At 39.5% G+C, this 57,671-nt stretch carries 46 protein-coding genes and 3 tRNA genes; 19 read left to right on the top strand and 30 right to left on the bottom strand.

Annotation, left to right across the window (positions count from 1 at the left end):
- Nucleotides 1-102 precede the first annotated feature (102 nt).
- From AC3E9U_RS11480 to proS, 4 genes are all read right to left on the bottom strand, one after another.
- A tRNA-Glu gene (locus AC3E9U_RS11480) sits at nucleotides 103-174 on the bottom strand.
- Between the two features lie 41 nt (nucleotides 175-215).
- Nucleotides 216-287 (bottom strand) — tRNA-Glu (locus tag AC3E9U_RS11475).
- A 27-nt stretch (nucleotides 288-314) separates the two neighbouring features.
- Nucleotides 315-386: transfer RNA gene (locus AC3E9U_RS11470), tRNA-Glu, on the bottom strand.
- 80 nt (nucleotides 387-466) lie between these two features.
- Nucleotides 467-1,945 carry a proline--tRNA ligase gene (gene proS, locus AC3E9U_RS11465; RefSeq protein WP_488747042.1) on the bottom strand — a complete coding sequence of 493 codons (1,479 nt, stop codon included), beginning with the start codon at nucleotides 1,943-1,945 and terminating at the stop codon, nucleotides 467-469.
- 102 nt (nucleotides 1,946-2,047) lie between these two features.
- On the opposite strand from proS, the gene AC3E9U_RS11460 reads away from it, so the two are divergent.
- From AC3E9U_RS11460 to AC3E9U_RS11445, 4 genes are all read left to right on the top strand, one after another.
- Nucleotides 2,048-3,058, top strand: a complete 1,011-nt coding sequence (locus tag AC3E9U_RS11460) for a hypothetical protein (RefSeq protein WP_488747041.1) — start codon at nucleotides 2,048-2,050, stop codon at nucleotides 3,056-3,058.
- 67 nt (nucleotides 3,059-3,125) lie between these two features.
- Complete coding sequence (locus AC3E9U_RS11455; RefSeq protein ID WP_488747040.1) at nucleotides 3,126-4,652, top strand: OmpP1/FadL family transporter; 1,527 nt, start codon at nucleotides 3,126-3,128, stop codon at nucleotides 4,650-4,652.
- Between the two features lie 238 nt (nucleotides 4,653-4,890).
- On the top strand, nucleotides 4,891-6,204 hold the full coding sequence (rimO, locus tag AC3E9U_RS11450) for a 30S ribosomal protein S12 methylthiotransferase RimO (protein ID WP_488747039.1): 1,314 nt from the start codon (nucleotides 4,891-4,893) through the stop codon (nucleotides 6,202-6,204).
- Between the two features lie 29 nt (nucleotides 6,205-6,233).
- Nucleotides 6,234-6,704, top strand: coding sequence for a hypothetical protein (locus AC3E9U_RS11445; protein WP_488747038.1), 471 nt, complete (start codon nucleotides 6,234-6,236; stop codon nucleotides 6,702-6,704).
- Between the two features lie 76 nt (nucleotides 6,705-6,780).
- On the opposite strand, the gene AC3E9U_RS11440 is transcribed toward AC3E9U_RS11445, so the two are convergent.
- Together AC3E9U_RS11440 and AC3E9U_RS11435 are read right to left on the bottom strand one after the other, a co-directional pair.
- A complete protein-coding gene (locus AC3E9U_RS11440; protein WP_488747037.1) occupies nucleotides 6,781-7,062 on the bottom strand; it encodes a hypothetical protein in 282 nt (93 codons plus the stop codon).
- A 175-nt stretch (nucleotides 7,063-7,237) separates the two neighbouring features.
- Entirely contained in the window at nucleotides 7,238-9,427 is a 2,190-nt protein-coding gene (locus AC3E9U_RS11435; protein WP_488747036.1) for a B12-binding domain-containing radical SAM protein, read from the bottom strand.
- A 219-nt stretch (nucleotides 9,428-9,646) separates the two neighbouring features.
- Here AC3E9U_RS11435 and AC3E9U_RS11430 point away from each other — a divergent pair, with 219 nt between their 5' ends.
- From AC3E9U_RS11430 to AC3E9U_RS11410, 5 genes are all read left to right on the top strand, one after another.
- Nucleotides 9,647-13,294: a T9SS type B sorting domain-containing protein gene (locus AC3E9U_RS11430; protein WP_488747035.1), complete on the top strand. Its 3,648-nt coding sequence runs from the start codon at nucleotides 9,647-9,649 to the stop codon at nucleotides 13,292-13,294.
- A 157-nt stretch (nucleotides 13,295-13,451) separates the two neighbouring features.
- A complete protein-coding gene (locus AC3E9U_RS11425; RefSeq protein WP_488747034.1) occupies nucleotides 13,452-17,543 on the top strand; it encodes a DUF7948 domain-containing protein in 4,092 nt (1,363 codons plus the stop codon).
- A gap of 76 nt (nucleotides 17,544-17,619) precedes the next feature.
- Nucleotides 17,620-19,209: a bacillithiol biosynthesis cysteine-adding enzyme BshC gene (gene bshC / locus AC3E9U_RS11420; protein ID WP_488747033.1), complete on the top strand. Its 1,590-nt coding sequence runs from the start codon at nucleotides 17,620-17,622 to the stop codon at nucleotides 19,207-19,209.
- Nucleotides 19,210-19,348: 139 nt separating this feature from the next.
- On the top strand, nucleotides 19,349-20,182 hold the full coding sequence (locus AC3E9U_RS11415; protein ID WP_488747032.1) for a formylglycine-generating enzyme family protein: 834 nt from the start codon (nucleotides 19,349-19,351) through the stop codon (nucleotides 20,180-20,182).
- Between the two features lie 74 nt (nucleotides 20,183-20,256).
- Complete coding sequence (locus tag AC3E9U_RS11410) at nucleotides 20,257-20,676, top strand: nucleoside-diphosphate kinase (RefSeq protein WP_488747031.1); 420 nt, start codon at nucleotides 20,257-20,259, stop codon at nucleotides 20,674-20,676.
- A gap of 72 nt (nucleotides 20,677-20,748) precedes the next feature.
- On the opposite strand, the gene AC3E9U_RS11405 is transcribed toward AC3E9U_RS11410, so the two are convergent.
- The 4 genes from AC3E9U_RS11405 to AC3E9U_RS11390 all read right to left on the bottom strand — a co-directional run bounded on the left by AC3E9U_RS11405 (nucleotide 20,749) and on the right by AC3E9U_RS11390 (nucleotide 24,524).
- On the bottom strand, nucleotides 20,749-21,303 hold the full coding sequence (locus AC3E9U_RS11405) for a PepSY-associated TM helix domain-containing protein (RefSeq protein ID WP_488747030.1): 555 nt from the start codon (nucleotides 21,301-21,303) through the stop codon (nucleotides 20,749-20,751).
- Between the two features lie 3 nt (nucleotides 21,304-21,306).
- Nucleotides 21,307-23,700 (bottom strand): TonB-dependent siderophore receptor, encoded by a 2,394-nt coding sequence (locus AC3E9U_RS11400; RefSeq protein WP_488747029.1) that lies wholly within the window; start codon nucleotides 23,698-23,700, stop codon nucleotides 21,307-21,309.
- A gap of 111 nt (nucleotides 23,701-23,811) precedes the next feature.
- A complete protein-coding gene (locus AC3E9U_RS11395) occupies nucleotides 23,812-24,108 on the bottom strand; it encodes a DciA family protein (protein WP_488747028.1) in 297 nt (98 codons plus the stop codon).
- Nucleotides 24,108-24,524, bottom strand: coding sequence for a lipocalin family protein (locus tag AC3E9U_RS11390; protein WP_488747027.1), 417 nt, complete (start codon nucleotides 24,522-24,524; stop codon nucleotides 24,108-24,110). Before AC3E9U_RS11390 ends, AC3E9U_RS11395 begins: the two co-directional genes overlap by 1 nt.
- A 103-nt stretch (nucleotides 24,525-24,627) precedes the next feature.
- On the opposite strand from AC3E9U_RS11390, the gene AC3E9U_RS11385 reads away from it, so the two are divergent.
- Nucleotides 24,628-25,731, top strand: a complete 1,104-nt coding sequence (locus AC3E9U_RS11385; RefSeq protein ID WP_488747160.1) for a serine hydrolase domain-containing protein — start codon at nucleotides 24,628-24,630, stop codon at nucleotides 25,729-25,731.
- Between the two features lie 202 nt (nucleotides 25,732-25,933).
- Here AC3E9U_RS11385 and ftsY read toward each other — a convergent pair whose 3' ends face one another.
- The 13 genes from ftsY to AC3E9U_RS11320 all read right to left on the bottom strand — a co-directional run bounded on the left by ftsY (nucleotide 25,934) and on the right by AC3E9U_RS11320 (nucleotide 37,143).
- Nucleotides 25,934-26,887, bottom strand: a complete 954-nt coding sequence (gene ftsY / locus AC3E9U_RS11380; protein ID WP_488747026.1) for a signal recognition particle-docking protein FtsY — start codon at nucleotides 26,885-26,887, stop codon at nucleotides 25,934-25,936.
- Nucleotides 26,888-27,137: 250 nt separating this feature from the next.
- Nucleotides 27,138-27,290, bottom strand: coding sequence for a DUF4295 domain-containing protein (locus AC3E9U_RS11375; protein WP_488747025.1), 153 nt, complete (start codon nucleotides 27,288-27,290; stop codon nucleotides 27,138-27,140).
- A gap of 9 nt (nucleotides 27,291-27,299) precedes the next feature.
- On the bottom strand, nucleotides 27,300-27,482 hold the full coding sequence (gene rpmG / locus AC3E9U_RS11370; RefSeq protein WP_026981158.1) for a 50S ribosomal protein L33: 183 nt from the start codon (nucleotides 27,480-27,482) through the stop codon (nucleotides 27,300-27,302).
- Between the two features lie 26 nt (nucleotides 27,483-27,508).
- Nucleotides 27,509-27,745 (bottom strand): 50S ribosomal protein L28, encoded by a 237-nt coding sequence (gene rpmB / locus AC3E9U_RS11365; RefSeq protein WP_488747024.1) that lies wholly within the window; start codon nucleotides 27,743-27,745, stop codon nucleotides 27,509-27,511.
- Nucleotides 27,746-27,824: 79 nt separating this feature from the next.
- Complete coding sequence (locus tag AC3E9U_RS11360; protein ID WP_488747023.1) at nucleotides 27,825-29,072, bottom strand: competence/damage-inducible protein A; 1,248 nt, start codon at nucleotides 29,070-29,072, stop codon at nucleotides 27,825-27,827.
- A 131-nt stretch (nucleotides 29,073-29,203) separates the two neighbouring features.
- A complete protein-coding gene (locus AC3E9U_RS11355; RefSeq protein ID WP_488747022.1) occupies nucleotides 29,204-29,554 on the bottom strand; it encodes a hypothetical protein in 351 nt (116 codons plus the stop codon).
- A 12-nt stretch (nucleotides 29,555-29,566) separates the two neighbouring features.
- On the bottom strand, nucleotides 29,567-29,911 hold the full coding sequence (locus tag AC3E9U_RS11350; RefSeq protein ID WP_488747021.1) for an Hpt domain-containing protein: 345 nt from the start codon (nucleotides 29,909-29,911) through the stop codon (nucleotides 29,567-29,569).
- A 5-nt stretch (nucleotides 29,912-29,916) separates the two neighbouring features.
- Entirely contained in the window at nucleotides 29,917-30,528 is a 612-nt protein-coding gene (locus AC3E9U_RS11345) for a fumarylacetoacetate hydrolase family protein (protein WP_488747020.1), read from the bottom strand.
- A gap of 45 nt (nucleotides 30,529-30,573) precedes the next feature.
- The gene (locus AC3E9U_RS11340; protein ID WP_488747019.1) at nucleotides 30,574-31,347 is read right to left on the bottom strand and encodes an exonuclease domain-containing protein; all 774 of its coding nucleotides are present in this window, start codon (nucleotides 31,345-31,347) and stop codon (nucleotides 30,574-30,576) included.
- A gap of 192 nt (nucleotides 31,348-31,539) precedes the next feature.
- Nucleotides 31,540-33,147, bottom strand: a complete 1,608-nt coding sequence (locus AC3E9U_RS11335; protein WP_488747018.1) for a T9SS type A sorting domain-containing protein — start codon at nucleotides 33,145-33,147, stop codon at nucleotides 31,540-31,542.
- A 116-nt stretch (nucleotides 33,148-33,263) separates the two neighbouring features.
- Nucleotides 33,264-34,562 carry a dihydrolipoamide acetyltransferase family protein gene (locus AC3E9U_RS11330; RefSeq protein ID WP_488747017.1) on the bottom strand — a complete coding sequence of 433 codons (1,299 nt, stop codon included), beginning with the start codon at nucleotides 34,560-34,562 and terminating at the stop codon, nucleotides 33,264-33,266.
- Nucleotides 34,563-34,683: 121 nt separating this feature from the next.
- Nucleotides 34,684-35,853 carry a glycosyltransferase family 2 protein gene (locus tag AC3E9U_RS11325; protein WP_488747016.1) on the bottom strand — a complete coding sequence of 390 codons (1,170 nt, stop codon included), beginning with the start codon at nucleotides 35,851-35,853 and terminating at the stop codon, nucleotides 34,684-34,686.
- 102 nt (nucleotides 35,854-35,955) lie between these two features.
- Nucleotides 35,956-37,143, bottom strand: a complete 1,188-nt coding sequence (locus AC3E9U_RS11320; protein ID WP_488747015.1) for a hypothetical protein — start codon at nucleotides 37,141-37,143, stop codon at nucleotides 35,956-35,958.
- Between the two features lie 212 nt (nucleotides 37,144-37,355).
- On the opposite strand from AC3E9U_RS11320, the gene AC3E9U_RS11315 reads away from it, so the two are divergent.
- Nucleotides 37,356-39,218: an ABC-F family ATP-binding cassette domain-containing protein gene (locus AC3E9U_RS11315; RefSeq protein WP_488747014.1), complete on the top strand. Its 1,863-nt coding sequence runs from the start codon at nucleotides 37,356-37,358 to the stop codon at nucleotides 39,216-39,218.
- An 85-nt stretch (nucleotides 39,219-39,303) separates the two neighbouring features.
- Here AC3E9U_RS11315 and AC3E9U_RS11310 read toward each other — a convergent pair whose 3' ends face one another.
- Nucleotides 39,304-40,854, bottom strand: a complete 1,551-nt coding sequence (locus AC3E9U_RS11310) for an SDR family NAD(P)-dependent oxidoreductase (protein WP_488747159.1) — start codon at nucleotides 40,852-40,854, stop codon at nucleotides 39,304-39,306.
- Between the two features lie 145 nt (nucleotides 40,855-40,999).
- Between AC3E9U_RS11310 and AC3E9U_RS11305 the strand changes: the two genes are divergently transcribed.
- The 7 genes from AC3E9U_RS11305 (at nucleotide 41,000) to AC3E9U_RS11275 (ending at nucleotide 48,852) form a co-directional block, all read left to right on the top strand.
- The gene (locus AC3E9U_RS11305) at nucleotides 41,000-41,770 is read left to right on the top strand and encodes an O-methyltransferase (RefSeq protein WP_488747013.1); all 771 of its coding nucleotides are present in this window, start codon (nucleotides 41,000-41,002) and stop codon (nucleotides 41,768-41,770) included.
- 34 nt (nucleotides 41,771-41,804) lie between these two features.
- Nucleotides 41,805-42,434, top strand: coding sequence for a carbonic anhydrase (locus AC3E9U_RS11300; RefSeq protein ID WP_488747012.1), 630 nt, complete (start codon nucleotides 41,805-41,807; stop codon nucleotides 42,432-42,434).
- Between the two features lie 237 nt (nucleotides 42,435-42,671).
- The gene (locus AC3E9U_RS11295) at nucleotides 42,672-43,367 is read left to right on the top strand and encodes an ABC transporter ATP-binding protein (protein ID WP_488747011.1); all 696 of its coding nucleotides are present in this window, start codon (nucleotides 42,672-42,674) and stop codon (nucleotides 43,365-43,367) included.
- 385 nt (nucleotides 43,368-43,752) lie between these two features.
- Nucleotides 43,753-44,325, top strand: coding sequence for a cob(I)yrinic acid a,c-diamide adenosyltransferase (locus tag AC3E9U_RS11290; RefSeq protein ID WP_488747010.1), 573 nt, complete (start codon nucleotides 43,753-43,755; stop codon nucleotides 44,323-44,325).
- Nucleotides 44,326-44,514: 189 nt separating this feature from the next.
- Entirely contained in the window at nucleotides 44,515-44,736 is a 222-nt protein-coding gene (locus AC3E9U_RS11285) for a DUF2795 domain-containing protein (RefSeq protein ID WP_002986941.1), read from the top strand.
- An 89-nt stretch (nucleotides 44,737-44,825) separates the two neighbouring features.
- Nucleotides 44,826-48,191 carry a preprotein translocase subunit SecA gene (secA, locus tag AC3E9U_RS11280; protein WP_488747009.1) on the top strand — a complete coding sequence of 1,122 codons (3,366 nt, stop codon included), beginning with the start codon at nucleotides 44,826-44,828 and terminating at the stop codon, nucleotides 48,189-48,191.
- Nucleotides 48,192-48,273: 82 nt separating this feature from the next.
- Complete coding sequence (locus tag AC3E9U_RS11275) at nucleotides 48,274-48,852, top strand: hypothetical protein (protein ID WP_488747008.1); 579 nt, start codon at nucleotides 48,274-48,276, stop codon at nucleotides 48,850-48,852.
- 75 nt (nucleotides 48,853-48,927) lie between these two features.
- Here the strand turns inward: AC3E9U_RS11275 and AC3E9U_RS11270 are convergent, their stop codons facing one another.
- The 3 genes from AC3E9U_RS11270 to AC3E9U_RS11260 all read right to left on the bottom strand — a co-directional run bounded on the left by AC3E9U_RS11270 (nucleotide 48,928) and on the right by AC3E9U_RS11260 (nucleotide 52,911).
- A complete protein-coding gene (locus AC3E9U_RS11270) occupies nucleotides 48,928-50,166 on the bottom strand; it encodes a sialidase family protein (protein ID WP_488747007.1) in 1,239 nt (412 codons plus the stop codon).
- On the bottom strand, nucleotides 50,156-52,324 hold the full coding sequence (locus tag AC3E9U_RS11265) for a TonB-dependent receptor (RefSeq protein WP_488747006.1): 2,169 nt from the start codon (nucleotides 52,322-52,324) through the stop codon (nucleotides 50,156-50,158). Before AC3E9U_RS11265 ends, AC3E9U_RS11270 begins: the two co-directional genes overlap by 11 nt.
- Before the next feature lie 200 nt (nucleotides 52,325-52,524).
- Nucleotides 52,525-52,911, bottom strand: coding sequence for a hypothetical protein (locus AC3E9U_RS11260; protein ID WP_488747005.1), 387 nt, complete (start codon nucleotides 52,909-52,911; stop codon nucleotides 52,525-52,527).
- A gap of 127 nt (nucleotides 52,912-53,038) precedes the next feature.
- Between AC3E9U_RS11260 and AC3E9U_RS11255 the strand changes: the two genes are divergently transcribed.
- A complete protein-coding gene (locus AC3E9U_RS11255; protein ID WP_488747004.1) occupies nucleotides 53,039-53,440 on the top strand; it encodes a hypothetical protein in 402 nt (133 codons plus the stop codon).
- Between the two features lie 54 nt (nucleotides 53,441-53,494).
- Here the strand turns inward: AC3E9U_RS11255 and AC3E9U_RS11250 are convergent, their stop codons facing one another.
- From AC3E9U_RS11250 to AC3E9U_RS11240, 3 genes are all read right to left on the bottom strand, one after another.
- Nucleotides 53,495-54,898 (bottom strand): FAD-binding oxidoreductase, encoded by a 1,404-nt coding sequence (locus AC3E9U_RS11250; RefSeq protein ID WP_488747158.1) that lies wholly within the window; start codon nucleotides 54,896-54,898, stop codon nucleotides 53,495-53,497.
- Nucleotides 54,899-55,121: 223 nt separating this feature from the next.
- Nucleotides 55,122-56,336 (bottom strand): MFS transporter, encoded by a 1,215-nt coding sequence (locus tag AC3E9U_RS11245; protein WP_488747003.1) that lies wholly within the window; start codon nucleotides 56,334-56,336, stop codon nucleotides 55,122-55,124.
- Complete coding sequence (locus tag AC3E9U_RS11240) at nucleotides 56,336-57,247, bottom strand: AEC family transporter (protein ID WP_488747002.1); 912 nt, start codon at nucleotides 57,245-57,247, stop codon at nucleotides 56,336-56,338. Before AC3E9U_RS11240 ends, AC3E9U_RS11245 begins: the two co-directional genes overlap by 1 nt.
- Nucleotides 57,248-57,671 lie beyond the last annotated feature (424 nt).

The raw sequence follows: 57,671 nt of genomic DNA, 5'->3' as shown, positions 1-57,671 counted from the left end.
ACCTCCCACAATTGCTGAACAATCACTTTGGTTTTAACTAATAAAACAATAATTCGAGACACTGAACCATTATTTTATAAAACTTAATCACAACTAATTTTGTAGCCCGTAGGGGAATCGAACCCCTCTTACCAGGATGAAAACCTGGCGTCCTAACCGATAGACGAACGGGCCGTTAAGCTCATTTCTTTGGTTGCCCAATATTTCAATAAAAGTAGCCCGTAGGGGAATCGAACCCCTCTTACCAGGATGAAAACCTGGCGTCCTAACCGATAGACGAACGGGCCAGTAAAAAACAATAAAGAAAAAAGTTGTAGCCCGTAGGGGAATCGAACCCCTCTTACCAGGATGAAAACCTGGCGTCCTAACCGATAGACGAACGGGCCGTCTTTTTTCTTTATTGCGGTTGCAAAAATACAACTAATTTTTATTCTTGCAAGCCTATTCTCAAAAAAAAATATTTTTTTTAATATGCCTTAGCAAAAAGCACTCTTCCGGCTGATGGTTTACCAGTAAACACACAGCTTCCCGCCTCTTCTTTTCTATCCAAAGCGATACAACGAATGGTTGCTTTTGTAAGCTCTTTGATCTTCTCTTCCGTCTCCGGAGTACCGTCCCAATGAGCAGCTAAGAAACCTCCTTTATTTTCCAAAACATCTTTAAATTCTTCGAAGGAATTCACCTCAGTTATATGAGAATTTCTGTAGGCCAATGCTTTATCAAACAAATCCTTTTGAATCTGCTCCAACAAATTCTGGATATAACCCACAATTCCTTCTTTAGAAACTGTCTCTTTTGTCAATGTATCACGACGCGCTACTTCGTACGTTCCGTTTTCCAAATCGTTAGGACCAATTGCCAAACGCACCGGCACCCCTTTCAATTCCCATTCTGCAAACTTAAATCCTGGTTTTTGCGTATCTCTGTCATCAAACTTAACCGAAATACCAGCTTTACGCAATTCGTTCATTAATTCTTTAACCTGAGCGGCAATCGCATCTAATTGCTCATCTGTTCTGTGAATCGGAACAATTACCACCTGAATAGGCGCTAAATTAGGTGGCAACACCAAACCGTTATCATCGGAATGCGTCATTACCAATGCTCCCATCAAACGGGTAGAAACTCCCCAAGACGTTCCCCAAACATGTTCCTGCTTTCCTTCTTTATTCGCAAATTTCACATCAAATGCTTTAGCGAAGTTTTGCCCCAAAAAGTGAGAAGTTCCCGCCTGAAGCGCTTTTCCGTCCTGCATCAAAGCCTCAATACAATAAGTTTCTTCAGCCCCAGCAAAACGTTCCGTTTCGGTTTTCACGCCTTTCATTACCGGAATCGCCATGAAGTTCTCAGCGAAATCAGCATACACATTCATCATTTGCACTGATTCTTCGATCGCCTCTTGTTTAGTCGCATGAGCGGTATGCCCTTCTTGCCACAAGAATTCAGCCGTACGCAAGAACAAACGCGTACGCATCTCCCAACGAACCACATTCGCCCATTGGTTGATCAATAACGGTAAATCTCTATAAGATTGCACCCAACCTTTATAAGTAGACCAAATGATCGCCTCACTCGTTGGACGCACGATTAATTCTTCTTCTAATTTTGCATTTGGATCAACAATAAGTTTGCCTTTGTTTTCTTCATCGGTTTTTAACCTGTAATGAGTAACAATCGCACATTCTTTAGCGAATCCTTCCGCATTTTTCTCTTCAGCTTCGAACATGCTTTTGGGCACGAACAAGGGGAAATAAGCGTTGCTATGACCTGTTTCTTTGAACATACGGTCTAATTCTCGCTGCATTTTTTCCCAAATTCCATATCCGTACGGCTTGATAACCATACAACCTCTTACTCCGGAATTCTCTGCTAAATCTGCTTTTACAACCAGTTCATTATACCATTTAGAATAATCTTCTGATCGTTTTGTTAAGTTCTTACTCATTTTTAATACTTTGGCACAAATATTGTTTAACTTACTTTAATGAAAATAGTTCGACAAAACTAACTAATTTTGTTATGTCCAACAATAAAAAACACCATTGATATGAAAACTATATACGTATCCGGCCGAAATTTATCCATTTATGTACTATTTGGACTAGTAGGACTTTTGGCTTCTTCCTGTGGTCCCTATCAGAACTCGTCGTATTATGACAATGACGGCGTTTACGGCTCTTCTGAAAAACCTCAGCAGCAGTACTCTGAAGCGAATGTCTCTCAAGACAAATACAAAGAGTACTTCGCAGCCAATAAAAACAATTACTCTCCTAATGACAGCGGAGCAGTTATAGATCCTAAGAACGACACCATCGTTTATCAACAACAGGACAATTATGTCGGTTGGGGCGAAAATTCAAAAAATGTAACTGTAAATTATTACGACAGCGGCTACGCTAGTCCTTGGTATGCCGGCTACGGATGGTATTACCCTTACTACGGATGGAGCTGGGGCATCAGCTGGGGCTGGGGCTGGGGCTATCCTTATTACGGATGGGGTTATTACAACCCTTATTGCTACTACCCATATTACGGATACACTTACGGATATTGCGGTTATTACGGAAGCTACGGAAACTACAGCTATGGCACCAGAGGAGGATATGCCTATAATGGCGGCCGAAGCAGTTACGCTTATAACGGAGAACGCAGAGGATATCCAAGTCAGAGAAGTTATTCCAACACAGGAGGAGGCAGAAATTACACTACATCAAATCCAAGAAGCGGAAATTATAACAATTCTGGAAACTTTGCGAATCCGCGAAGCCAATACACAACTCCGAGATCCGGTCAAAATGGACAATACACCTCACCAAGAGGCAACAATACTTATCCATCTCCAAGAAGTTCAGGTGGTTACTCCACTCCTAACTCCTCTCCTAGAAGTTCCGGAGGTTATTCCACACCTAGTTCTTCTCCTAGAAGTTCAGGCGGCTATTCCACTCCAAGTTCTTCACCTAGAAGCTCAGGCGGTTATGGTGGCGGAGGCTATGGCGGCGGAGGCGGAAGTTTCGGCGGTGGCGGTGGCGGTCGTTCCGGCGGAGGCGGCAGAAGATAAAATTTTATAAATTTCCTAAGCCCATCCATTTGGGCTTAGGTTTTATTTTAACCAAAACCAGTTTATCATGAAAAAACACTTACTCCATATAACGTTATTCTTGACGGCACTAATGGCAAATGCCCAAGAAACAACCCCTTTTTCAGCATTGCGTTACGCCATTGACAATACTCAGGGAAGCGCGCGTTTTAGAGCTATGAGCGGCGCTTTTGGTGCAGTTGGAGGTGATTTGTCCGCTATCAATGTTAACCCTGCCGGTTCCGCGCTTTTCAACAACAACGCGTTTACCATGACAATGAGTGTGTACAACAACAAAAACAAGTCGGATTATTTTGGAGGAATGGCCTCTGACAACACCACCACCTTTAATTTTAACCAAATCGGGGGCGTCATGGTGTTCAATAACATCAAACAGAGCAGTGCCTGGAAAAAATTCACACTTGCGATAAATTACGAAACTACGAATGATTTTGACAACGATATTTACTCTCAGGGAATTAATCCGGATCGTTCCATAAGCGAATATTTTACGCAATTTGCCAATGGATTTGGTGGCCTTGGAGGGATTCCTTTAAGTGTGTTACAGGATGCTGATTATTTATCTTTAGGCTTTGCTGATCAACAGGCATGGTTAGGATATCAGGCTTATGTATTTGATCCGGCCACAAACACACCAAACAACACCACTTATTTTTCAAATGCGCCCGGCGGAACCTCATATTACCAAACCAATGCCGTATATTCATCAGGCTATAATGGTAAATTAATGTTCAACTTTGCTGCGGATTACAAAGACGTTCTTTATTTGGGACTTAATCTGAATTCCCATTTCAACAATTTCTTCCAGCATACTTCTGTTTATGAATCAAATTCCGGACCGGACAATCCTACCGGAAATACACTTCACAGCGTTCTTTTCAACAATTACCTGCATACTTTTGGTAGCGGTTTCTCTTTCAGTGTGGGCGCCATTGCTAAAGTCAGCAGGGATTTCAGAGTAGGATTTACGTACGAATCCCCTACCTGGTACCACTTAACAGACGAACTCTCACAGGATGTTTCAACAAGATTCAGCGATTCTGACGGTGTAGAATCATCGGCCTATATCAACCCCAATATAGTGAATATTTATCCGAGCTATAAATTAAACACGCCCGGCAGATATAACGGTAGTATGACTTATTTGTTCGGCAAAAAAGGATTGATCAGTTTCGATTACACCTTTAAAGATTATTCCACCACAAAATTTAAACCTGAAAACGATCTTTACTACAATTCCGTGAACAATCTGATGTCAAACTCATTGCGCGGTGCCTCCGAATTCAGAGTGGGTGGAGAATACCGAATCAATCAGGTTAGTCTGAGAGGTGGATACCGTTTTGAACAAAGTCCGTATGAAGATAAGAAAACTATCGGCGACTTAAACGGATTTTCAACTGGTATCGGATATAATTTCGGGCCCTCCAAACTTGATTTTGCTTACGCCTACTCACAAAGAGACATGCAGGTGCATTTACTTTCAAGTTTTACTGATGCTGCTACGGTTACAACAAAAACGAACAATTTTTTCCTGACCTACACCTTTAATTTCTAATCAGAAACTATATAACCACATAAAAAGCCACTCCGTAAGAAGTGGTTTTTTTCTTTTTCTGACCTTTGATTTTAGCCCGACATCAGTGGTCTCTTTTCCTTTTTCCTTTAATAGAGCATCCAGATAACTACTGGGAGGCGGGACCAAACCCTTAAAAAATTGCCAAACCATGGTGCTTCTAAATATAAAAAGCGTAATTTTGCGCACTTTGTAAAAATAAAATAAGCATCATAATTACATGAGAACCAAGTCATTAAAGAAAAACAAAATCAATGTAATCACCCTTGGGTGTTCGAAAAACGTGTATGACAGTGAAGTACTGATGGGGCAGTTAAAAGCCAGCGGTAAAGAAGTGGAGCACGAAGCACCGGCGGAAAGTGAAGGCAACATCATTGTTATCAACACCTGCGGATTCATTGACAATGCGAAGGCCGAATCAGTAAACATGATTTTGGAGTATGCCGACAAGAAAGACAAAGGTTTGGTAGACAAAGTTTTCGTAACCGGATGTTTATCAGAACGTTACAGACCCGATTTAGAGAAAGAAATCCCGAATGTGGATCAGTATTTCGGAACAACTGAATTGCCTTTATTATTAAAAGCATTAGGTGCCGATTATAAACATGAATTATTAGGGGAACGTTTAACAACAACTCCAAAAAACTATGCTTATTTAAAAATTGCCGAAGGTTGCGACCGTCCCTGCAGTTTCTGTGCTATTCCGTTAATGCGAGGCGGGCACGTTTCCCAGCCGATTGAAAAATTGGTTAAGGAAGCGGAAGGTTTGGCTAAAAACGGCGTTAGAGAATTGATTCTGATTGCACAGGACTTAACATACTACGGTTTAGATTTATACAAAAAACGTAACCTTGCCGAATTACTTGAAAACCTTGTAAAAGTTGAAGGAATCGAATGGATTCGCCTACATTACGCCTTCCCTACCGGATTCCCGATGGACGTGCTTGAACTAATGAAGCGTGAACCTAAGATTTGTAATTATATCGATATTCCATTACAGCATATTTCAGACAATATTTTAAAATCAATGCGCCGCGGAACTACGCAGGCAAAAACCACTAAATTATTGAAAGACTTCCGTGAGGCGGTTCCGGGTATGGCTATCCGTACTACTTTAATTGTTGGTTATCCGGGTGAAACTGAGGAAGATTTCAACATCCTTAAAGATTTCGTTCAGGAAATGAAATTTGACCGTTTGGGTTGTTTTGCTTATTCACACGAAGAAAACACACATGCTTATTTGTTGGAAGATGATGTTCCGGACGAAGTAAAACAAGCACGTGCCAATGAAATCATGGAACTGCAATCACAAATTTCGTGGGACTTGAACCAAGAAAAAGTAGGACAGGTTTTCAAATGCATCATCGACCGAAAGGAAGGTGGTTATTTCGTGGGAAGAACCGAATTTGACAGTCCGGATGTAGATAATGAAGTACTGATTGACGCTACGAAACATTATGTAAAAACAGGTGAGTTCGTAAACATCACAATCACCGATGCGACTGAGTTTGACCTTTATGGCGAGCCGGCATAATAATGCGTTTTTTCCGTAACATATACCATATGACTTTCCTTAAAATGATATTCCTCTTATTGTTTTTAGGCGCTGTTCCGAGTATTTATGCACAAAACGGAAACGGTTATGAAGATCCGTATAATGTAAACGGCCAAGGAATAACAGGCTTTGGAAGAAGAGGGAACCTGCCTTTGCAGGATATTTCCAAACTTTCAGAAGAAACTCAGGACAATATTCAGGAAGAGACCTTTAAAAAAACGGTTGCTAAATTTAAAACCGAGCTGCGTTTGGACGAGCTTCAACTGATTGTAATCAGCAAAATAATTAAGCAATGTCTGGCAAAGCAAAACACTATTCTGGCCAGTGACAATCCTCAGGAAAAGAAAGTATCGGATGCGGAAACGCTCATGGGAAACACAGAACGGGAAATCTTTGGCTATTTAAATCCCGATCAAAAGGAGAATTTCAAAGTATTGATCGCGGAAAGAGAAAAGAAGTTCGAAAAACTTAAAAGTTGAAATTTCAGCTTATTAAAATAACAAATCCCCAGCAACTTTGGTTCATGGGGATTTTTTTGTTGTTTATATTCAGTCGTCAAAAAGCATCCGGCGGTGTTGGAGGCAACTGTCGGTCCGTGATAATTTTTCGGACAGCTTTCAGAGCCTTTTTCTTTAATTTTCCACTGTTCATCATCTCTACCAAATCTTCTGTTTTAAAAACCGAGTAATATTCGATCAGATATTTCACTTCATCATCGATCGTATTCATTTCTTTTATAGTATCCATTTCTTTGTCCACATACCGCATTATGTGATGCCTTCTGCTATAGATCACAGCGAGCACCATCACTACTACTATTATCAAAAAAATCATCATAGCCGTTTAAATTTTATCGTTACTCTTTTGAACAAAACAGGAATGAAATTTCTTTACTTATTGTTGCTTAAAAAACAACTGCACAATAATCCGCACGTAATCATAACCAACTAATTATCAATATATAAACTTATGACAAAAAGCCGAATTTTGCAATATTTTCTTTCAGATAAAATTAAAGGGCTAACCAGGCAACCTGACGCAGACTGACAATTGGTTTGGAGTACCAAAATAATTCGAAATCTTCGAGACCGGAAGCCTCATAATCGGATTTCACGTCGCTAAAAAGATATTTCTTATCATTTGTAGCGGAAATCTTTTCTATCAAAGACTGCAGCCAAATTCCGTTTTCTTTTTCAACAGTGATTTCAAAAACTTCACGTTTGTCGTGAAACGTCATTTTCATCATTTCCCAAGAATTCCCTTTTTTGCTTTTCGTAAAGATTTCGGCTAAAGGCTTTCCTCCTATCCATACTATTTTAGCATTGGGACGAATGTTGAAGTTCACTTCTTTTTCAAGACAATTATTGATAAAATCAGGTTTTATGGTTGTTCTCGGGATTTTAAAATCGAACCAATCCTGCAGCGGATAATCGAAACAGATACCGTGCATGTAATTGAAAAGCGATTTTTTCAGTCCGAAACTGAATTTATCATGATCGATTCCGGTTTTGTCCTGAAACTGTATGTCATTATTGGCAAAAGTGATATCATTCAGTTCAGGCATTACACCGAATTCCTCCGGGAACATTCCCACAGGACTATGGGCCGTCATGGCAAACTGATGCCAGAAGCCCGACTGTAATATCCCCACTTCAAACAACTGACGCACCATTTCCAGGCTATCGATTGTTTCCTGAACCGTTTGAGTTGGATATCCATACATCAGATAGGCATGAACCATGATGCCTGCTTCGGTAAAATTGCGGGTCACCTGAGCCACCTGCTCCACTGTTACGCCTTTTTTAATGAGATCCAATAGTCGATCAGAAGCAACTTCCAATCCACCGGAAACTGCGATACAACCTGATGCTTTAAGCACCATACATAAATCGGCCGTAAAACTTTTCTCGAAACGAATGTTGGTCCACCATGTAACCGTTAAGTTTCTGCGCAGAATCTCTAAAGCCACCTCGCGCATTAAAGCCGGTGGCGCCGCTTCATCTACAAAATGAAATCCGTTGTGTTTGGTTTGATCAATAAGCTCTTCCATTCTGTCCACCAGAAGTTTGGCGGCGATGGGTTCGTATATTTTGATGTAATCCAGTGAAATATCGCAGAAAGTACATTTTCCCCAATAACAGCCGTGTGCCATGGTAAGTTTGTTCCACCGGCCATCGCTCCAAAGACTGTGCATTGGATTGGCGATTTCGATTACGGAAATGTAGTTGTTTAAAGGTAAATCGGTATAATCAGGTGTACCGACGTCGTTTTGTTTATAGTCATGACGAAGGGTATTACTCTTATAAACCACCTGATTATCTTCCAACAGAAAAGTTCTTTTGAATTCCTGCTGTTCTAAATTATTCACATGCTTATGAAGTAGTTCCACCGGCAATTCGCCATCGTCTAAAGTGATGAAATCAAAGAATTCGAAAACACGGATATCTTTCAATTCGCGCAATTCGGTATTGGGAAAACCCCCTCCCATTACAATTTTAATCTTTGGAAAATGCTCCTTGATATATTGCGCACAACGAAAGGCACTGTACAAGTTGCCGGGAAACGGCACGGAAAAACAAATCAGTTTTGGATTAACCTGACGGATTCTTTCAGCGATAATCTTTAACGTTACGCTATCGATATAAGTAGGTTCCGTTTGCAGGTACTCGTATAATTCATCAAAGGAATTGGCGCTTCTGCCCAAACGTTCGGCATAACGACTGAACCCGAAGTTTTCGTCGACACATTCCACGATGAAATCGGATAAATCTTCTAGGTATAACGTTGCGAGATGTTTCGCTTTGTCCTGCATTCCCATGCTTCCGAAAGCCCAATCCATATCGTCCAACTGACTGAAACGCGAGGCTTCCGGAAGGAAACCGTCCAGACAGATTTGTCGGGCCAAGGTAGGATTCTGTCCTTGCAGAAAAGCGATAACCGAATCAATCGTTTTAATGTACTCGTGCTGCAGACTGAAAATTCGCTGAGCATTATCAGAGAATTTACCTTGATCACTTTCAGCATACTTAAAAATACCGGCCAGCCCTTCTTTTGAAAACAATTCCAAAATCACTTCGATACCTAAATCCATCTGAAACGAACTGATGTTTTTGGTATTCAGAAAACCTTTCAAATAAGCAGTTGCCGGATACGGCGTATTCAGCTGGGTAAAAGGCGGCGTGATCAGAAAAAGGTCTTTCAAAGCAAAATGTTTCCGCAAAGGTAAAATTTAGTTGTGAACCGTAGGGATTATATTTTTATAAAAGATTGGATTCATATAAATCAAATAACCTCTTCAGTCTAAAACCTTTATTTGGCACTTACAAACTGACATTCCCGAATCGTTAGCAAATAAGCCGCATTTGCAAACTCTGCCTTTAAAATGAAAGAAATTAATCCTACTTTTGCAAAAAATCCATTTGTGAGAAAAATAATAATAATCCTTACCCTTTTAAGCTTTTCAATTCATTTACAAGCACAGAACAAAAGCCAAAAAAACAACAGTAAATCCGTTAAACTTACAGTTCCAGTTGAAAACCGAAAAATTGAAGATTCTCACGGCCATTTAATTATTGATTCTATTCAAAGAAAACTTTTTTTTCAAAAAAGACAGCAGGAAATAGATCGAAACCATCAACACAATCCTGCTAATAAAGCAGCATTGTCGCCTGTACATTTATGCAGCAACAGTAATTTTGAACAATTTGAGCCTCAGGGAGCTGTTAATGTTTTAAAAAATTACCTGTATACCATCACAGATCCGATGAACCCAACACAGTGCGTTACTCCGAGCACTGTGGCCACTCAGTATATTTCCCAATATGATCCTGCGGCGTCACCATTTATGGCCGGTACGGTTCCTTCCAATTATATTGATGAATTTATCGGGGACATTCAGGCTTTCGATCAGTACGCCCTGGTAATCAATCATAAAAATTCCATAAATACTTCGGGAGTTGTACAAACCAAGCGTTTTAAAACCAATAATGAAACGGAAGCTGTCTTTAATTACAAACTCGTTTTACAAAGTATAGAAGAATCAGGGCATTTTAACGAACAGCCTTTCTTTAAAGCAAGAATTATCAGAAACAACGGTACGATAGCCGATGAATTTTGTGTTATCGGCGATCCTAACAACTGTATTTTCACACAGGCTCCAAACTTTGAGGCCGGTAGTATCGTACTTTACACTCAAAACTGGCAAGCAGGAACTTTAGACATTTCATCGATCCCAAACAATGAAGAATTTACAATTGAATTTACTGCTGCACGTTGCGGTTTAGGTGGTCACTTTGGTTATGCTTATCTTGACGATATGTGTCTGATCCGATCTAATGAAAATTTACAGGGAAGCATTCAATTGGATCCGCTTTATAAAATCTGTCCGACTTTACCACTTTCCGTTTGCGGAACCTTTACTGTCCCTAATTCGGGAGGAATTTCTGCCACTATAAACAGTATTACTTTAAATGTTTACGATGCGGCGAATTCATCCATTTATACGACGACCACAACAAGTTCTTTAGATTTGATCAATAAAACGTTCTGCTTTCAGCTGGATGCAGCCAATTTACCAAACGTCACTAACGGAAATTACAACGTAGGCGTTACCATAAATTATGGATTGCTCCAGACAAACTGTTCGGGAACAAACTTTGATTCCGCAACAGATAGTGATGCAAATGCCGGGTGGGATATTGCGTTTATGAACTGTACCCCTGATTGTAATTTTGCACTTCAGCCGGGCACGCTCAAAACCTGTGATTCCAATGGTGACGGAAAAGAATTTTTCAATCTTACACAAGTAAACCCGCAATTGATTGGAACACAAACCGGTTTAACCATCAGTTATTTCACCACGCTGAATGATGCCACGAACGATACCAATGCTATTGCCAATTTTGTTAACTACGAAAGTTATACGGGAACGCTTTTTGCACGAGTTTCAACCAGTGCGACTTGTTTCAAGATAATTGCTTTTAAAGTGGTGGTCAAAAATCCATCCGCGACTATTGCAGGTATTTTGAATGTTTGTGGTGGAAGTACTACACTAACCGCTTCTCCCGGCGCTTCTTATTTATGGTCAACCGGAGCAACGACGCAAAGTGCCGTAGTTACAACCAATGGTACACACAGCGTAACCGTAACTGATTCTGACGGATGTATTTCTCAGGCTTCTGTTACAATTTTACCAACGAATGTTGCCGTGTCGCCGACTATCGTAGTCACACAACCGACTTGTTTTATCGGAACTGGAACCATAGCTGTCACTTCGCCCGCTGTAGAATTCAGTTTTGACGGAGGGACAACATGGGGCACAAATCCGATACTTTCAAACGTAGCTGTTGGATCTTATGATGTAAAAATCAAGACTGTAAATGCTTGTTATTCTTATAATACCCGTATAAACATTGTCCCTTTCCAGTCTTCGTATCCGTTTTTCAGCAGTATAAATCCAACCAGTTGTGGAGGTACCGGAAGCATTACAATTACAACCGTAGCCTCAGAATACAGTTTCGACGATGGCGTGACATGGACAACGAACAATACTGCCACCAACTTACCTTTAGGTATTTATTTAATCAGAACAAGAGATACTAACGGATGTATTTCAAACTTTAATAACGTTGTGTTATCCGGTGAGTTCTTACCACCTCCAACTTTCACCACTTTCGACCCGTACTGCTCGAATCCTGGAAGCATTACTATAACTGCTCCGGGCGATGAATTCAGTTTCGATGGTGGAACTACTTGGCAGACTTCCAATACGCTAACCAATTTAACAGCGGGAAGTTATGTTATCAAAGTCAGAACTGCACAAGGGTGTACTTCACCAAATGTTTACGTGTATCTTAAAAATTTCGAAAGCATACGTCCTTCTTACACTATTGACGATGCAGGATGTGACAAATATGCAACGATTACGATAACAACCCCAGGTGATCTTTACAGTTTTGACGGAGGTATAACCTGGACTGCAAGCAATACCTTAGGCAATCTTAACGGAGGAACAAGCTTCGTTATTAAAGTTAAAAGATTACCAAACTGTGAGACTTTAACCTCCACTGTCACCATTAACTCTTATTTCATGCCGCTTCCTGTGGTAACCAGTTTTTCAACGCTGGTGTGTGATAATAAAAATGACGGAAGCGAGCGAGTTGACTTAACGGCCTTCAATCCAAATTTTGTAGCGAATTCGGCCACTCATACCTTCAATTTTTATGAGACGCAGAATGGTGCATTAAATCAGATTGCTTCAGAATTAATTTCAATTCCAACACAATACAATCTGACACAAATCAGAAAAACGCTTTACGTTTTAGTTACCGATAGCAACGGTTGTTCAAGTGTGACGCATCTGGATATGATCCTTATACCGACACCGGTGATCACTATTGATGATCTTTATTATTTATGCGAAAACAGTTCCGTTAAAGTTAGGGAAAATGCGTCTTTCGACAGTTATTTATGGTCAAATGGAGCAACAACACCATGGACATTCTTTACACAACCGGGGATTTACACGTTGACCGTAACTGAAAACCACGGTGCGATTGTCTGTTCTACAACCAAGACTTTTGAAGTTATCTTATCCAACAGAGCAACCATTACCCATATTAATTTTGAAGACTGGACGGTCGATGACAATGTGATTCAGGTAATCGCAACCGGTTTAGGGGATTATGAATATTCAATCGACGGAACAAATTATCAAGAAAGCAATACGTTCTACAATGTTGCCTTAGGAGAACATCTTGTTTATGTAAGAGATAAACACGGCTGCGGAATCGCTACCGACGATGTTTACTTGCTGATACATCCTAAATTCTTCACACCAAACGGAGACGGTCATAACGATTATTGGAGAATTACGTTTTCCGAAAAAGAGCCTAACATCGATATCATGATTTTTGACCGTTACGGTAAATTCATAAAGCAGTTGGATGCTAAATCAGAAGGTTGGGACGGAACTTACAATGGAAAACCTGCTGTATCCACTGATTATTGGTTCCTGGTTAAGAGACAGAACGGAAAAGAATTCAGAGGCCACTTCACGTTAAGACGTTAAGTTTTAATTTCCAAAACTACTAGTCACCGCATTTATTTTTGTTGCTTTAACAGAAATGAATGCGGTGATTATTTTTAATGCATTGGATTTTAGCACTATACTACGATAGCTCCCCTAAGTAAAAAAAACTACCTTTGCAAAAAATTTCAAATATAGAATGCGAACTTTCCTCCTTTATCTTCTTTTGTTATCCTCGCTATTTTCATTCTCACAGAAAAATCCCAAAACGCTTGGCTTTTCAGAAAATAAAGGGCAGATAATTGATCAAAAGGGAAAACAAAACAAGGCTGTTCAGTATCTTTTAAATACTCCCGGATTGAATGTTCAGTTGCGAAACAATGGGTTTTCGTATGACATTTATGAGGCGAAGAAAATTCCGTTAACAAAAGAAGAGAAGCACTTCAGAGATACAAATAAAAGTCTTAAAGACGGAAAGGATGCTCCGGATTACTCCTTGGAATACAATTATCATCGTATTGATATCGATTTTATAAACTCAAATGCATCGGTAAAATTAGTTGCTGAAGAAAAATCATCGGATTACGACAACTACTACAATGTGGCACATACGCCGGAAGGGATTACCAATGTACACAAATATCAAAAAGTCACTTATCGGAACATTTACAATAACATTGATGCGGTTTTCTTTATTCCGAAAGATACCACTAAAGTTGTAGAATATAATTTCATCGTAAAACCGGGTGGGAAAGTTTCGGATATTCAGTTGAAATTTAACGGTGCGAAAACGGAATTGGCGGATAATAAAATCAAGATGAATGTTCGCTTTGGGCAGATGGAAGAAACGCTTCCGTTGAGCTGGGTTGAACAAGGCAATTCCAGAAAAGAGATAGCTGTTGGTTATAAACAGATTAAGAAGAATGTGTATGGTTTTGAGGGGGATTTGAATGCTTCGGATAAGACTATTGTGATTGATCCGGTGCCGGTTCGATTGTGGGGGACTTATTATGGGGATGAAACAAATATCCACTATAGTCAAGGAGATGCAAGCCTGACAACTGATTCTTTTGGGAACGCTTATATGAGTGGTTCTACAACTGCTTCAAACTCTTCTTATGCCACTACAGGTGCTCATCAAACCACTATACTCAACGGCATTTTTTCAACTGCTAATGGAATTATTGTAAAATTTGATCCGAATGGAAATCGATTATGGGGTACTTATTATGGTGGAACTAATCATGACTTTATTATGGGAATTAAAACAGATTCTCAAAATAATGTAATCATAACAGGAATGACCCAATCAACAACAAACATAAGCACTAATGGATCACACAAACCCAATTTAACAGGCACATATTATGATGCCTTTTTGGTAAAATTCAACGAGTCAGGCGTAAGACTTTGGGGAACTTATTTTGGAGGTGACAAAGATGATTATGCGGAAGCTTTAGCTATTGACAACTCCAATAACATCTATATTGTTGGTGGTACTTCAAGCCGAAATGGTATTGCCTTTAACTGCAATTTTCAACCGCAACTATATATTGGCCCTTATGATGAAATAGATGCCTTTGTAGCCAAATTTAACGAAAACGGAAATCTTATCTGGGGAACTTATGCAGGAGGTGAAGACAGAGAACGATTTACTGCAATTGTAGTTAAAGACAATTATCTTGTTGTTGGTGGCGATACCGAAAGCTTTAGTAACATAGCTACCAGCGGGGTTTATCAAGTAACTCATCACACCAATATCTATTCTGATGGTATGATCTTTAAATTTTCTAATGATGGGAGCCGATTATGGTCTACCTATTATGGAGGTAACTATACCGACTTCATTTATTCAATAGCAGTGGATGATGAAGACAACATTTACTTTGGAGGAGAAACCGGCAGCCAGGACAACATCGCAACTCCGGGTAGTTTTAACAGTACAAATTACGGTATCTATACCGGTTACTTAGTAAAATTGAACAGTAATGGTTCAAGGGTTTGGGGTACATTTTTGGGAGAGGTAACAACATATTCCATTATTTTTAAAAACAATTCTATTTATATTGGAGCTACAGGGAATACTTATGTAACTACCACCAATTTAACAAATTCTTGTTCCTATAGACGGAATGGAAATAATGAGGGATATATTGGAAAATTTTCAAAATCAGGCAATCATATTTGGGGGACTTTTGTTGGAGGAATAAGTACTTCTGAGAAAACAGTAATTGCTTTTGACCCCAATAATGACATTTTTGTAAGTGGTGTGACAAGAAACTCCAACACAGGTATTACTGACAGTAATTCTTATCAACCGACAATTTTGGGACTTTTCAACAACTATTTCATAATGAAGTTTGAAGAAGGGGATTTATGCACGATGGATTTTCAACCTACAGCTAATTCCCCAATTTGTACATCACAAACAATATCATTTAATAATGTTCCTTCCGGTTATATTTATAACTGGACTGGGCCGAATGGGTTTACAAGCACGATTCAAAACCCAACCATAAATAATACGACTTCAGCAAATAGCGGTTTATACACTGTAGTTATTAGTGATAATATTGGTTGCGGCTGTCAAAAAACCTATACGTTTAATATATTGGTTGAAGACAATTTAAGCCCAATACCAAACATAGCCAATCTTCCGACCATTAATGGTGATTGCAACACATTAATTTCAACAATCCCAACCGGAACCGATAATTGCGCTGGAAACATAACAGCTACTACAACAAGTCCTTTGAGTTACGCCATACCGGGAACTTATACCATTGTTTGGAATTACAACGACGGAAACGGAAATACTACTGCCCAAAATCAGACTGTAATTATAACGGCAACAAATGCACCAATTGTAAATGCCAATTTTTATTTTTGTCCTAACCAAACGCTGACATTAAACGACATCACCATCACCGGACAAAACATCAGATGGTATGATGCACCAACCGGTGGAAATTTACTGGCAAATACTGCCCTTTTACAAAACGGTGTCACTTATTATGCATCGCAAACCATTAACGGCTGTGAAAGTGCACGAGTTCCAGTAGCAGTTGTTATTCAAAACACGCCTGCTCCAACCGGAAATGCAAACCAGAGTTTCTGCAGTTCGCAAAATGCCACCTTGAATGACATTGCTGTTTCTGGAAGCAGTCTAGTCTGGTATAACAGCACAACGGGAACTGTGGTTTCACCTTCAACAACTGTATTGGCAAATAACACTACTTACTATGTGACTCAAACAGTAAACGGTTGCGAAAGCCCCACCCGATTGGCTGTCACCGTGACCTTAATCAATACCTTAAACGCAAATAATTATTCGGAAACACTTTGCGATGACTTAAACAACGGTTCTGAAACTGTAAATTTATCAAATTACAATTCCGATTTGATTGCAACAACGAGCGGTAACATCTTTACCTACTATCATTCTCAAAACGGCGCTGAAAATCAAATCAGTTCCGACGCAATAACCAATTTCACGAATTACAATCTGTCAGTTGGAAATAATTTGACTTTTGTCCGAATCGATTCAAGCAACGGTTGTCATCAGATAGTGGAATTGAATCTTACCTTAGTCGGTAAACCTATTATTCCGATTAATGATATCCTACCAATCTGCGAAGGAAGTTCTATCACGGTAAATGCAGGGACGGGCTTTGATTCTTATTTATGGTCTACGACCGAGACCAGTCCATCCATCACAATATCTACTCCAGGAAATTATTCGGTTACTGTCACGGAAAATCATGGAACCATCCGCTGTTCATCGGTTAAAAACTTTACCGTTGTAAACTCAAATACGGCAACAATCTCAGAAATCATCACTTCGGACTGGACCAACAACCAAAATACTATTTCGGTACTATTAAACAATAGCAGTAGCGGAAATTACGTTTTCTCGCTGGATGGTGTGCATTACCAAACGAGCAATACTTTTACCAATCTTCCAAAAGGAGAATACACTATTTTTGTCAAAGACGAAAACGGTTGCGGCATCAAAGAATACGATTTTTATTTGCTGATGTATCCGAATTTCTTCACTCCGAATGGAGACGGTTACAACGATTACTGGAAAATTGAACTTTCTGAAAAAGAACCTAATATGAATATCCTGATTTTTGACCGATACGGTAAATTACTGAAACAGTTGGGCGCGAATTCAGATGGCTGGGACGGAACATATTCCGGAAAACCGGTTCCGGCAACGGATTATTGGTTTGTTGTTACCAGACAGAACGGAAAAGAATTCAGAGGACATTTCAGTCTGAAGCGCTAAGGATATTTCATAAGCCTTTGTTAAACCGATTTTCCCTACATTTATTTTTGTTAATTTAGCAGAAATAAGAATCGCTATGCCAACCGACTGTATCAGTTATCAAAATTCCGGATATTTCACAAAACTCATTGTCGATTATTTAAATCAGGAACCGGAACTACAGTCATTATACCACCGTTTTCCCACACTTGAAAACTTCAGACTTCAGGCAGCCGAAAAAGCAGCTGATTTTCCAGAGGACAACCGAAAAGTCCTGACAAATGCTTTGGAAAAACAATATTCAGATTTTGAAGTTTCTGAAGCGACCAAAACAAACATTTCGTTATTAAAAAACGAGAATACAGTAACCATAACAACCGGTCATCAGTTAAATCTGTTTACCGGTCCGCTTTATTTTCTCTATAAAATTGTTTCGGTCATTAATTTGTCCAAACAGCTAAAAACAGCTTATCCGGAATTCAATTTCGTACCGGTTTATTGGATGGCCACAGAAGATCATGATTTTGAAGAAATAAACTATTTTCATTTCGGAGACAAAAAAATCCAATGGAACCGTGAAAGCACCGGACCAGTCGGTCGACTTTCCACAGAAGGCCTTACAGCTATTTTCGAAGCTTTTTCAAAGGAACTCGGAGTTGGAAACAATGCCGACTATTTAAGGGATCTATTCAAAAATGCATATCTGTCGCATTCCAATTTATCTGATGCCACGCGCTACCTGGCCAATGAACTTTTTAAAGAATACGGTTTGGTCATTATTGACGGTGATGCTATCGAGTTGAAGAAATTATTCGTCCCGTTTCTAAAACAGGAATTGACCCAGCAGATATCCTTTTCAAAAGTTTCCGAAACGATTGGACAACTAAAAGACTATACGGTTCAGGTCAATCCCAGGGAAATCAATTTATTCTATATTGAGGACCAGTTGAGGGAACGTATTCTTTTTGAAAACGGAAGTTATAAGATCAACAATACGGCAATTACTTTTTCAGAGACCGAACTAGTTAGTGAACTGGAAAATCATCCGGAAAAATTCAGTCCCAACGTAATCTTACGTCCTTTATACCAGGAAGTGATTCTGCCGAACATTTGTTATATAGGTGGTGGCGGTGAATTAGCTTACTGGCTGGAACTGAAATCCATGTTCGAAGCTAACAATATCCTGTTTCCGATACTTTTATTACGTAATTCCGTTCTGCTGGCCACTGAAAAACAAGCCACGAAAGCCGATAAATTAAACCTGAGCTGGAGCGATCTGTTCAGCAAACAAACCGATTTATTAAATCGAAAAACGGCAGACTTTTCCAATTTCAATCTGGATTTCTCGGAACAGAAAGAATTCCTCAGAAAGCAATTTGAAAAACTGCACGATATCGCAGCCCATACGGACAAATCCTTTTTAGGAGCCGTAAAAGCACAGGAAATCAAACAAATTAAAGGTCTTGAAAATCTTGAGAAAAGACTGCTAAAGGCCGAAAAAAGAAATCATAAGGATCAATTACAACGAATTTCGGATCTTCAAAACGAACTTTTCCCCAATCATAGCCTGCAGGAACGAAGAGCCAACTTCTCAGCATTCTATTTAGAGAACGGATCGGAGCTAATCCTGAAAATTTCAGACAATCTTGACCCGCTTTCGAACACATTTGAGATAATCACACTATAGCCCTATAGGGTTTTTCTTTAACATACTGTATTTCATCGATTTTTTTTAACATTTAATCTATATTTTGTAACAAAAAAGCATCTTATAGTTAGGAAAATGTTACTTTTGCGCCGAATTTAAAAGAACCAAAACTACCAGTATGAAAAAGAATTACATTATCCTTAGTATCAGTGCGATTGCACTTTTTTTATGCTCATTCTATTCCACTTCCATTGTAAATCCGAAAATGATTTTTGTTGAAGGCGGAAAATTTAAGATGTTACCTAATGCAGTTGCAAAATCGGATCCGAAAGAAAAGAAAACGGATTATGAAATTACCGTTTCATCGTTTGAAATCAGCCAGTTCGAAATAACCGTTGCAAACTGGAGAGATTATACCGCTGCCAACAAAATTTCGATGCCTGCACGACCAACTTGGGGATGGCACGATGACAATCCAATTACCAATATCACATGGAAGCAGGCTATCCAATATTGTAACTGGTTAAGCAAGGAAAACAACCTGAAACCGGCCTATACCAAAAACGGCGATAAATACACTTGTGATTTTAAAGCTAACGGATACCGTCTTCCGACGGATGCCGAGTGGGTTTATGCTGCAAAAGGCGGAAATAAATCCAAAAATTATAAATATGCAGGCGGAAATGAATTGGAATCTGTAGCCTGGTATGCTAAAAACAGTGAAAAAGAGCCGCATTCATTCGGAACAAAATTACCAAATGAATTGGGAATTTTTGACATGAGCGGAAATGCTTGGGAATGGTGTTGGGATTTCTACAGCCCGATCCACTACAAAATCGACTCAAAAACAGACCCTGCAGGTCCGGAAAGAGGTGAAAAAAGATGTGTAAGAGGCGGATCTTGGGATTCAAGCAAATTAGAATATCTTGAGCCTACTTACCAACTGAACTGGAATCCAAATGCTACCAACGAATTCTTCGGATTAAGAATCGTAAGAACGGTTGTAAAATAATTTTCTGTTAACAAAATTGTTTTTCAGCGAGAAAACCGTAATTTTGCGCCCAAATTAAATAAAAACAAACAAAAATGGCGACTAACAGAACATTTACAATGATTAAGCCTGATGCTGTTGAAAAAGGACACATCGGCGGAATTTTAAATATGATTACTGAGGGTGGTTTCAGAATCGTTTCTATGAAACTAACTCAATTGACTGTAGCTGATGCTCAGAAATTCTATGCTGTACACAGTGAAAGACCTTTCTACGGAGAACTAGTAGAGTTCATGAGCAGAGGTCCGATTGTTGCCGCTATCTTAGAAAAAGATAATGCTGTTGAAGATTTCAGAACTTTGATCGGAGCTACAAATCCAGCTGAAGCTGCTGAAGGTACTATCCGTAAAAGATATGCAACTTCTATCGGTGAGAACGCTGTTCACGGATCTGATAGCGATGAAAACGCAGCTATCGAATCTGAATTCCACTTCGCAGGAAGAGAGCAGTTCTAATAAAGATATTTTCAAATATTTTTTGAATAAAAAATCCCGATTCATTGAATCGGGATTTTATTTTTGACTAAGCTAAGCTAAAAAAAGCAGAAATAACAGAGGGAAAATAATGCCGGCCATAGCCAACTTCCAGCCTCTTCGTTTAAATGTATTCTTTCCTGCCGTAATCATCATGGCGCCTGTTACGGCAATAGTTATAAGAGATAATCCAAAAATATCCGAATAATAGATCCACCAATTGGACGTATTCTTATGCAGTTTCATGGCGTGACTGATAAGCGGTGTTTTCTTAAAGGAAATAATTTCACCTTTTCCGGATTCCATTTCAATTTCCACATCCGTATTTTCATAAGAAAGTTTCAATTGGCCGTTCTTAATGTTGTGACGACGAAATTTATCGTCCACTCCCAATTCTTTACCCAGATTCTCCGCAAACTTTTCAGTAATAGCATCTTCTGAAGGAAGTTTCACGGATACAACTTTTGTTTCGACGGTGTATTTTTCGGGATGCCAACTGTCTCTGTGGTTCATCAATACACCTGAAAAGGCAAAGGAAATAATCAATCCCAAATAGAAATACCCAAAATCGCGATGAATTGATCTGATATTCTTGTCTCTTTTTTTCATTAATTAAAATTTATATTTTAAAGTGGTCATAATCTGGCGCGGCGCAATAGGATTTACACTGTAATTCTCATGAACCGTATAATTCAATTCATTTGTAATATTAGACAATCGGCAAAGAATGGAAAACTGTCTCCATGTATATCCGGCAGAAAGATCAATAGTGGTATATCCGTCAAGCGGAATAGTTCGGTCCGGAATCGTCTGTCCGTTAGTATTATTCCATCCGGCGAGTCTATCCCCTATGTAATTGGCCATAGCTCCAAATGATAGGCCCATCAATTTTCCGGAAGGAATCGTATATAAAAGATTCATATTTGCGGTATTTGACGGAGTTCTAACCAATCGGTCTCCTTCAATATAACTTCCTGGCAGCCCGCTCGTTTTGGTGTAACGCATGTCATTATAACTGTACCCTGCAACAATGTCCAAACCTTCCACCGGTCGCACCGTCGCACCCACTTCAATTCCTTTGCTGGTCGTTTGTCCGGATAGTGTTTTCACGTTCGGATCAGTATTATTTGTACCGTCTGATTTAAATTCAGCCATTTGCGCTAAGTTATTATTTATGATCTGATACAAAGTCACATTTGTTGTTAAAATTCCTTTCCAGAACTCTTTTTTGACACCAACTTCAAACTGGTCGATAATGGATGCCTCAAGCGTATTATTGTAGATATCAACTCCGGTATTTGGTGTAAATGAATTAGCATAACTGGCAAAAATCGATGTATTTTTAACCGGCTGATACACTAACCCCACTTTGGGTGAAAAAGCCGCGTCAATGCGTTTAGGATCTGTTTTAGGGTTAGGATCATGTTCCGGCGTATATTCATTTGCTTTATAATTGTAAGTTATCGCCTCTGATTGTTGCCATGACCAACGAATACCTGCCAATAACTTGATTTTTGTCGTAAAAGAAACCAAATCCTGAGCATAGACCCCTACTCTGTTGGCATCCGTTTTTACAATTTTTGTATTTACGGCTTCCGGGATTCCGTGGTCATTTTCGTAAGTGGCCGGATCATATATATTTACGGTATCGTAATTGGCCGGATTGTATGCGAACGTATAGGCCTGTGCGAAAGAATAATCCGTATCCACACCCGTTGATAACTGATGTTTTATTGCCCCGGTCATAAAATTCCCTTGGAGGTTGAATTGTTGTGCTGCAATGGTTTCCAGATTTCTGTTTTTTCCTAACGGTCGTTTCAGAGTACCGTTGGCTGCGGGCTGAATCCGTTCTGTTCCTTCCGACGCTCTTTCGTAATCCTGAAAAGAAGTATTGGAACTAAACTTCCAGTTTTTATGAAACCTATAACTGATTTGCCCCGTGAAAGAAGCCTGGGTGGTTAAACCGTTCGACCATCTCGCTCCTAAATAGGTATTACGCGGTAAATCCACCACTTCTCTTCCTATAGCTCCTGTTCCAAAATCCGGAGTCCAATTATCACGTAAATAATCACCTTGCAGTAAAAAATAGGTTTTTTGTCCGGCTTTAAAAAGAAGCGACGGATTTACATAGATTCGTTCTCTCTTTACCACATCCCTGAAGCTTTCGGAATTTTCATAAGAACTGATCAAGCGGTACGCAATTGTTGAGTTCAGCGGACCATAAAAGTCAACCACGGGTTTATAATAAGCATAACTTCCTGCCTGAAATGAAACTGACCCTCCTCGTGTGAACGTTGGCGTTTTAGTTACCATATTAAGAATACCACCTGGCGCCACATTTCCGAATAATAAAGCGGAACTTCCCATTAATGCTTCAACCTGTTCCAACGAAGCCACTTCGGGCATGGACCCCGCCGTGTAACGAAATCCATTTTTGAACATATTATTGGCCGTCATGTCGTATCCTCTGGACCAAAGGGATTCCTGAGCACCACCACGAGCGGATCCTACATAGACACCATTGATATTTTTAATAACATCACTTAAGCGCGTCACTTGTTGTTGTTCCAATGTTTTACTGCTGATAACCTGAACATTTTGCGGCAGATCAATAGCTTTTATACCGGCTTTACCGTTGGCAAGTGTCCGATTAATCACACTTCCGGATACTATGACTTCGGATAAGGTATTAGAAGCCTCTGCTAAAATTATTTTTGGCACTATTGAAGTTTCTTTTGATCTGACAGTCACCTCGGCTGTTGCAGTAACAAACCCGATATGGGAAAAAATCAGCGTATATTTTCCTGGTTTTACATTAGGAAAACTGAAGACACCTTCAGAATTGGTTATGCCGCTGAAATCTCCATTTTTAGTGGTTATAGATACCTGCTCAAGTGGTGTATTCTTAGAAGAAACGACTTCACCTTTTATTGTTCCGAAATTTTGAGCAGTAAGTGTTAAGGTGAACAGTAAGATCGTGAATAAAATTTGGACAGCGCTTTTCATTTTGTTAAGCTTATTTAGATTGATTTAATTTAAAGCAAAACTAAACAAGCTTAATTTTAAAAAAACTGATTTATATCATGAATTCAGGATATTTCTATCTTTTATTCATTCCTATCTAAAAACCAATTCTTTAACGATATCTCTTCTTAACTCTTCGTTGATCATTCGGATGATTTTCTCTCTGCCGTAGCTCAATTCTTCACGCAGGACAGCAGAAGACAATGCCACATAAAGCGTACTGCCTTTGAGCAGTATTTCGGTAGTGTAATTATTGACCGCATTTCCCATGAGATTTATCCAGGCGTCTCGGACATCTATTTTGTCCATGCCGGGCTGTAGCTTATTTTCCTGAATAAACTGTTTTAAAATATCGCCGATCGGGCTTTCCTCATTAAAACGCTTTGCCATTATTTAACAGAAAAAGGTTTTGGTTTTTTGTAGTGGTATTCAATGTCCTGATCACTTTTAATAACCAGTTTGTCGTCTGAAACAGAAACAATTGTTTCCTTCCATTTGGCATAAGGTGTGGAATAGTTGAAGATAACGTTCCCATCATTCATTTCTACTTCGACTTTTTCCGATAAATCATTCATAAGATAAGTGCCGTCAAGCTGAGGCATCACTTTTTTTCTGAATCCCTTCTTACCTTTTATCTGAAAAAAGTCAATGGTTTCATTAACCTTATATTCTTTCTTATTGCCATCGGGCAGTTCCGCCTTTTCAATCTCCCAGTAACCGTTTATTTTGGCCAGATCTTTTTCGGATATATCCTGTTTACAGCCTACAAGCAGGACTGCAATGATCGCAATAAAAATATTTCTCATCAGAATTCAGTTTTTGCAAAGTTAATTTTTAAAACCATTTGGAAAAGACATAACCGATTAAACTATTTACTAATTTTAAAGTCGTACAAAAAACGAAAAAATGATGAAATATCTCCTACTGCCCCTTCCGTTATTAGTCATCTTACTTTTTTCCGGTTGCAGTTCCGATTCGGAAACTGTTGAAAACACCACACCAACAACAGAAGCCATGTATTTTCCTCCTCTTACAGGCGATAATTGGGAAACCAAAAGCATCGCGGATTTGGGTTGGAATCAAAATGCCGTTGCACCATTGGAAACCTATCTCAACGAAAAAAACACCAAAGGTTTCATCATTTTGGTAAATGGAAGAATAGTCCTGGAACGTTATTTTAACGGACATACTGCAAACTCAGCATGGTACTGGGCCAGTGCCGGAAAAACATTAACCTCCACCGTTACCGGAATTGCACAACAAGAAGATTTTTTAAACATCAATAGTAAGGTTTCGGATTACATTGGAACCGGATGGACTTCAATTCCTTTAGAAAAAGAAAACCTGATAACCAACCGTCACTTACTAACCATGACTTCCGGATTGGATGACACTTTTAATGACAGTGCCGATCCTTCTCAGCACGACTGTGTCGACCCAACTTGCCTGATTTATAAAGCCGATGCCGGAACTCGCTGGGCTTATGATAATGTCTATGTTAAACTTCAGGACGTAGTGGCAGTTGCAACCGGGCAAACATGGAACGACTATTTCACTGCCAAACTCAAAAATCCGATTGGAATGACGGGTACCTGGGTACAATCAAACAACAATAGTGTCTACTGGAGCACTACAAGAAGCATGGCACGATTTGGCTTACTTGCCTTGAATAAAGGAAAGTGGAATGCAACACAGCTTATCAATACGACTTATTTCGGCGAAGCCACAACTACTTCTCAAAACATTAATTTGGCCTACGGTTATCTGTGGTGGTTAAACGGAAAGACTTCCTATCATTTGCCACAGACGCAATTACAATTTAACGGATCGCTGATTCCTTCTGCGCCGAATGATATGTATAGTGCTTTAGGCAAAGATGATCAGAAAATATACGTGGTTCCGAGTAAAAAAATGGTCGTAATCCGTATGGGAGAAGCGGCCGATCTGTCGAATATGGCACTTTCGGATTTTGACGATGTCTTATGGCAAAAAATAAAGGCGTTATATGAATAACGCCTTTTACTTTATTTTTTACTGAAGAATTTTATTATTGCATAAACAGTCAGCATAAAAGCAATTAACCGTAATCCTAAAAACAGGTTTGGAAATGGTTTTTCAAGAAAAACAGAAACAAGACCAATTAAAAACGTAATCAACACAATTTTAATTGGTGAAGCATTCTTAAAAAAATCAATTACTTTATTCATACCGATTTTTATTTAAAGAAAGAATCCACAAACTCGTATTTATTAAACACTTGTAAATCTTCAATACCTTCTCCTACTCCGATGTATTTTACAGGAACCTGGAACTGATCGGAGATACCGATAACTACTCCGCCCTTTGCAGTACCGTCTAATTTTGTTACAGCCAGACAACTAACTTCAGTTGCCGCTGTAAACTGTTTTGCCTGTTCGAAAGCGTTCTGTCCTGTTGAGCCGTCTAAGACCAATAAAACGTCATTAGGGGCATCTTCTACTACTTTCTGCATTACACGCTTAACCTTGGTCAATTCGTTCATTAAACCAACTTTATTATGTAAACGACCCGCTGTATCAATGATTACTACATCCGCATTTTGAGCAACCGCCGACTGTAACGTATCAAAAGCAACCGAAGCCGGATCACTTCCCATTTGCTGACGTACAATAGGCACACCTACTCTGTCCGCCCAAATCTGAAGTTGGTCAATTGCAGCCGCACGGAACGTATCGGCAGCTCCAAGAACTACTTTATGTCCTGCTTTTTTGAACTGATATGCTAACTTCCCGATGGTTGTTGTCTTACCTACTCCGTTTACACCAACTACCATAATAACGTACGGTTTTTTGTTGGCCGGGATTTCGAATTCAGATGCTTCTCCGGAATTCGTTTCCGAAAGAAGTCCCGCAATTTCTTCACGAAGGATCTCGTTCAATTCATCCGTACCTAAGTACTTATCTTTCGAAACGCGTTCTTCAATGCGTTCAATGATTTTAAGTGTTGTATTTACTCCGACATCGGAAGCGACTAAAATTTCCTCCAGATTATCCAATACCTCATCATCTACTTTTGATTTCCCTGCAACGGCTTTGGTCAGTTTGGAGAAAAAAGAAGTTTTTGATTTTTCAAGGCCTTTATCTAACGTTTCCTTTTTTTCGGATGAAAATATTTTTTTAAAAAAATTCATTCTGTTGCTTATGAATTATGATTACAATTATTTTTTGAAACCTTTTGTCCTTCTAAGCCCTGCCCGATAGCTATCGGAAGGCTCCAAAATTTTAAAACAAAACGGAATATAATTCCTATTATGCTTCAAAAATATAAATTTTTTATGAGGTTCTTTTCTTCCTTTGACTAAATATTGAGAAAGAAAAAACATAAAAATAAAAAAGCCACTTCCGGTTGAAAGTAGCTTTTCTATATATTGTATAACGGAATTATTTCTTTTTTAAGAACTCATCCACTTCTTCTGGAGTCATTACTGCCTCAACGAATGTATAAGCACCAGTTTTAGGTGATTTTACCATTTTGATAGCTTTAGTCAATCTCTTTGAAGCTGTCTGTAATGATGCAACGGTTTTCTTTGCCATGACTTACTATTATTTAATTTCTTTATGAACAGTTACTCTTTTCAAGATTGGATTAAATTTTTTAATCTCTAATCTGTCTGGAGTATTCTTTTTGTTTTTAGTCGTGATGTAACGAGAAGTTCCTGGTACACCAGAAGCTTTATGCTCAGTACATTCTAAAATAACCTGAATTCTATTACCTTTCTTTGCCATCGTGATATATATTTAAAGGTACTGGATTATTTAACTAATCCGTTAGCTTTAGCTTCTTTCAAAACCGCAGCGATACCATTTTTATTAATCGTTTTTAAAGCAGATGTAGATATTCTTAAAGTTATCCATCTGTCTTCTTCAGGAATGTAGAAACGCTTCTTAACTAAGTTTACACTAAATTTTCTTTTAGTTTTATTCATAGCGTGAGAAACATTGTTTCCAACCATTGCTCTCTTACCTGTAAGTTCACAAACTCTTGACATTGTACTTATCTTTATATTCGTTATTCAAAATCAGGGTGCAAAGAAACAAAAAAGAAACCTATTACACAAACTATTTCGACTAGTTTTTTAAAATTTCTTGATAAATTTTTTCCAGAGCTTTGCTCACCGCCCTGTCTATCACTTTTTCACGAGGCTGTCCGAAGTTAAACTCTTCGGTCTCCACGCCTTTAGGAGTCGCTATTGAGACAAAAACCGTACCCACTTCTGCATCAGCATCACCTTTGTCCGGACCTGCATTTCCGGTTGTGCTAATTGCATAATCGGTTTTCAAAATTTTCTGAACATTCAACGCCATTTCTTCAGCCACTTGCTTGCTTACCACCGAATAAGCAGCAATCGTTTTCTGAGAAACCCCAAGCACATTTACTTTTGCTTCCGTAGCATAACTCACCACACTTCCTTTAAAATAATTTGACGAACCCGGAACGGATGTCAGCGTTGCGGCTATTTTCCCACCAGTACAACTTTCTGCCGTTGAAATCGTCAATCCTTTTTCTGTAAACAATTTCCCTAAAACCACTTCAATGCTTTCCTCGTCATCATAACCAATGATCGACTCTCGGATAAGAGCATCTAATTTTACCACTTCATCCGCAATTCTCTGCTGCAAAACCGATTCGTCATTTCCACGGGCGGAAAGACGCAAACGCACCTGACCCGCATTGGGCAAATAAGCCAATTTTATGAATTCCGGCAGGTTATCCTCCCATGCTTCAATTTTTTCCGCCAATAAACTTTCTCCTATACCATAAGTACGAATGGTCTTATGAACGATGTAAGGTCTGCTGAATTTAGCAACCAGTTTAGGGATCACCTCATTTTCTATAAGATGCTTCATCTCAAAGGGTACACCAGGAAGCGAAATGAAAACCGTTTTCCCTTTTTCCATCCACATACCCGGAGCAGTTCCTACCGAATTAAACAACACTGTACATTTAGAAGGCACCAGCGCCTGATCTTTGTTGATCTGGGTTATAGGTCGTTTAAAATAATTTTCAATAAGATTGGTTACGTGTGCCAGTACAGCTTCATCCGTTACCAGTTCGTCCTGAAAATAGTCGCAAAATGTTTTTTTGGTAATATCGTCTTTGGTAGGACCCAATCCCCCAGTCATGACAACCACATCACAATGATCCTGAAGTTTGGCAAACGTGTCCAGAATATGCTGTTTATCATCCGTAATGGATAACATTTCATGAACACCGATGCCGATTTTATCTAATGCTTTGGCAATAAAACCCGAATTGGTATCGATAATCTGTCCGATGAGAATTTCATCGCCTATAGTTACAATAGTTGCTTTCATTTTCTCTTTAGCGAATAAGCAACAAATATACTACGCTTTACACGCACGATTGTAAGGAAATAGAATCATTAACATTAAATTAGGAACCGTTAATGATTTTAAAATAACATACGAAATGTACTAGGGGAAAATTAAGGCTTAACGATGGTACCTATCACTTGAAGCACTACCAACAGAATGATGAAAACACCGATCAACTTAAAATAAAGACTCATGAAATTGATCTGATCCTCCGGATTAGCAAATCGCAGTGTTTCAGAATTAGCTCTGATATCGTTTTCCTCAAAAAAGTCACTTACCACCGACTTGTCTTTTTCCGCCAAATAGTAGGATACAGATGAACAACGGGAAGATTCATCTTTACAATTAAGGTAAAAATCCACTTTTTTATCATTCAGTTCATTCTCGAACGAAACAACATCTTTGCATGGAACCTCCACCTTAAAATGTTTTCTGAATTTTACTTTAATGGTTTTAGGCATTATGTCTGAAAGTTAAATATTGTACTCTTTTCTTACTTCTTTCAGGGCGTCTTCAATGTGTTCTTTTAAGCTTTTAAAAACTTCTTTGATTTCTTTTTTCTTGCCTTCGGATTTTGTCCACTCCATGATCTGAAGATTTTCTTCATAGGCGGCATCCATTCCTAATAAATCCAGGGTAGGTTTGATTTTATGGGAAGAGGCATATGTTTTAGTATAATCTTTTTCTTCGATACCTTCTTTGATGGACTTTAATTCCACAGGCACTTCTTCAACAAAAAGATTAATTATCTGTTGTGCAAATTCGGTGTCATTGTCCGAAATTTCGTAGACTTTGGATAAGTTATAATGTAACGGCATCTGCTTTACTTTACCTGTATTTTAAAAAGTTGTACTCCTTCAATAAAACCTTCCAAAACATCATTCGATTGTACTTTTGCTACTCCTGCCGGCGTTCCAGTAAAAAGAATATCTCCCGTTTTTAAGGTGAAATATTGTGAAACATAAGCAATCAACTCGTCTATTTTCCACAACATCTGACTGGTATTCCCGCTTTGAACAATATTACCATTATTGGTCAATTCAAAATTAATATTTTCCAGAGAACTGTAATTTTTTTTCGACGAAAAGTCACTTATAATCGCTGAATGGTCAAATGCCTTTGCTTTTTCCCATGGAAGCCCTTTGCTTTTTAGTTCAGCCTGTAGATCACGTGCGGTAAAATCAATTCCAAGTCCGATTTCATCATAATATTTATGAGCAAACTTAGGATCGATATACTTTCCCACTTTGTTGATTTTAACCAAAATCTCCACTTCATGATGCACATCATTACTGAATTCGGGAATCACAAAAGGCGTTTGTTTTGGCAAAATGGCCGTATCCGGTTTCATGAAGATCACCGGCTCACTCGGACGTTCATTTTTCAGCTCGGAAATATGGTCGGCGTAATTACGACCAATGCAGATTATTTTCATTTTTTAAGTGACTAAGTTACTGAGTGCTGAGTTACTAAGTTTTTTTTACTGCTTTGTATTCAGTTTTCTTAATTTGATGCCTGTCAATACCTTTTTTGTATACAATGGAAAATCAGCGTTTTGGATCCAACCGAAATAGCCCGGTTCTTTTTCCAACACCTCATCCACCAGAACACCTTTATGTTTACCGAATGTAAAAATCTCCTGTCCTTCAGGATTCAAAGCGATAAACCCTGCAAAATCAACCGATTTCTTTCTAGTGGTAAATTCAGACAGCGCTTTCATATCGTTTTCCAATTCAGGATAACGTTCTAATTGCGCTTTTAGTATTTCGTACGTCGCCATTGTATCGGCTTCGGCACTGTGCGCATTTTCAAGACTTTCTCCGCAGTAAAATTTATAAGCAGCACTTAATGTTCTTTCTTCTTTTTTATGGAAAATCGTTTGCACATCCACAGAAACGCGGTTTTTCATATCGAAATCCACTTCGGCACGCAACAATTCTTCTGCCAATAGCGGAATATCAAATCGGTCCGAATTGAAACCGGCCAAATCTGAATCTTTGATCATGTTGTGTACGTGAGATGCCAATTCTTTAAACGTAGGCTCATTCGCTACTTTCTCATTGGTGATTCCGTGCACTGCAGTAGCATGGGCAGGAATCGGAATTGTCGGGTTCACCAACCAGGTTTTACTTTCCTTATTTCCGTTAGGGTATATTTTTACGATTGCGATTTCGACGATTCGGTCCTTACCTACATCAATACCAGTTGTTTCCAAATCGAAGAAGCAAATCGGACGGTTTAGCTTTAATTCCATTTTCAAATTTTGACTGGGTACAAATGTAATTTTTAAAACCCAATTATTGCTAATTTATTTCAGCAAAAAGGCACTTCTATGGATAAACAGTCCTACAATCTTCGCCTCGGTCAAAAAAAAGAAAGACGGAACTTACAAAACCGCCTTTCTGCCTTATTTTTCATTATCACCTACAATAACAGACTGAATTTCTTATCTTTTCACTATTCTAATGTATTTGGTTTCCTTCGCATTGGAAACGGTCAAAAAATAAATGCCGGAAGCCAAAGTTCCCGGAATATCAAATTGCCGGGAATTGAATCCGGCCTCGAAATTTTGATCTTTCGCCAAACTGATTATTTTCCTGCCGTCATAATTATACAGATCCACTGAGACTGTTTCTGCTTCCTCGATATTAAAATCTAAAGTTATACTTTGATTGAATGGATTTGGATAAGACAGGAAAGTATTGTTTTTAGTAAATGCCACATTTGATAATCGTTCCGGATCGTACCGAAACACAAAAGTATGGGGATGACAAGAAAACCATGCTTCACAAAAGGTTGAACCCAGAAGAAATTTACCATCAGGCTGAACTAGTATTTTATCATTCAAAGCGCGACTGGATTCCCTGGTCGTAAAAATATAACCATCCTGACAGAAAGCAGGATCCAGATCTCCATTGGTTTTGTAACGTGCGATTACTATCCCCACCGGCGATTCATTGTTTCCCGGACTTGGATTTTCGCCTGTTTCATATACGCCACTGACTATTAATTTTCCGTTTTCCAATTGCTGAATCGACTGTAAACCCAAAATCGGATATTCTATTGATTTGATTCCACCCAAACCGAAAGCAGCATCCAGACTCCCATCTACATTAAGCCGTATCATTCGCTGTGTTTCAGCCGTTGCCTGTGTCAAACCATAACTTGAACATAGAAAAACGATTTTTCCGTCGGTTTGAACCAAATCATGCACAGAACTGTCTACATCGTCAAAATCAAAAATCTTAATCCCGTCGTCATCGAAAGTGGGATCCGGGCTTCCATTTTCAGTAAGTCTTACCAGAAGAATGTCAGTTCGGTAATCTCCTGCTACCTGACTTCTCAGTTCGCCCCGGATCATAATTTTACCGTCTTTCAGAGCAGTCATATTATAGACTTCGATATTTGAGGAGGGCAGCGAAAAAGCTATCGCTCCGTTATTGCCGAAGCCTTCATCCGGAGTGCCGTTCGCATTGTATCTTACTAAGGTAAAACTAGCCCCTCCACCATTGTAACCCGATTGCTTGACAACCAGTATCTTATCATCGGTGCGGACCGAAAATAATGACGATCGGGTATTGAGGGCATCCATTATCTTCCCATTGGTCCCAAACGAATTATCTATGGAACCATTAGTGTTGTATCGGACTAAATAACTAAGAAAGGAAGAGTAATCCCCTTCACTAATGAAGGCGATAATTTTTTGGTTTGATTGTAATTGCAGTGTACCAACATGATTTTGAATTCCGTCAGTAATAAAAGCATTAACTCCAAAAGTCAGATCCAAGACCCCTTCTTTACTGTAGCGGTTGATAATGTATCGTGGATTAGTGCCGTGTAGGTGAAAAGTTGAAGCCGTAATAAAACCCCCGTCCTGTTGCAATGCGATTGTTCCAAAGTCAGCCTCTAATGCGCCGCCAGTTTCACTATCCATATAATTCTGAGTCACAACCCCGTTTACTCCGAAAGAAACATCCAGAAAGTCATTTTGTCCAAACAATAAAACCGGAATAACAAAAAGGGTCGCCAATAAACATAAAGTAATCTTTTTCATAACCCAAATATTTGATTTTCATAAAGTTACAAATAAACAGATTACGAAATTCACAATTAACAGCAACAAAAAAAGACCTCAAAAATGAGGCCTTTTAAATGAATTATGTATGTATTTTAGAAATCTCTGTTGATATCCCAAGCTTCTAAGTAATCCGCTACTCGTTTCACGAAACTTCCTCCTAATGCTCCGTCTACCACTCGGTGATCGTAAGAATGGGACAAGAACATTTTCTGACGGATACCGATGAAATCACCTTCCGGAGTTTCGATAACCGCAGGCACTTTTCTGATAGCACCCAACGCTAAGATACCTACTTGCGGCTGGTTGATGATTGGTGTACCGAAAACAGAACCGAAAGTCCCAACGTTAGTAACTGTATAAGTTCCGCCCTGAGTATCGTCCGGTTTCAGTTTACCTGCTTTTGCACGGTTTCCTAAATCGTTAACCGCTTTAGCCATGCCTACAAGGTTTAGCTGATCAGCATTTTTAATTACAGGAACAATTAGGTTTCCGTTTGGTAAAGCCGCAGCCATACCTAAATTGATATTTTTACGTTTGATGATGAAATCACCATCAACAGAAATATTCATTCCAGGGAAATCTTTCAGCGCTTTAGCAACTGCTTCCATAAAGATTGGCGTGAATGTTAACTTCTCACCTTCTCTCTTTTCGAAAGCGTTTTTCACTTTATCTCTCCATTTAACAATGTTCGTCACATCCACTTCAATGAACGACTGAACGTGGGCCGAAGTCTGTACCGACTCCACCATGTATTTGGAAATCAACTTACGCATTCTGTCCATTTCCACGATTTCATCTCCTCCGTTAACAGAAACCGGTGCCGCTTTAGCAACTTCCGGTGCTGCCGCTTGTGGCGCTTGAGCTACTGGAGCCGCTGCAGCAGGAGTTGGCTGGCTTCCTCTGTTTTTGATATAATTTAAGATATCTTCCTTGTTTACGCGACCATCTTTACCGGAACCTTGGATTGATTCTAATTCCGCTAACGAAATTCCTTCTTCTTTAGCAATGTTTTTTACTAAAGGTGAAAAGAATTTATCCGATCCTGAGAAATCAGCAGGTGCTGCTGTTTCTTTTGCAACCTCAACTGTTTTGGCAACTTCTGCAACCGGTGCTGCTGCGGCTTCCGCTTTTGGAGCTTCCACTGCACCGCCTTCAGTTTCGATGATGGCAATGGTTTGACCCACCTGAACTACATCATCAGTGTTGAAAAGAATTTCAACAAGTGTTCCCGCTACTTCCGAAGGTACTTCACTATCTACTTTATCAGTAGCAATTTCCAATACTGCTTCGTCCATTTCAATCTTATCTCCAACCTTTTTTAACCAGTTGGTAACGGTTGCTTCAGCAACACTTTCCCCCATTTTGGGTAATTTCAATTCAAACTTTGCCATATCTTTAAACTAAAGTTGTGTTTTCGTCTTAGGTTTGCAAAATTAGTAAATATTTTGAGCCTTAGCGACGAATTAAACAAATTTGCGTGATTTTTTTATATTTTTCAAAATTACGAATCTTTTAATTCGAATTTCTAAGCATAATTACTTCTCCTCTGTCATTACTGTTGTTACTTCCTATCATAAAAGAAGATTTCTCAGGAATGATCTTAAAGGTAAAACCTCTGTTTTTATTTCTCTCCAGAAAACTAATGATTTCCCCAAATGAAAAACTGTTATTATCTAATACAATTTCCAATAAGCTCCCCTCTGGATTTTCAAGCGAAAGTAACGCATTTTCGCCAATATCAGCGGTCTGAACCACGTTTTTTTGCAATCGTTTTTCCAGTTTTTCTTTAAGACTTTCGTCGGATGAAAACAACACATATTGCTCTGGTTTGGAAACGATTTGCTGCTGTTGTTTCTTCTTCAACATCGCAAACAGGAAAGCTCCGATTCGCATGAAAACATCAAAAACAACAGAACTACCAAAATGCTTTTTATAGAAAAAATGCATGGCTTCGCGAAAACGCTTCATATACATTCCATCGCGCACCGTGCTTTCCCCTTTATAATGGATGACGGAAGTTTCGTGGAAGTAATAATTCGATCTGCCGGATTTCAAAACCATATAACTCAAATCGATATCATCTGAATACATAAAACAGTTTTCATCAAAACCGCCGACTTTACTGTACAGATCGCGCTTCATCACCATAAAAGCACCAACCAGTATATCTACTTTACCGGTTTGATCTTCGGATAAATGTTGCGCGTAATATTTATTGAAAAGCGCTGATTTCGAAAAGATTTTATACAATCCGAAGATTTTCGTAAAAGCTACCCAAGGCGTTGGAACACCGCGTTTGCATTCCGGAAGAAAATTGCCCGTACCGTCAATGAGTTTACAGCCCACTATTCCTAAATCGGTTTTTGACTCAGCAAAACATAATGCTTTTTCAAATGTATCTTCGGCAACAACAGTATCGGGATTTAAAATGCAGATATATTCTCCTTTGGCTACGTCAACTCCAATGTTGTTCCCTTTCGGAAACCCGAGATTGGCTTTATTTTCGATGAGTTTTACATTTGGGAAACGTGTCTTCATCATTTCACAACTGTCATCCTGAGAAAAATTATCGACTACAATAATTTCACCTTCAATGTTTTCCAATGCTTTCTGTACGCTCAAAACGCATTGCTCGAGAAAATAGCGGACGTTGTAATTAAGTATGATTACGGATAGTTGCATTTTTCAAAGATATATCTTAAGTCACAAAGTTGCAAAGGTTCAAAGTGACTAAGTTTGAAAATACAATCGACAATTTCCAGATTCAGTCGTGCTTCTAAACGGCTAAAAATTTTCCGCCAGACTCACACGCAATGACCAGTCGTTTTTACTTACCCCAAAATCCAGGGTCACATTGTTATTGTTTTTCTTATTCCATTTCACACGCAATCCCGTTCCCACTGCGGGCTGCCATTTGGTAAATTCAGAAGTATACAATTTTGAAACTGAAGAAACATTCGCAAAAAAAACGGCCCCCAAAAATCCATCTCTGGTAATATCTGTCCTGTATTCACTCTCAAAATACAATAAGCCGTTACTTCTGAATCGGTTTCTTGTAAAGCCTCTCCCCGTTTTCCCAAACCGGTCCCAACCGATACTCGGCAAATCCAGATAATGCGGATCGCCCCAAAAAGTAGACCAGTAAAAAAACCTGCCTGCCAATACTCTGTGACGGTCTTTACGGAACGAATAGTATTTTCTCAGATCAACATATATGGATTTCCAGTCCTGATTATCCAAACCACCATTAAAATTATTCCGGTAATCGACCTCTGCATAAAACCCTTGCTCCGGATTGATTACATTGATCCTGGAATCATATAAAAGCTGAAGCGCAATCCCAAAAGAACTCACGTTGGAGAAATCCCCCTTCATATACTTAACGTAATCGGTTTCTTCTTCAATAAACGATTCTTCCGAAATACCTTCATAACTGTCAAATAAAACACCAAGCCCCATCCTGAAATCCCCTGCGACTTTCCGGGTAGCAAACTGATAAAAACGCCACTGTCTGTATTCTAATCTTGATATTTCCGTTTCCGAATTATTATTCCCTAAACCATAAGTAGGCTGCGGATAGATCATGTAACGATAATCACCCGTAAAATTGTAAATGTTTCTATTGGTATATAAATAAGTCGTAATCGGAAAAACATATTGGCCATCCAAACTGAAATAGGGAGTAAATATCACCTCAGACATCCTGGTATTTTTGGTATCTTCACCCAGATAAAAGGTCGTCAAAAATGAAATTACGAATCCACCGCCTGCATCTGATCCTGCCGGAGAAGGAAATAAGGAAAATGCAATTCTTTTATCTTTAAACTTGTTAATCGAGTCGTTTTTTACAAAAATCTTTTTGTAAATATCCCGGATGTCTTTGCTGTTATACTTAACTGAATCGCTTTGCGAATAACCAATATCCGTAGAAAAAAGAAATATCGCCAGTATCGCTACAAATAAATGATTCATCTTTTCTTTTTTTACAACAGCGTTCATTACAAATTTAAGCTATTTATTGAACTGTACGTAAACACTTAACAATGCAAATAAAAATTATCTGCAACCGACATCGCTATTAGCCTAAAGAAAACATAAACTCTCCTTGAATCACCGTTAATTGATTACTTTTGCACCCGAAACCTTTTTAGGTTCGAATTGTACGAAGTAAAAAAATATACCACGTGAATTATCTATCAGTCGAAAATATATCGAAATCATTCGGAGAGCGTACGCTGTTTGAAAACATTTCGTTTGGGATTAACAAAGACCAGAAAATCGCTTTTATTGCCAAAAACGGTTCGGGAAAAACCTGCATCATGAAGATTATCAACGGTGAGGATGAACCGGACACAGGTCAGGTTGTGGTGCGAAAGGACATCAAAATGGCGTTTTTGTCGCAGGATCATAATCTGCAGGATGAACTGACGATTGAAGAAAGCATTTTCGCTTCGGACAACGAGATTCTGAAGGTGATTGAGCAATATGAAAAAGCGTTGGAACATCCGGAAGATGAAGAAGCCTATCAAAAGGCTTTCGATAATATGGACCGACACAATGCCTGGGATTTTGAAACGCAATTCAAGCAGATTCTCTTCAAACTGAAGCTGGAAGATTTCAAACTGAAGGTAAAAAACCTTTCGGGTGGACAGAAAAAACGTTTATCACTAGCCATTATCCTAATTAACCGTCCGGATTTATTGATTCTGGACGAGCCAACCAACCACCTGGATCTGGAAATGATCGAATGGCTGGAAAGTTATTTTGCAAAAGAAAACATTACGTTGTTCATGGTGACGCACGACCGTTTCTTTTTGGAGCGCGTTTGCAACGAAATTATCGAATTGGACAACGGAAAATTATACCAATACAAAGGGAATTATTCCTATTATCTGGAGAAAAAAGAAGAGCGTATCGCTTCGGAAAATGCCACTATCGACAAGGCACAGAACCTTTTCGTGAAGGAATTGGCCTGGATGCGCCGCCAACCCAAAGCGCGTACGACCAAATCAAAATCGCGTCAGGATGATTTTTATAAAATAAAGGAAGTAGCTGAAAGCAGAAGAAAAGAAAACGTAGTCGAGCTGGAAATTAACATGGAGCGTATGGGAAGTAAGATTATCGAACTTCACAAAATCTCTAAAAAATTCGGCGACAAGGTTATTTTAAATGACTTTACTTTTGATTTTCAACGTGGAGCCCGAATCGGGATTATCGGTAAAAACGGAACGGGAAAATCAACTTTCCTGAATTTGTTAACCGGAACGATTCCTGCCGATAGCGGAAAAGTAGTTGTGGGTGATACTATCAAAATAGGTTATTACACCCAAAGCGGTATCAACCCGAAACCGGGACAACGCGTAATTGATATTATTAAAGAATACGGAGAATACATTCCGCTTGCAAAAGGAAGGATTATTTCGGCTTCGCAATTATTGGAGCGATTCCTTTTTGATGCTAAAAAACAATACGATTACGTAGAAAAACTAAGCGGTGGCGAACTGAAACGGTTGTATTTGTGTACGGTTTTGATTCAGAACCCGAACTTTTTGATTCTCGATGAGCCTACCAACGACTTGGACATCGTAACACTGAACGTTTTAGAAAGTTTCCTTTTGGATTATCCGGGATGTTTATTAGTTGTTTCTCACGACCGTTATTTCATGGATAAGATTGTAGATCATTTGTTTGTTTTCAGAGGCCAAGGAGAGATTGAAAACTTCCCTGGAAATTACTCCGATTTCAGAGCTTATGAAGACAGTGCCGATGTAGCCCAAAAAGAAGAAAACAAAGCCGAAAAGAAAGACTGGAAACAGCAAAACAACACTAGCGGCTTATCATTTAACGAGCAGAAAGAATTTCAGAAAATCGAACGCGAAATCAAAGATCTGGAAATCAAAAAGAAGGAAATCGAGCAATTGTTTTCGGAAGGAAAAGTAGCGGATGCCGATATTGAAAAGAAAGCCAACGAGTTGCAGAATGTCATCAAAAAAATAGAAGAAAAAGAAGAGCGTTGGTTTGAGTTATCCGCTAAAATTGAAGGATAAAAGAAGAATCAGCAATCACTAAAAAGTAAAAACCACAACAGAGTTACATTTGTTGTGGTTTTTTATTTACCTCTGAAACTGATTATTACCAGGAAATCGGCACATAATCTTTCAGGAATTTTCCGCTCCAGTGTTTTCCCGTATTAATACCGTCAAACAAAGGGTCCATAACCCTTGCCGCACCATCTACAATATCTAAAGGAGGCTGAAAATCTTCTTCCTCTTGCTTTCTTTTTGCCATTTCGGCCGGATCTTCATCAGTAACCCAGCCTGTATCAACAGCATTCATAAAAATACCCTGTTTTGCCAAAGCTCCCGCAGCAGTGTGGGTTAGCATATTCAGTGCGGCTTTAGCCATGTTGGTGTGCGGATGTCGGGCATCTTTGTAACCGTGGTAAAACTTGCCTTCCATTGCCGATACATTTATGATGTGTTTTTGTCCTGTGTTGTCTTTTTTCATTACTTCCGCAAGACGGTTACACAATACAAAAGGCGCCACAGCATTTACGAGTTGTACCTCTATCATTTCAGTCGTTTCTATTTCGCCCAGTTTTAAACGCCAGCTATTTGTTTTCCTTAAATCTACCTGTTGCAAATCGGCATCCAATTGCCCTTCGGGAAAAACTTCATTCGCTACCAGCGTATTATCGAACGAATAAGGAATTTGAGATAATTTAGCTGAAGCCCTCAACCCAATTCCGGGTTCGGGTCCGTGCCAGGTTACCGGCATATTCTGATTGGATGAAGCTCCTGCCGTCAGTACTTTCAATTCCTGTAAGCAACCGGTATGATCCGATAACAGATCCTGAACTTGTTTTGGTAATGACTCCACCGGTCGTTCTTCATTCTCCATTAAATGCGTATAAAATCCGGCAGGTCGTCGCACAGTTTGCGCAGCATTATTGATAAGGATATCCAAACGCCCGTATTTCTGTTCGATGAAATTGCAAAAGATTTCTACACTGGGAATATGTCGCAAATCCAATCCGTGGATTTTAAGTCGGTGTCCCCATTCCATAAAATCCGGTTCCTTTGCAAAACGCGCAGCCGAATCCACCGGAAAACGAGTTGTTGCAATCACAGTAGCTCCTCCGCGTAAAAGCATAAGCGTAATATGGTACCCAATTTTTAAACGGGAACCTGTAATAACGGCGATTTGTCCTTTTACATTGGCCGTTTGAAAACGTTTGGCATAATTAAAATCACCACAATCGGTACACATAGTATCATAAAAATGGTGCATTTTCGTAAACGGAGTTTTGCACACGTAACAATTTCTTGGCGTTTCCAATTCCAATTGCTCTTTATTGGCAAGATCTGAAATTGACAGTAATTTTGGTGCCACAAACACACTTACTTCACGGGCCGTACGGATTCCGGTTTCTTTACGGGCCGTTTTGTCTTTAGTTTCTTTTTTACGCTTGGCAGCTAATTTTCCGTCTTTTTTTCTGCGTGAAAGTTCATCGCGATCAGGTCTCGAAAATTGTCCTGCCGCTTTAATCAAAGCAGTTCTTTGTGCTTTCGGAATATCAAATATCTGATCGGTATCCGTATTTAATTGCGTCAGTAAAGCGATGCATTTCTCGATTTCTTCCGAGGTTATTGCCTGCTTATTTTCTGTCTCATCCATCGTCATCATAAAAAATATCTTTTCTGGCCGAACCGCCAAGGCTGCAAATATAGTTTTAAAATCCGGTTTCAACTTTTTACCGGAAAAGATTGAATGATTCTAAAATGGCTTTGTATCTTCGTCCTTTCTTTTTGAAACCCTGCCTACTATTATGATCAAATCGTATATCAACTTCCTTTGGAATTCCAAGAATCAGCACGGAGTACATTCGCCGTTCGTATATTCTTTGGTAACAAAGTGCTTTTACGATAAAAAAACAAAACCGGAATACAAGCTATTAAAGCAATACCGAAACGATTTGCTTCAGAACAAGAATACGATTGAAGTAACAGATTTCGGAGCGGGTTCACGTGTTTTTAAATCCAATACCCGTCAGATTTCAAAAATTGCACAAACAGCGGGAATTACTCCGAAAAGAGCCAAATTGTTATTCCGAATCGTAAATTATCTACAACCGGAAACCATGCTGGAAATCGGCACTTCATTAGGATTGGCAACGTCAGCCTTATCATTAGGAAATCCGAAAGCTAAAATTATCACGTTGGAAGGCTGCCCGGAAACTTCGGGAGTAGCACAAAAACAGTTCGAGAAATTCAAATTAAAAAATATTGAATCCGTCGTAACCGAATTCACGGAATACCTGAAAAGCTGTCAACCGAAGGCAGAACACTACCAACTGATTTACTTCGACGGCAATCATTCCAAAAAAGCCACTTTAGACTATTTCGAGCTATTGCTTCCGACCATAACCAACGAAACGGTATGGATTTTCGACGACATCCACTGGTCTTCCGAAATGGACGAAGCCTGGGAAATCATAAAAAAACACCCGAAAGTAAAAGTGACCATCGATACATTTCAATGGGGATTAGTATTTTTCCGAAACGAACAGGAAAGAGAAGATTTCGTGATCCGAAGTTAAGTTTTTAGTATTTTTGATGTTCAAAGCAACAGAAATGGACATAAATCAGATTTTCGAAAACAACCGCTCGTGGATTGCCCGACAACTGCAAAACGACGAACACTTTTTTGAAAAATTATCCGAAGGACAAGCGCCTGAATTTCTTTATATCGGGTGTTCCGACAGTCGCGTAACCGCCGAAGAATTAATGGGCGTCTCTCCCGGTCAGGTCTTCGTGCACCGCAATATTGCCAACATGATTCCAAATACCGATCTTAATTCGATGTCGGTCATTAATTATGCTGTCGTTCAATTGAAAGTCAATCATATCATAGTTTGCGGGCATTACGGATGCGGGGGAGTGAAAGCAGCGATGCAGCAGTCGGACTTGGGAATACTCAATCCGTGGCTGAGAAACATTCGCGATGTATACCGAATGCACAAAAAAGAACTAAACACAATCGAAAACGAAGAAAATCGATACCGAAGGCTGACGGAGCTAAACGTTATGGAACAGTGCATCAACATCATCAAAACCGCCGAAGTCCAAAAAGCCAGTGACGAAAGAAATTTAAAGGTCCACGGATGGATTTTTGACATTCATACCGGAAAACTGATCGACTTAAAAATCGACTTTCCTAAAATCATGGAAGGAATTAAAGAGATTTACAGAATAACACAGTAAGCGGTGCAAGTAGGAATTTTAACAAACAAATAACGTCGAAAAAAATCATAACTATTTAAAAATCAGTATATTTGTTATGCTTTAAATCACATCTGCAGATGATTAACAGCAATCATACTTTTTTTAACTCCCCATCTTATCAATGGGGAGTTTTTTTTTAAATCTGGTGTAACAATTTCCGGATACGCACTACTTATACCCTATAAAATTCGCTTTTGAACTTTAAAACCGAAAACTGTGAAAACGTCTCATCCTATCATTGACATAAAAGGTATTACCCGTGATTTCCCGCTTGGAAACGAAATTGTTTACGTACTGAAAGGTATTGACCTGCAAATCCATAAAGGGGAGTATGTTGCCCTGATGGGACCTTCAGGTTCGGGAAAATCCACACTGATGAACCTATTAGGATGTTTGGACACACCAACTGCCGGCACCTATGTTTTAAACGGAAAAGACGTCAGCAAAATGGAAGACGACGAATTAGCCGGAATTCGTAATAAGGAAATCGGTTTCGTATTCCAAACCTTTAATCTTATGCCGCGCACAACCGCATTGGACAATGTAGCTTTACCGATGATTTATGCAGGGCATAACAAAGAAAGTAGAACAAAACGTGCTACTACTGTTCTGAAGCAAGTTGGATTGGGCGATCGTATGGATCACAAACCGAATCAGCTTTCAGGAGGACAGCGCCAGCGTGTAGCGGTTGCAAGAGCTTTAGTGAACCACCCGTCAATCATCCTTGCCGATGAACCTACCGGAAACCTTGACAGCAAAACTTCTGTGGAGATCATGAACCTTTTTGATGAAATTCACGCGAACGGAAATACCGTAATTCTGGTTACCCACGAAGAAGATATCGCGAAACACGCGCACCGCATCATCCGTTTGAAAGACGGAATCATTGAAAGCGACAATCCGAACAGATAGCAGAAGGCAGATTTCAGTATTCAGTATTCAGTTAGCAGTAAACAGATAGCAGAGGGCCGATTACGGAAAAATTCTATCTGAAAATCCGCAAAAAATCTGTATTCCCAAATTTTTTTTTTGAAGCGAATGGCTCGGGCTTTATCAATAAACCCTATTCCCGCCATCCGTTTTACACGGTGCCACTACTGTCGGGGCTAAAGAGTTTTTGTCTTTTGTGTTTGGAAACTCTTAAGAAACCTCAGTTACTTAGCGACTCAGTTACTCAGAACCTTAAAAAAGTCTCTCAGAAGCAAATATCCCAATCTCTATCAGGATTTGTCTCTTTTTTTACAAACTCCTCAGAAAACTCAGTAACTTAGCAACTTTGACACTAAGCAACTAAAATATGAAAGTATATACCAAGACCGGAGACAAGGGAACCACGGCTCTTTTCGGTGGAACACGCGTTCCGAAACACCATATCCGCATCGAAAGCTACGGAACTGTTGACGAGTTAAACTCTTATATCGGACTTATCCGCGATCAGGATATCAACCCGCTGTACAAAAACGTATTGATCGAAATACAGGACCGTCTTTTTACCGTTGGAGCCATTTTAGCCACACCGCCGGAAAAAGAAATACTTAAAAACGGGCAGCAGCGCCTGAATATCAACCGTATTTCAGAAGAAGACGTGCAGTTTCTTGAAAATGAAATCGACACAATGGATACTTCCCTTCCGCCAATGACACATTTTGTACTGCCCGGAGGCCACACTACTGTGTCATATTGTCATATTGCACGCTGTGTTTGCCGCCGCGCCGAGCGTTTAGCCACGCATCTTAACGAATTAGAACCGACAGATGTGCAGGTTCTAACCTATCTAAACCGACTTTCTGACTACCTTTTCGTATTGGCACGAAAGTTGTCCCACGACTTGCACGCTGACGAAGTGAAATGGATACCCAGAAAACAGTAGTCAGCAAGCAGAACGCAGTAAGAAGTATTTTGCTGACAGATTTCAATTTACAATTCGAAATCTGCAGCCTGAAATCTAAAATATGCGGTCTGAACAAGACGTTCTTAACTTTTTTTAAAATAAAAGAAATTTTACTTGATTTTTTCAGTATAAAATTTATTTTTGCATAAAACTATAAATCAATCAAAGATGTATTGGACATTAGAATTGGCATCGTATTTAAGTGATGCCCCGTGGCCAGCCACAAAAGATGAGCTTATCGACTATGCTATCCGAACTGGAGCTCCACTGGAGGTAGTGGAAAACTTACAGTCAATAGAAGACGAAGGTGAAATCTACGAATCAATGGAAGAGATATGGCCAGATTATCCAACCGACGAAGATTATCTTTGGAACGAGGATGAATATTAAAAAATAAAGCACAGCTAAAAAGTCTCTCACGAGGCTTTTTTTTTGTGTAAATTTGCAGACTATTATTAGAATATAAACCAAACCAGATTATGAGTTTCATAAACAGCATATTAAAAGCTTTTGTGGGTGACAAATCCCAGAAAGACGTAAAGGCAATTCAACCGATTATTGCCAAGGTTAAATCATACGAAAGTGCTTTAGCAGCCTTATCGAATGACGACCTAAGAGCAAAAACAACCTATTTTAAGGATCAGATCAAAAAAGCCCGTGCTGAAAAAGATGCTAAAATAGAAGCTTTAAGACAAGAAGTTGAGGCTACGGAAGACATCGACAAAAGAGAAGATATTTATGCTGCCATCGATGCTATCGAAAAAGAAGCTTATGAAATCTCAGAAAACATATTAACGGAAATCCTTCCGGAAGCGTTTGCCGTGGTTAAGGAAACTGCGCGTCGTTTCAAGGAAAATACACAAATCACCGTTAAAGCGACTCCAAAAGACCGCGAATTATCGGCGACAAAATCATACATCACGCTTGAAGGAGACAACGCCGTTTGGGCAAACTCCTGGGATGCTGCCGGAAAAGCCATCACTTGGGACATGATCCACTATGATGTACAGTTAATCGGTGGTACCGTTCTGCACCAAGGTAAAATTTCCGAGATGCAGACAGGAGAAGGTAAAACATTGGTAGCAACGTTACCGATCTACCTAAATGCCTTGACCGGAAACGGAGTACACTTGGTAACCGTGAACGACTACCTTGCAAAACGTGACAGCACATGGAAAGCGCCTTTGTTCGAGTTCCACGGACTTACTGTTGACTGTATCGACAACCACCAGCCAAACACCGATGCAAGACGAAAAGCTTATGAAGCTGATATCACTTACGGAACGAACAACGAATTCGGTTTCGATTACTTAAGAGATAACATGGCACATACGCCGGGTGAATTGGTACAAAGAAAACACAACTACGCGATTGTCGATGAGGTGGATTCCGTATTGATCGATGATGCCCGTACACCGTTAATCATTTCAGGTCCGGTTCCTCAGGGTGACCGTCACGAATTCAACGAATTAAAACCGAAGATCGAAAACCTTTATAACCTTCAGCGTCAGCTAGCTAACGGTTTCCTTACGGAAGCAAAACGCTTGATGAAAGAAGGAAATACAAAAGACGCCGGATTCCAGGTATTAAGAGCTTACCGTGCTTTACCGAAAAATAAAGCATTGATCAAATTCTTATCGGAAGAAGGTGTTAAACAATTGCTTCAGAAAACAGAAAACGAATACATGCAGGACAACAACCGCAAAATGCCGATTGTTGACGAAGCTTTGTATTTTGTAATCGAAGAAAAAAACAACCAGGTAGAATTAACGGACAACGGAATCAAATTCCTTTCTCAGGATACTTCCGATGATTTCTTCGTCCTACCGGATATCGGGACTGAAATTGCCAATATCGAAAAACAAAAACTTTCAAAAGAAGCTGAAGCTGAAGTAAAAGAACAACTGTTCCAGGACTTTTCAATTAAAAGTGAGCGTATCCATACATTAACGCAGCTTTTAAAAGCCTATACGCTATTCGAAAAAGACACGGAATACGTTATCATGGATAACAAAATCCTTATCGTAGACGAACAAACCGGTCGTATCATGGATGGTCGTCGTTATTCCGACGGTTTACACCAGGCGATCGAAGCGAAAGAAAACGTAAAAATTGAAGCTGCTACGCAGACTTTCGCAACTATTACATTACAGAATTACTTCCGTATGTACAGTAAATTGGCGGGAATGACCGGTACTGCTGTTACAGAAGCAGGTGAGTTCTGGGAAATTTACAAATTAGACGTAGTAGAAATTCCTACCAACAGAGGAATTGCACGTAAAGATAAAGAGGATTTGATCTACCGTACGGTTCGTGAGAAATTCAACGCTGTTGCGGAAGACGTTCAGGAAATTGCCGCTTCAGGAAGACCGGTATTGATAGGTACAACTTCGGTAGAAATTTCCGAATTATTAAGCCGAATGCTGAAAATGCGCGGTGTACAGCACAATGTATTGAACGCGAAATTACACAAACAAGAAGCTCAAATAGTTGCCGAAGCCGGTAATGCCGGTGTAGTAACCATCGCAACCAACATGGCAGGTCGTGGTACCGATATTAAATTGTCGCCGGAAGTAAAAGCGGCAGGCGGTTTAGCGATTATCGGAACAGAACGTCACGATTCACGACGTGTAGACCGTCAGTTACGTGGTCGTGCGGGACGTCAGGGAGATCCGGGAACTTCTCAGTTCTACGTTTCTTTGGAAGACAACTTAATGCGTTTGTTCGGTTCAGAGCGTGTAGCGAAAATCATGGACAGAATGGGAATCAAAGAAGGTGAAGTAATTCAACACTCTATGATGACTAAATCGATCGAAAGAGCTCAGAAAAAAGTAGAAGAAAACAACTTTGGTACACGTAAACGTCTATTGGAATACGATGACGTAATGAACGCACAACGTGAAGTGGTTTACAAACGTCGTCGTCATGCATTGCACGGAGAACGCTTGAAAGTGGATTTAGCAAACATGATGTACGATTTGGCTGAATTGATTGTGGAAAACAACAAAATCACCAAAGATTTCAAAAACTTCGAATTCGAATTAATCCGTCATTTTGCTATCGAGTCACCGGTTTCAGAAAGTGATTTCAACCGACTTACCGAAATCGAGTTAGCAGGTAAAGTATATAAAGCAGCATTAAAACAATATGATGCTAAACAGGATCGTAATGCAAGAGATGCTTATGCCGTAATTAAAAATGTTTACGAAAACAATAACGGTCAGTTTGAACGTATCGTAGTTCCGTTTACAGATGGTATCAAAACGCTTAATGTGGTAACTGATTTAGAGAAATCATACCTTTCTGAAGGGAAAACACTTTTAAACGATTTCGAAAAGAACATCACTTTAGCGATCGTGGATGAAGCCTGGAAAAAACACCTTCGTAAAATGGACGAATTGAAACAATCGGTTCAGTTAGCAGTTCACGAACAAAAGGATCCATTGTTGATTTACAAATTCGAAGCGTTCAACTTATTCAAGAAAATGTTGGACGGTATCAATAAAGAAGTGATTTCGTTCCTTTTCAAAGGGGATTTACCTTCACAAAACCCGAATAATATTCAGGAAGCACACGAAGTACCGGTTCAGGAAGATTACACTATTTCAAAAGAAGAAGTGTTAAACATTGATGAAATGGCTGCCAAACAGCATGAAGCTCAAATGCAGCAACAGCAACAACAGCACCATCATGTTACTGAAACCATTGTACGTGATCAACCTAAAATCAACCGCAACGACAACGTAACAATCAAACACGTTATGAGCGGAAAAACGGAAACCATGAAATTCAAAAAAGCGGAACCTATGTTAGCTTCAGGAGAATGGATTGTCGTTAACGAATAAAAAGGATCACTTTTGATAAATATATCCCCAATTACGGTTGTAATTGGGGATTTTTGTTATATTTATCCAAACATTTCCCCAAATGAAATTAAAAATCATCCTTTTTGCGCTGCTAATCGCCGTAAATATTTCCGCACAATCGGTAGACGAGTTGAGGCGTGATACGAAAGCGCTCTATGATGCGACCTACACTATGTCATTTGACAAGATGCTCGATTTTACCTACCCGCTTGTTTTCAAATTTGTGGAACGGGCTGATATGTACGGCAGCTTAGACAGTTCTTTCGACAATGACACTTACAGTATTCGTTATCTGTACTCCACCCCTCATTTTAGCTATTCGGACATCCAGATGACCGACAATGGCTTATACTGTGTCATAAGTTATGAGAATTCAATTCTGATGACCTACAAACAACCGATTACCAATGAAGCGACCCTAAAAAAGATAACAGAAGCACTGCATAAAACCTTTCCGGATTCCATAATACGTTTCGAAAAAGAACGCAATGCCTTTAATATCATTAAAACGGACAAACTGGTTGCGATTTCAGATGACTTTACCGAAGGAAAATGGAAATTCATTAGTTTCGACCCTAATTACAAGGAACTACTTGATGCGGTCATCACCGAACGAATAAGAAAACAATTGGGTTTATAATAAAAAGCAAAATCCCCAATCACTATTGCAATTGGGGATTTTTATATTGTTAACACAAATTTTTCCCAGGCAATTCTATTTATTTGGTTCCCGATTTTCCAGCGAAACTATTTTATAACACACTTTTTCATCCTTACCACCCTGACTCCAGGCCACAAGAACTTCCGTTTCGTTCAAAGGCTTCACAATTGGAAATGTCGCATTGCCTTCATTAGAAGTTACAAATTTTGTTTCCACAACTTCGCCGTTTTTGGCTCTGTGCTGTAATCCTATCCTATTGAAATAATCTCCGTTGATTTCCCCATTTTCATCCCATACTACCACAACATTTTTATTATTCAAAGTTGAAATTTGAGGATGTTTTGCCGATGGATTTTTACTGACATTATCCCGTTTTGAAAAACTGATTCCGTTGTCTGAGGAATTGGCATAAAATACTCCTGCCCCTCCACCCATCGTAAACCAGGCAAAGTGCAATCCGTTTTCATTTTGTGTCATTGTCGGACCGGTGTGCGGGCAGCCGTTTATTTTCCAGTTGTCGGCACTAATTCGCTTAGGTTCAGAAAAAGTCTTTCCATTATCTGAAGAATGACTCAATACCATATCGCGAATCTCTTCGTTGATTATATCTCGGTAAGCGGCATAAATAATTCCATTTTTCCCGACGTACAATTCGGTTCTGCAACATTGACAAATCGTTTCGCCAATCGCTTTTTCATTCTGAAAACCGGTTTTTCCTTTGGTGGCTGCATAATACATAGTAGAACCTTCCAAATCAGTTGTACTTCTGTTATCCAGCCAAATAATCGCTACTTCTCCGTTAGGTAGCAGGTCGACGTCAAAATAACGCTGATCGATTCCGTTTTCATCCTTAACCAGTCGTGTAGCCGGCGTCCAGTTCTTTCCACCGTCAAACGATTGGGAATACTGTATCAGTCCGGCGTATTTTTTCTTTGGTGACGCATTATCAATTCCCCAAACCGCAATAATTTCTCCATCAGGTTTAAATATCACCTTAGGTATATTCTCCCCGTGCAATTCCACGCCTTTACTGGCCGGAATTTCAACAGCCGTACCAAATTTCTTATCTGCAGAATTGAAAACCGAATAACTAAAAACAGCCTCCTTCCCTTCTGCTTCCTTCCCGAAACTCAATATAATCCTCCCCTTGTTATCCGAAGTAAAAAAAGGACAACTTGTTCTGGAACCTGCTTCCGAAACAATTGATTTTATTTCCGAGGTTGCACTCTGTGAATTACCGTTTTGCGATGCGAACAAGACGATCGCTAAAACAAAAAGAAGCTTATTTTTCATTTGTTTTTTTCTTGTTTAGTTGGAAATTATATTGCAATCCAAAAATGAATGTTCGGGGTGCTGCTGCCGTATAACTTGACGTTGATGTAGCAGAATTGCCTCTGGTAACATTGTAAGCGTATAATCTATCCGTAAAGTTAAGAACATTCGTATACAACTCAAATCCTTTATATAAATATCCGATTCGGCCGTTAAACACATTGTATCCGTCATATTTTACGGTATTGACCTGATTCTGATACCAACTTGAAACAACCTGCCATTCAATTGCCGCTCTAAAATTTGGCAACCATTTCGGATAATAACTGACTTCCGAATTCCCGATCCAATTAGGAGCCGACGGCATTTCAAGACCATCTAAATTCTTAACCGGATCTGTCGGTTTATCGGACACTTTAAAATCTACGAAAGTATGTTTGGCATAAGTCCCCCCAATTCGAATCTTAAACTGATTACTCGGACAGAAGTTAACAGCCATTTCAACACCTTTATGCAGTGTTTTTCCCGCCGAACGATAATCGGTTGAATTGTCAGGCATACGGATGCTTAGCAATTCGTTTTTACCTTCCATGTAATAAAGCGAATACTCAATCTCTACTTTTCGCTGCCAGAATCGGAACCACCCGCCCACTTCGAAGTTATTGAATGTAGCCGGTTCCAGATTATAATAAAATTCGGCCGGAACTCCCGTGCTTCCGCCTGTTCCCGGCTTCGCCCTGAAAATGGAAGTCAATCCCGGAGGCGCAAATCCCTGTGAGTAATTCTCATAAAATCCTGCAAACGACCATGGGTTAAAATTAACCCCTTCTTTGAATGTAAACTGATCATATGTTTTGCTACCGGTGGATTGGTCAATATTGTTGTTATAATCAAAACTCATATTGTCATAACGGGCGCCGCCGGTAATAATCAGAGTTTTAACCGGTTTAAAGCTCAATTGCACAAACCCTGCTGTATTGTAAATTCTGGCATTGTAGTCCGCCAATTTAATATCAGGACGCTCTTCAATGATTTCATAACTGCTTACAGTTTGTCCACCCGGATTCAAATTAGCTTTTAAATCAACCTGATACGCATTATAATCTACGGGAGAATTATCGAACAAGCCTCCGAAAACCATTGAAGCCTTTAATCGTTCTATTTTTTGACTGTGTTGCGCCAGTACACCATAACTTTTAAAATTATTGGAATTGACCTCGCCTTTTGCTGTGGTTTGTCCCTGCGTCCATTTTATGGCGAATGAAGGGTTCTGACCCAATTCATTATCTCTGGTGAAAGCTGTTACTGATGTCTGCGCGTTCTTATTCCAGTCTTTTTCAAAAGTTACTCTGCTGCGTAAAGCTTCTGATTTTCTATAAGTGAAGTCCGTAGTGCTTTTATAGGTTCTGTTGTAAAAATCCGCTTCATTAACAGTTCCGCTCATATCCGAATAGTAATTTCCGTAGAATAAAGTCCAGATTAAACGCGTGGTCGAGTTGATATTATAGTCGATTCTTGCATTGATATTATCTTTATTGTAATCAGAAAAAGTCATCCACGAATCCCGCTGTGCGCTGCTAAGTCCTGCCACATGGAATCCAACTTTACCGACGGTTCCACTAGCGGCCGCCTGTAATCTCATATAGCCCCATTGGTCGGCCTGTAAGCCTAGTTTCATATCCGATTGTGGGGCGGGTTTCATCGAAATTAAATTCACGGCACCACCTACTGCCTCCGGTCCGTAAAGTGAGGAAACCGGCCCTCGAACCACTTCAATATTCTGTAAGTTAAACTGATTGATCTCTAAAAGCGCATTGTGGTTGAAAACCCCCATTGGGCGGATTGACAAACCATCTTCCAAGTATAAATAATACGGATTGGTAGTCATTGGCTGACGAATAGCCATCTGATGCTGTTCATTCCCAAGATTAACCATTAAAACACCCGGCACTTTATTCACGATTTCATAAACCGCTGTGGCTTTGGTTTCATTAATTGTTTTCTGAGTTACTTTTGAAATCGCTACCGGCACTTCCCTTTTTAAACTGGCGCCGCGATTAGCTGTAATGACAACCGTTTCAAGTTGTTTGTGATTTATTGCAACTGAATCCTTTTCTGTTTTGTTCTGACCGTACATCATTTGTCCTATGATCAATACGGCAAGGAATATTTTTTTCATTTTTGTGTTAATTATTGCAGCTGCTATGCCATTGATAAAATCAATGAATAGTGTGCTCCATGAGAGAATAATGGAAAGGAACCTAAATAATTATCCTGCAAGCGGCCGCACGATGTTGTCGGATTACTCCAAAACACTGTACTACCAAGCCTAAGCCAAAAGTTGGCTCAAACGGATAAGATTAAAGTGAAATACAACAATTAAACGGCGGGTGGGTGAAAAACGGCACAGGCGTTTTCATAAAGGTACAAATCGGAATAGTTCGCGTTGATTCTTTTTTGAACCGGGAAATTCAGATTTACTATTTCAAAGGAAGATGATTTTTCTAAAAAAAGGATTTCGAATTCCGAATGTGACGTTTTTTTATCCTTCGAAGCCGGATTGTCGTTTTCGGACGCTTTTGCCAATTCCTTCATCAAATGACACTTCCCGTTACATTTCAGTTCCGGTTTGGCTTTGTTCTCACAAAGTTCTTTCACAATGTAATCGTAATTCAGCACGTATTCCAACACCGGAAGCACCGGCTTCAGGGCGAAAAAGAATACGAGAATCACAATTGCATTTTTCATGGGATAAAGATACTTCATAATTCTTTTGTCAAACCTGATTTTTATCAGATTTGCGCAAATTCAACATCTATCCGACTTAAAAAGAAAGGAAATCGCTTTAATCAATATCAAAAAAGCTACTTTTGTAATCCAATCAGAACGAAAAATGTTAAACATTTCCACATACAATACTTTTTTTGATGCCGTTAAAACCAGCATTGCCGACGGCACCTTTGCAAAACTGACATTAACAAAAACGATCGGCCGACCGGAACTGCAGAACATTTATGTGAGAACAGCTGTAGAAGATGGTGTATTAAAATTATCCGTCATCCACAAAATTTACAATGAAGGGCTGCAGGAAATTGAAAAAATCGTGGATTTGGAGGCAATGGAAACCGAACTGGTACCTTACATCAACAATCCGTTTATGTGGGTTTTATTGTTTACCACTGAAGCCGACATCACCATGAAATTAAACAAAAAACGAATCGCTACCATTACGGAACAACCGCCGACGTTTAAAAATCCGGATGCGGTTTTGGCAGAATTCCTGAACAATCACTAAAAATAAAAAGGGCTGAAAAGAAAATTTCAGCCCTTTTTATTTTTATAACTTCACTTAAAGTCGGTCCGGAAAAATCTTCCCCGGATTCAATATCGTATTCGGATCAAAAACCTGTTTGATACTTTTCATCAATTGCAGTTGTGTATCAGAAAAGGCAATATCCATAAAATTCTTCTGCACATAACCGATACCGTGCTCTCCTGATAAGGTTCCTTTTAACGAAACGGTCAGTTCAAAGATTTCGCGGATGCCTTTGGGAACTTCAGTTTTCCAGTTTTCGTCGGTCATATTCGCTTTGATGATGTTCACATGCAGGTTACCGTCGCCGGCATGACCATAGCAAACCGATTTGAATCCGTATTTATTCCCTATTTCCTTGATTCCTTTTAATAATGTCGGTAATTCATAACGAGGCACCACCGTATCTTCTTCTTTGTAAACCGAATTGGATTTTACCGCTTCCGCAACGCCACGGCGCATTCTCCAAAGTGCATTTTTCTGATCTTCAGTATCAGCAAAAAGGATTTCGTCAATCTCGAAATTTTCAACTACGCCCATTATTTTCTCAGCTTCGAGCATTAAAACATCCGGGTAATTTCCGTCCACTTCGATTAACAGATGCGCTTCGATATTATCCTTGATATCCACATTCACGCCTTCAATGAACTTGATTGCCCAATCAATAGCATCGCGCTCCATGAACTCCAACGCACTCGGAACTACCCCGGCTCTGAAAATCGCTGAAACTGCTTCACATGCCTGTTCGGCTTTGTAAAACGGCACTAACATTAATACGTTATGGGAATTCTTCGGCAACAGTTTCAGAACAATTTTGGTGATAATTCCTAATGTCCCTTCACTCCCGACCATCAGCTGCGTCAGATTGTAACCTGTTGAATTTTTAAGCGTATTGGCGCCTGTCCAGATGATTTCTCCAGTTGGCAGCACCACTTCCAGATTTAAAACATAGTCTTTGGTAACTCCGTATTTCACGGCTCTTGCACCACCCGCATTTTCGGCTATATTTCCACCAATGAAACAACTGCCACGACTGCTTGGATCTACCGGATAGAACAGACTTTTTTCTAAAACAGTATCCTGCAAAACCTGTGTGATAACGGCCGGTTCGGTGGTAACCTGGAGGTTTTTTTCGTCGATTTCGATGATCTTATTCAGACGGTCGGTGGATAAAGCAATGCCCTGATGAATGCTCAATGCACCACCGCTCAAACCCGTTCTTCCACCAATGGGAACTACTGGGATTTTATATTCGTTGGCTATTTTTACAATTTCAGAAATTTCCTGAGCCGAAGCCGGTTTTACCACTACAGAAGGTGGAAAAACATAATCTTCGGTTTCGTCGTGACCGTAATTATTTCGGGTTTCCTCATCGGTAAAAACGAAAGAGGCTCCGACTATATTTTGAAGTTTTTGAAGTATTTCGGGTGTGATTTGCATTGTCATAACTAAGTATCAAAGTATGTTAAGTGTCAAAGTTACAAAGTTATTTCATCAAATTGCAATTCGAATCCGCCCTGATTACTTCACTAAATATTATTTTTTAGCGGAGTTCAGTGAACATAAATGTTTGCAGCGGCATCCTTTTCAAACGGTCATTGAGGCTCTCGAAATGACCGTTTGAAAAGATATAGCGGATAGCGGGAAAAAGCTCCTAAAAAAACTAATGTTTCTTTTTAAGATTTGGAAGGAAATAAGCGATAATTCCAATTAAAGGCAGGAACGAACAGATTCCGTATACAAATTCTATGGAAGTCCTATCGGCCAGATAACCTAAAACGGCTGAGCCCAAACCTCCGATTCCGAATGCGAAACCGAAGAACAATCCGGAGATCATCCCTATTTTTTCAGGCATTAATTCCTGTGCATAAACCAGAATTGCGGAGAACGCCGAAGCAATAACCACTCCGATGATTACCGATAAGATTCCGGTCCAGAACAAATTCGCAAACGGCAGCATCAACGTGAAAGGGGCTGCGCCTAAAATAGAGAACCAGATGATATATTTTCGTCCGAACTTATCGCCTAACGGTCCGCCAATCAATGTTCCGACCGCCACCGCACCCAGGAACCAGAACAAATGGTACTGTGCCTGTAGTACCGAAATATGGAATTTTTCGATCAGGTAAAACGTGAAGTAACTCGACATCGAGGACGTGTAAAACGATTTGGAAAAAATCAGGATCAGCAATAAAATCACTGACATTTTTACTTTCAGAGGCGATAAATTATGCATTCTCTCACCGCCTTTTTTCTTTCCGTGCAGCGACATAAGTTTTTGTTGGTACCAAACGGCGATTCTGCTCAGGACCAAGATTCCTACCACAGCAAACAACACAAACCATAAAATGTAAGACTGTCCGCGCGGCACTACGATTAACGCTACCAACAAAGGTCCGATCGCTGTTCCCGTATTTCCTCCCAATTGGAAGATAGATTGCGCCAGCCCGCGTTTACCTCCCGAACCTAAGAACGCCACTCGGGAAGCTTCAGGATGGAAAATGGAAGAACCTATTCCCACCATCGCCACTGAAGCCAAGATCAAAGGAAAACTGGAAGCCTGAGAAAGCATTATGATTCCGCTAAGCGAGAATAACATTCCAAAGGCAAGTGAATACGGTTTTGGTTTTTTATCCGTATAAATTCCGACGAAAGGCTGTAATAGAGAAGCCGTAACCTGATAGGTAAACGTTATCAGTCCGACCTGCGTAAACGACAGACCGTAATTTGCTTTTAAAACCGGATACATCGCCGGAATTACCGCTTGCAGTAAATCGTTTATCAAATGCGCGAAACAAATGGAAAACAAGATGGAATACACCGTTGTTTCTACTCTGTTTTCTTTTTCTAATGTAGCTGTTGCCGTCGTTGTTTTCATCAGATATGCTGTAAAATAAAGTACCAGAAAATTAATGTCAGGAATGAAATCGGAATTCCAAAACCAATCATCATACTGCTTAGTTTAGGTTTCAAACCATAGGTAGAGGCGACAATTGTTCCTGTGATCATTGGAGCCATGGCCGCTTCAAGTATGGAAACTTTTACTTCCAAGCCGCTTCCGTTTAATAGTAAAACGTATAACAGATAGAAGAATAAAGGTGTAATCAATAATTTGAAGAACAATCCTAAACCCAGGTATCCCCAGTGTTTGCTTTTGCTGTCAAATTCCAGTTGCATTCCGACTGAAACCAAGGCTATTGGTGTAACTGTGGTTCCAAGTCTTTGAAAAACCGATTGCAGCATTTCCGAAAAATCCAACTGCATAACATTCAGACAAGTAGCAACCGCAAAGGCAATGAATGGTGGAAAAAAAAGTATTTTTTTAAAGATAGCACTTGAACTTGCCGTTCCTCTTGAATACATAGTCGCCACCAAAATGGCTAATGTAGAAACCACTACGAACGAACCCGGCTGATCTACAATTACAGCGGTTTCGAGTCCTTCTTTACCGTAAACTGCTTCGATTATAGGGAAACCCACAAACGAAGTATTCCCCAACCCTGCAGTGATGATCAAACATCCTGTTAGTTTTTTTGACCAGCCGAGCATTTTTCCGAGAGCGGTAAAAAAGATATAGGAAAGTGCAAAACCCAACCAGGCAATTCCCAGCGGGAACAAAAGTTTGGAACTGATTTCGAGTTTCGGGATATAATACAACGCAACGGCCGGAAGCGATATGAAAATCACAAACTGATTAAGTATTTTGTAACTTAACGGTGGAAACGCTGAACTTCTATTGAGTAAAAAACCCAAAAGCATACAGACGAAAATGAGTAAAATATTATCCATAGTGATTTAAAGCAAGGCAAAATTACTACTATTTCATTTTTAAGTCCCTATTTTATTCAACTTTAGCATTTGGTTAAGATTATTCTTTTTAATTGAACGTTGATGATGTAGATGTCGGTAATGCAGATTTTTATAGATTTCGGGTTCTACCAAAGTGATTTTACGCACTGTAGAGTTAAATTTGGAACGCGGATGACACAGATGCGCAAAACGTAGATTTTTATGGATCTAAAGTTTGGTTAATCTTAAATCCTTGCATTTTTATTTACTCGCATGCAGATTCCGCAGATTTTCGCAGATTCTTTGCAGTTCACTTTAAAAATGAATTAGAATCACTAAGTAATTGAAATAGCTTATAAGAAAATTATAAGAAAAAACTCCGCGAAAATCTGCGTAATCGGCGTGAAAATAGAATTAAAAACTG

This window comes from Flavobacterium sp. 21.1, from assembly GCF_057801535.1.
This window is presented reverse-complemented; position numbering and strand designations above follow the sequence as displayed.

Bases quoted from the DNA above. Each gene is read 5' to 3' on its own strand.
- proS (WP_488747042.1), bottom strand. From the start codon at position 1,945: ATGAGTAAGAACTTAACAAAACGATCAGAAGATTATTCTAAATGGTAT.
- AC3E9U_RS11460 (WP_488747041.1), top strand. From the start codon at position 2,048: ATGAAAACTATATACGTATCCGGCCGAAATTTATCCATTTATGTACTA.
- AC3E9U_RS11455 (WP_488747040.1), top strand. From the start codon at position 3,126: ATGAAAAAACACTTACTCCATATAACGTTATTCTTGACGGCACTAATG.
- rimO (WP_488747039.1), top strand. From the start codon at position 4,891: ATGAGAACCAAGTCATTAAAGAAAAACAAAATCAATGTAATCACCCTT.
- AC3E9U_RS11445 (WP_488747038.1), top strand. From the start codon at position 6,234: ATGACTTTCCTTAAAATGATATTCCTCTTATTGTTTTTAGGCGCTGTT.
- AC3E9U_RS11440 (WP_488747037.1), bottom strand. From the start codon at position 7,062: ATGATGATTTTTTTGATAATAGTAGTAGTGATGGTGCTCGCTGTGATC.
- AC3E9U_RS11425 (WP_488747034.1), top strand. From the start codon at position 13,452: ATGCGAACTTTCCTCCTTTATCTTCTTTTGTTATCCTCGCTATTTTCA.
- bshC (WP_488747033.1), top strand. From the start codon at position 17,620: ATGCCAACCGACTGTATCAGTTATCAAAATTCCGGATATTTCACAAAA.
- AC3E9U_RS11415 (WP_488747032.1), top strand. From the start codon at position 19,349: ATGAAAAAGAATTACATTATCCTTAGTATCAGTGCGATTGCACTTTTT.
- AC3E9U_RS11410 (WP_488747031.1), top strand. From the start codon at position 20,257: ATGGCGACTAACAGAACATTTACAATGATTAAGCCTGATGCTGTTGAA.
- AC3E9U_RS11405 (WP_488747030.1), bottom strand. From the start codon at position 21,303: ATGAAAAAAAGAGACAAGAATATCAGATCAATTCATCGCGATTTTGGG.
- AC3E9U_RS11400 (WP_488747029.1), bottom strand. From the start codon at position 23,700: ATGAAAAGCGCTGTCCAAATTTTATTCACGATCTTACTGTTCACCTTA.
- AC3E9U_RS11395 (WP_488747028.1), bottom strand. From the start codon at position 24,108: ATGGCAAAGCGTTTTAATGAGGAAAGCCCGATCGGCGATATTTTAAAA.
- AC3E9U_RS11390 (WP_488747027.1), bottom strand. From the start codon at position 24,524: ATGAGAAATATTTTTATTGCGATCATTGCAGTCCTGCTTGTAGGCTGT.
- AC3E9U_RS11385 (WP_488747160.1), top strand. From the start codon at position 24,628: ATGAAATATCTCCTACTGCCCCTTCCGTTATTAGTCATCTTACTTTTT.
- ftsY (WP_488747026.1), bottom strand. From the start codon at position 26,887: ATGAATTTTTTTAAAAAAATATTTTCATCCGAAAAAAAGGAAACGTTA.
- AC3E9U_RS11375 (WP_488747025.1), bottom strand. From the start codon at position 27,290: ATGGCAAAGAAAACCGTTGCATCATTACAGACAGCTTCAAAGAGATTG.
- rpmG (WP_026981158.1), bottom strand. From the start codon at position 27,482: ATGGCAAAGAAAGGTAATAGAATTCAGGTTATTTTAGAATGTACTGAG.
- rpmB (WP_488747024.1), bottom strand. From the start codon at position 27,745: ATGTCAAGAGTTTGTGAACTTACAGGTAAGAGAGCAATGGTTGGAAAC.
- AC3E9U_RS11360 (WP_488747023.1), bottom strand. From the start codon at position 29,072: ATGAAAGCAACTATTGTAACTATAGGCGATGAAATTCTCATCGGACAG.
- AC3E9U_RS11355 (WP_488747022.1), bottom strand. From the start codon at position 29,554: ATGCCTAAAACCATTAAAGTAAAATTCAGAAAACATTTTAAGGTGGAG.
- AC3E9U_RS11350 (WP_488747021.1), bottom strand. From the start codon at position 29,911: ATGCCGTTACATTATAACTTATCCAAAGTCTACGAAATTTCGGACAAT.
- AC3E9U_RS11345 (WP_488747020.1), bottom strand. From the start codon at position 30,528: ATGAAAATAATCTGCATTGGTCGTAATTACGCCGACCATATTTCCGAG.
- AC3E9U_RS11340 (WP_488747019.1), bottom strand. From the start codon at position 31,347: ATGGAATTAAAGCTAAACCGTCCGATTTGCTTCTTCGATTTGGAAACA.
- AC3E9U_RS11335 (WP_488747018.1), bottom strand. From the start codon at position 33,147: ATGAAAAAGATTACTTTATGTTTATTGGCGACCCTTTTTGTTATTCCG.
- AC3E9U_RS11330 (WP_488747017.1), bottom strand. From the start codon at position 34,562: ATGGCAAAGTTTGAATTGAAATTACCCAAAATGGGGGAAAGTGTTGCT.
- AC3E9U_RS11325 (WP_488747016.1), bottom strand. From the start codon at position 35,853: ATGCAACTATCCGTAATCATACTTAATTACAACGTCCGCTATTTTCTC.
- AC3E9U_RS11320 (WP_488747015.1), bottom strand. From the start codon at position 37,143: ATGAATCATTTATTTGTAGCGATACTGGCGATATTTCTTTTTTCTACG.
- AC3E9U_RS11310 (WP_488747159.1), bottom strand. From the start codon at position 40,854: ATGACGATGGATGAGACAGAAAATAAGCAGGCAATAACCTCGGAAGAA.
- AC3E9U_RS11305 (WP_488747013.1), top strand. From the start codon at position 41,000: ATGATCAAATCGTATATCAACTTCCTTTGGAATTCCAAGAATCAGCAC.
- AC3E9U_RS11300 (WP_488747012.1), top strand. From the start codon at position 41,805: ATGGACATAAATCAGATTTTCGAAAACAACCGCTCGTGGATTGCCCGA.
- AC3E9U_RS11290 (WP_488747010.1), top strand. From the start codon at position 43,753: ATGAAAGTATATACCAAGACCGGAGACAAGGGAACCACGGCTCTTTTC.
- AC3E9U_RS11285 (WP_002986941.1), top strand. From the start codon at position 44,515: ATGTATTGGACATTAGAATTGGCATCGTATTTAAGTGATGCCCCGTGG.
- secA (WP_488747009.1), top strand. From the start codon at position 44,826: ATGAGTTTCATAAACAGCATATTAAAAGCTTTTGTGGGTGACAAATCC.
- AC3E9U_RS11275 (WP_488747008.1), top strand. From the start codon at position 48,274: ATGAAATTAAAAATCATCCTTTTTGCGCTGCTAATCGCCGTAAATATT.
- AC3E9U_RS11270 (WP_488747007.1), bottom strand. From the start codon at position 50,166: ATGAAAAATAAGCTTCTTTTTGTTTTAGCGATCGTCTTGTTCGCATCG.
- AC3E9U_RS11265 (WP_488747006.1), bottom strand. From the start codon at position 52,324: ATGAAAAAAATATTCCTTGCCGTATTGATCATAGGACAAATGATGTAC.
- AC3E9U_RS11260 (WP_488747005.1), bottom strand. From the start codon at position 52,911: ATGAAGTATCTTTATCCCATGAAAAATGCAATTGTGATTCTCGTATTC.
- AC3E9U_RS11255 (WP_488747004.1), top strand. From the start codon at position 53,039: ATGTTAAACATTTCCACATACAATACTTTTTTTGATGCCGTTAAAACC.
- AC3E9U_RS11250 (WP_488747158.1), bottom strand. From the start codon at position 54,898: ATGCAAATCACACCCGAAATACTTCAAAAACTTCAAAATATAGTCGGA.
- AC3E9U_RS11245 (WP_488747003.1), bottom strand. From the start codon at position 56,336: ATGAAAACAACGACGGCAACAGCTACATTAGAAAAAGAAAACAGAGTA.
- AC3E9U_RS11240 (WP_488747002.1), bottom strand. From the start codon at position 57,247: ATGGATAATATTTTACTCATTTTCGTCTGTATGCTTTTGGGTTTTTTA.